Here is a 57671-nt window from a genome sequence, read left to right on the forward strand (position 1 = left end):
TCAACCTGGTCAACAACGGACAATTTAAAGGCTAACGAATAATCACGCTGAGTGCGCTTAGCTGTTGATTTCATATCACTTTCCAATTTGGTGATTGAAAAGTGTCAACGTTATTCAGGACGGGACAGCGGCATAAAAAAAGGCCGCCGCAGCGACCTTTTTTATTACTAATACTGGTTACCAAATACGTACCCGCTGTTCCGGCGGCAGGTAGAGAGCGTCTCCGGGTTGTACGTTAAATGCCTCGTACCAGGCATCCACATTGCGCACGATGCCGTTGACGCGAAACTCACCCGGTGAGTGAGGATCGGATTTGAGCAGCTGGATCTGGCGCTGCTCGCGGGTTTTGCCACGCCACACCTGGGCGTAGGCCAGGAAAAAGCGCTGGTCGCCGGTAAAGCCATCAATCACTTTATCCTCGCGACCATTCAGATAGCGCTTGTAGGCGTCATAGGCGATCATCACGCCGCCCAGGTCACCAATGTTCTCACCCAGGGTAAATTCACCATCGACAAAATGGCCGGGTACCGCTTCGTATTGGTTGAACTGGGCCACCAGTTGATCGGCGCGACGTTTGAATTCTTCGGCGTCTGCTTTATTCCACCAGTCCCGCAGTACACCAGCGCCGTCGGACTTGCGCCCCTGATCGTCAAAACCGTGGCTCATTTCGTGGCCGATCACTACGCCAATAGCGCCGTAATTGGCGGCAGCGTCCGCCAGCGGATCAAAGAACGGCGCTTGCAGAATCGCCGCCGGGAAGACAATCTCATTAAACACCGGGTTGTAGTAGGCGTTCACGGTTTGCGGCGTCATACCCCATTCGGTGCGATCCACCGGCTCTTCCAGCTCTTTAATGGCCTTGGCGCGAGCATAGCTGCGAGCACTGCGAATATTGTCAAACAGATCGCCGTCGGTAATCTCCAGACCGGCGTACTGTTCAAACTTTTCCGGGTAGCCAATCTTGGTGGTAAAGGCGTCCATCTTGGTTTCCGCCGCTACTTTGGTTTCAGCAGTCATCCATTCCAGCTGGTTAATGCGACCACGGAGGGATTCTCTAACATTGCCCACCAGCTCCGCCATCATGACTTTGGACTGCTCCGGGAAGTGACGTTTTACATAAACCTCGCCAATAGCCTCGCCAAACAGGCCAGACACAAAACCGACGCCCCGCTTCCACAGCACGCCCATCTTTTGTTGGCCACTGAGTATGCCCTGAAACTGGAAAGCGGCTTTTTCCAGGTCTTCATGCAAAGCCCCTGCACTGCCATCGACCAGAGTGAAGGCCATGTAGTCCTTCCAGGTTTGCAGGTTCGCCGGGTCGGTAATAATGGCGATACCGGGGGCAATGGCTGCGGGGTTAGGTATGATCCATTTCTTGCTGGCGGCCTTGTCGGCATTGAGGCCACTTTCGGTGACGAACCAGTCCCAATCGAGCCCAGGGTAAGTGGCCTTTAATTCTTCATAGCTATAGGGGTTGTAGGTTTTGTTGGCGTCGCGGGAATCAACCCGGTTCAGCAGCAATTTCGCCAGCCCGGTTTCCAGTGCCAGGATATTGTCAGCGGCCTGCGCAGCTCGTTCCTGGTCGTAACCGGCAAAACCCAACATGGTGGCAATGTGGATTTTGTAGGCATCGCGAATGGCAGCGAATTGTTCTTCCAGATAAAAATCCCGATCCGGTAAATTCGTGCCATCAACACCCGTATAAAGCACTTTCTTTGCAGGGTCTTTGCGATCCAGGCCGCCACCGATACCAATAGGAGCGCCAACGCCATTGAGGTCGGAATTGGCAAACATCTGCAGCACCTGTTGCACCGTATCCACGGCAGTAATGGCGTCCAGCTGCTCCTGAACAGGTGCCATGCCCAGCTCATTGCGGCGCTCCACGTTCATATAGCTTTTGTAGAGGTCGCCGATTTTCTGCTCCACAGTGCCCTTCGGGTAGGAGCTGTCACCCAGATCGAGAATAATGTTCTTTACCTGCTTTTGAGCACCTTCCGCCAGGCGAGAAAACAGGCCATAACGCACCTTGTCCGGCGGCAGTTGGTAATCATCCAGCCAGCTACCACTGGAGTAACGGTAAAAGTCGTCTCCCGGCTTTATGTCCATGTTGCGGGCGGTGAGATCAACCCCCCAGTCGCCGAACACCGGTTTTGGTGTGTCGTCGGCCACTTGACCGCCACAGGCCACCAGCAGCGCCATTACTGTTGCGCTGACCATTACCGTCAATTTTTTCATTCCCTATCCCTCTCGCTTGTTAGAAACAACAAAGCCGGCATAAGCCGGCTTTGTCAGGTACCGTGGGCTTATATTACCCGCGGGAATTTTTAATGCCATCGATAATGGTGCTGGGCGATGGCAACAGCTGTGGCAGCCGATGGGCGCCGGTCAGCGAATCACCGGGCTCGAAGTACAGGTACAGGGGAACACCCGGCTGATTGTACAGTTCGAGAATTTTGGCAATTTCCGGATCGCCGTTGGTGTCGTCGCCAACAAATACCTTGATGCCTTCGTCTTCGAAGAACTTTTGCGTGGCCTCTTTGTGCAGCGCGGTTTTCTCGTTGGCCTTACAGCTCACACACCAGTCGGCGGTGAAGTAGGCAAATACTCGCTCGCCTTTGGCCAGGCTTTTCATTAATGCTTCTTCTGTATAAGGCGCTTCGCCACCGGTGGTTGCCAGGGCCAGCTGCACCTTGGTGCGTTGCTCCGTATTCAGCTCAAGGCCAGCGTCTTCAATAATGGCGATCAGATCAGACACGCCCTGGCGCATTTGCTTGGCATTTTCCTGTTGGGCAACAGCTTGCTCTTTGCGATCCATGGCCAGGTAGCCAAAACCAAACACCACAGCGAGTGCAAGCACCGCAGTTACGCGCCAGGCGTTGGGGCTGGTAGCCATGGGCACTTTACCCCAGGCCCATGCCGCCAGTGCGATAGCCAGGGAGGCAGAGATAGCCCAGACCATGGCATCGGTGCCGCCAAGTACCCAGATCAACCAGGCCGCGGTGCCGAACATGGGGAACGCCAAGACGGTTTTGAACACGCTCATCCAGGGGCCGGGGTTGGGCACAATGCGACGGGCGTTAGGCACAAAGGCAATCAACAGGTAAGGGAATGCAAGGCCAAAGCCCAGCCCCATAAAGATCACCAGAGCACCGTACCAGGGCAGCGTAAAGGCATAACCCAGAGCCGGAGCCATCATAGGTGCAGTACAAGGTGTGGCCACAACCACCGCCAGTACGCCAGTCCAGAAGGAAGATTTTTTGGAGTGGGCGTCTTCGTCGTCCGTGAGGTTGGAGCCAACGTTCATCATGCTGGTGCCAAACTCAAACGCACCCAACAGGTTCATACCAATCAGCACCATCAACAGCACCATGGAGAGAACAAAAATCGGGTTGGTCAGCTGGAAGCCCCAGGCCACCGCTTCACCAGCGGCTTTAATGGCGATCACAATAGAGGCCATGATCAGGAAGCTCACCAGCACACCCACGGTGTAGAACACACCACTGCTGCGCACTTCTTTGGGGTGGGAATCGCCCATTTTCGCCAGGCTGAGCATTTTCAGGCTCAATACCGGCAATACACAGGGCATCAGGTTGAGAATCAAACCGCCACCAAAGGCCAGTACCAGAGCGCCAAGAAAGCTGACGGAGGCTTCACCGCCTTGGGCAGCAGCCGGAGCCGATGTGGCGAGCTGTTGCTCAGCGGCAGCGGGGGTACCACCGGAGCCACTGGAACCACCGTCAGAACCAGAAGCGGGAGCAGCGGCAGCGCTGGATTCGGATGTCTCGGCGCCATTTTTGCTGACACCGGTTACAAATTTGGCCTGCTTGTTGCCACTGGCGTCTTTGTAGGTCACCAGCAGGTCAACCTGGTCGTATTTTTTCAGGCGCTTGCCAGCCACCAGATCGGCACTGAGAACACCATTGTCCAGCTGTGTTTCCTGGGTCATGGTGTGCTCAATCATCTTTTGCACGGATGGCCAGATGTAAATGTCGCTGGCACCTTGCTCCGGGAAGCTCACTTCAAAGCGAACCCGGCTCAGGTCGGCGTTGGGGTAAAACGCCGCTTGCCAATCGACGTTTTCAGGCTGGTGGTCGCGAGCAGATTTAAAGGCCGGGGCACTTGCCGGGTCAATATCGCCACTGCCGATGGGCAGGGTGATGGAAACCGGAACACTTTGCGGTACGCAGTTAGCATCGTCGCACACCAGATAGCTTGCCTTGCCGCCAAAGGTAATGTCGCTGCCGCTGTAGTCGGCGGGCACGGACACATTCATGGTGATGGCATTCAGTGCGTCGTAACCGTAGGTCACAATACCGGCCATGGAGGCGATGTGGGGGGTTTCGTAGGTAAATTCGCCCACTTCAACACCGGCGGGCAGGTCTTTCCAGCGAACCTTCATGGCTTTACCGGCTTCACCGGGGTTCACCCAGTAGTTGTGCCAGCTGGGGTCAGGGGTCACCAGCAGGGCGAGGGTGAAGTCCTCACCGGGTTTTACACTGGAAACTTCGGAAATCAGATCGATGGTACTGTAGCTGCCGCGGGCCGGCTCCGCCTGTACCACTGTCGAAATGGCCGTCGCCAATACCAATACTGTGCTTAAAAGCGTTTTCAATGCCGCTTTCATGATTCACCTCTGCTCGAAGGGCTGTACTGTAAAAAACGTGAAGGGGCCGACTGTGCCAACTGGCCCTGAAAATTTCAGGGCATTAATGTACCGAAAATAGACCGCACAGTCAGTTTAATATTTATATATATTTGTTAAGAAACAGAAATTTTTTTAACAAAATACAGAAAAATAGAATTTTATTCTTTTAATAGCAATTTTCAGGCAACGAAGTCTATTTTTCTACTGAAGATACCAGGCGGGAAACATAACGCTGCAAATCTCCATAGCCCACATTGGGAACAGCGCGCACAACGCCCTGGGCATCAAGAATGATGATTCTGGGTATGTGGTACACGCTCCACTGATCAAAAAACTGCCGGTTTTCACCCACATACCAGTTCTCGAATGGCAGTGGATTGTTGGCAATGAATTGCCTGGTCTCATCAAGGTTGCGATCAATATTGACGGTCACCAGGGAAAATGGCTTGCCAGACAGGCTCCGTTGCAACTCCTTCATATCCTGGAAGCCAGTGATACAGGGCTGGCACCAGGTGGCCCAGATGTCGATGACAACTACCTTGCCCAGGTGATCCTGCAGCTGCACTCGCTCACCACCCATATCTTGAAACTCAAACTCCGCCAGGCGTGCACCGGGCATACTGTTAAGAATCTGATAGTGAATTTTGGATGCCTTGGATGCAATGGGTATGGGGCGAATTTCCCGTTTGCTATGAGCGGGAACGAAAAACGTCAGCTCCTGCTCGCTGTCCAGCAGCGGTGTCACCATATCCAGCGCTTGTTGTCTGACCTTGCGCCAGTTTCTGCTTTTCCAGCTGCTCTCGCAAAGGTGCTTGCTGATGCTGGCAGCTTCCTCATCGCTCAGCTGGCCAAAGGAAGAACGGGTTTTCGACGTGGTGTACTGCTCCATGGTCATATCGAACTCGGCCAGATTGGCCAACAGCTCCGCCATCATGCGATACACCATGCCAAGTTGCAGCCTGGCTGAATCACGAACCGCCTGATTGGCACCCTCCTCGGTAGCCTTTAACAACAGCTTCTCACAGTCGCTTTCAAAATGAGCCAGGGAGAACATCAGGGGGAAAAACTGCGACAGCGACGGATCAGTCATGTGGTGCTTGGCCAGAATGCGGCAAATTTCCACGTAAGTAGCGCGCCCTGTACTTTCAGACAAGGTCAACAACATGGCATCTACGGCCAGAGCATCATCCGGTTGCTGGCGATATATCTCGGTGGCTTGGCCGATAATGGCCTGGCGACGCTTGGAAATCTTCTGGGCGTTTATGGGCTCACCCGACTTGGCGCTATTGCGCAACGACTCCAGCTGCTGATTGATCTGCTGCCAGGCAATTTGGCGATCGCTCTGATGCGCCTGTGCCGTCAGTGCCAACGAAAACAACAACAGGGCGGACAAACCCACTCGTTGGGCGACACAGAGAAAAAAACCAAAGCCATTGACCATAAGTCATCTGCCAGAAAAATTTACAGAAAGTGGTGCAACTGACACCGGTGACTCCATGACCAGCAGAAGCAGTTAATGGTGACAATACACAGGCCAAAACCCCGCAACCACGCGGTTTACCTAACTTTACACCCCTTTAAAAGAGGTGCTCACGGCCATTTTTTCAGGCATCGAGTGCCACAAAAAAACCCCTGATGACGGAGGGAGATGCCAGTCAGGGGTTAGCGTTTTTGATATACGGCTCTGCACAAGCTCTTAGTTTTCTGGGGCCGATATTACTGCAGTTGCCTCTATATGCCAACTACGTCACAAGTGCGTGTCACAAACGCGCTACAGGCCCGCAGCAATCACAGCTGTTTGTTTCTTGCTTCACCCCTTCGTTGAGGTGGTCTTTTGGGTGTAAAATCGCCCCCCTTGAATTTCACTACACCACGAAGTTGACTGTAACCATGGCTGAATACGTCTATTCCATGAACCGCGTGGGCAAGGTAGTACCGCCCAAGCGCGAAATCCTCAAAGACATTTCCCTGTCGTTCTTCCCCGGCGCCAAAATTGGTGTTCTGGGTTTGAACGGTGCCGGTAAATCCACACTGCTGCGCATTATGGCCGGCGTGGACAACGACTACGAAGGCGAGGCTCGCCCCATGCCCGGCATCAAAGTGGGTTACCTGCCCCAGGAGCCGGAGCTGGATCCGGACAAAGACGTAAAAGGCAATGTGGAAGATGGCCTGCGGGAAGCCTTTGACGCCCTGGCGGGCCTGGAACAGGTGTACGCTGACTACGCCGACCCGGATGCGGACTTCGACAAGCTGGCCAAGAAGCAGGAAGAATTCGAAAACATCATTCAGGCCTGGGACGCCCACAACATCCAGAACCGCATGGATGTGGCAGCCGACGCCCTGCGCCTGCCCCCCTGGGACGCTGACGTCACCAAACTCTCCGGTGGTGAGCGCCGCCGGGTAGCCTTGTGCCGCCTGCTGCTGTCACGCCCAGACATGCTGCTGCTGGACGAGCCAACCAACCACCTGGATGCAGAATCCGTGCACTGGCTGGAGCGCTTTCTGGTGGACTTCAACGGCACCGTTGTGGCCATTACCCACGACCGCTATTTCCTGGATAACGCCGCTGGCTGGATTCTGGAACTGGACCGCGGCCGCGGCATTCCCTACGAGGGCAACTACACCAGTTGGCTGGAACAGAAAGAGGCGCGCCTGGCTCAGGAAGAACGCACCGAGGCATCCCACCAGAAAGCCATCAAACAGGAACTGGAATGGGTGCGCCAAAATCCCAAAGGCCGCCAGGCCAAGAACAAGGCCCGCCTGGCCCGTTTCGACGAGATGAATTCCCAGGAATTCCAAAAGCGCAACGAAACCAACGAGATTTACATTCCGCCCGGTGAGCGTTTGGGCGACAAGGTGATTGAATTCAACAACGTCACCAAAAGCTACGACGGCCGCACCCTGATGGAAGGCCTCAACCTGTCCATACCCAAGGGCGCCATTGTCGGCATTATCGGCGCCAACGGCATGGGTAAATCCACCCTGTTCCGCATGATCACCGAGCAGGAACAACCGGACAGCGGTGAAATTGTTATCGGCGAAACCGTGCAAGTAGGCTTTGTGGATCAAAGCCGCGCCAACCTGGACGACGGCAAGAGCGTGTGGGAAGAAGTGTCCGGCGGCCACGATATGCTGCGCATCGGCAACTACGAAGTCAGCTCCCGGGCCTACGTGGGGCGTTTTAACTTCAAAGGCTCCGACCAGCAGAAACGAGTGGGCGACCTGTCCGGCGGTGAACGGGGCCGTCTGCACCTGGCCAACACCTTAAAACAGGGGGCCAACGTACTGCTGTTGGACGAACCCTCAAACGACCTGGACGTGGAAACCCTGCGGGCACTGGAAGAAGCGCTGCAAACCTTCCCCGGCTGCGCCATGGTGATCTCCCACGACCGCTGGTTCCTGGACCGCATCGCCACCCACATCCTCGCCTACGAAGACGACGGCAACATCGAGTTTTACGAGGGCAACTACACCGAGTACCACGAGGATTTGATCAAGCGCAAAGGCGAAGATGCCCAGCCGCACCGCATCAAGTACAAAAAGTTGAAGGACTGACGGAGAATCAAACAGCGTCATTCCCGCGAAGACGCACTGCTGTCCGGAATAAATTAAGGCCTTACTGTAAAGCCTTGTTGCGTAAGCTCTATTGCCAAATGGATGGCAGAGAGACTTAAAAATTTCGTCATCGCGAGCGCAGCGCGGCGATCCAGTGGCTTTGCTTATAAATCAACGTGTTAAAAGACACTGGATTGCTTCGCTGCGCTCGCAATGACGGCCTGGGAGTTTATTCCGGACAGTAGTGCACGAAGGCGGGAATGACGGTATAAAAGCAATTCCGAAGGCAAAGGACTGCCCCTGAGACACTTACTGATTCAAAGACTCCAGAGCGGCAATCACGCCCTGCGGGTTATCACCAAGAATTACCTGTTCTCCCACCACCGTCGTGGGCAAACCATGACCACCCAAGGCCAAAAATTCCTCAAGGGCTTTTTCGTTGTGATCCACATCGTAATCGGTGTAGGCAACACCCTCTTTATCCAGGCTGCGCTTCAGGGTTTTGCAGGGGCCGCACCACTCTGCGGAATAGATAACCACCTGCTCCTCTGCGGCAACAGCAACGGCAGCTTCTTTATCCACCTCGCTGGCCACCACGCTCTCGGCCTGATTACAGGCAGTTAGCACCAGAGGTGCCGCCAGGAGTATTGCTGTTAACCAGTGATTTTGTTTTGTCATTGTAAAGCTCAATATTATTTCGGGGCATCTATAGAGTAACCCAAGGGCGGAAATATCCCGCACTGGACACTGTTTACATAACTTTTAACTTTTCACCCGAGTCATTGCCTGCGCTGCCACGTTGCACAATTCTAAACTGGGGGAGCTTCAATCTGCCCCCTATTATCCAATTGCTTACACCTCTAACATCAAAATTCTATCCCAAATTTTTTTTAGAAAACTCCATATCGACCGGGACAGTGTTTTATTTTTTTTACGAAACTTAATTAAATCTACACAGCAAAGAGAAACTAAAACAAAAATAACGAAAACCCTAAATATAATATCTTGAACTAAGTATATAAAAGCGGCCCCAATAATAAGCCATAACAATGTAGAAATTATATTTTTCATAAAATTAAAACCCAGAACCTATTTCACCAATAATATCTAAAAACGATTCATCTTCATATATTTCTAAATTCCATGGCAATGGCTCTCCAACATCATCAATTTTTTGACCAAATGGTAGTATGCCAAGAACATTTTTGACCGACAAATCACTTAGATTTTCAGCAAATCCCTCACCCAGTTGCTGACCGCCTCTCCTAGCAGAGGCCACAGAACTCTGATACCGCCACGCAGCTAACGCACCGGCAGGAACCGCTATCTCGAATTGACCTAATGCACCACTGAGCACGGCAACTCTAGAGAGTACTAGCCCCTGAAATGCTTGGACGCGACTTCTAACAGCATTGCCTGTGCCGACTGCAATTTTTAATGGATTTACATTAACAGAATTATAAAATTCTCTTAGGCTCGCGTGGACTGTAGCATCAGCTTCAGATATCCATCTATGAACCATTTCATCAAAACTCTCCTCTTGTGCAAGCGTAGCAGCCGCAAATGCCTCAGAACGAACATCAGCTGAACTACCTACCCCAACCCCAGTCTGCGAAATACTGCCTGGGCCTGAGCTCCGGAGTCTTTCTAAAGAGGCGGTGTCAATAACACCATTGCCCAGTGAGCCATAATCGATATACCCTACCCTCTCACCACCCGTATATGGCTTACAGCCTGTTTTAAAGCGATTTTCTTTTACTAAAACAAATCCATAAGGGCACTCCCTTGGCCCCCAAACCCTGGGAAAGAGTCGCCTAATAAGGCGGTTATCAGCACGCTGATATTCACCAAAGTGAATATCGTTTTCATAATGAATTTCTCCGTCCCAACCTGGAGGTAAATCGCTGGAGTAGCCTGAAGGATCAGTAAAACTCAATGGGCTATTAAACGTATACGTATACCGATTCCAACTTTGACTATTGCTCGGAGCCTGCACAATCGGATCGGGGCTCAGGAATCTTCCTAACTCCGGATCATACACCCGCCCATTCATATGAATAAACCCGGTTTTGTCCACCCAAAAAGGGGACAGATTTATTTATCTTTCTGGATGATTTCAGTATTTGAACAGAAAAATAAATCTGTCCCATTTTTGTCCCCATCGATTTGAACTGCCGCCCCATAGTCTGGCTGGGCTGGGGCAGGTGCTTTCCATTATTCGGCAGCGGCAGCAAAAACTCAGGGAGCGGCTGATTCAGATGGGCGGTTAATTCTCTGCCAACAGCAGGTCAAAAAACAACGCCCCGGCAGATTTCTGACGGGGCGTTGTTTGATTATTCTATTCCTACAAACCAAAAGCCAAAAACTGCCGATAAGACATAACTTAAAAAGAATGCTAGAACAGCGCTCCTGGATTTTTTCCAACTTTTAGGAAGCCTTACACCTCCCCAACATGCTGCAAAAAAAACAACTAGATATGCCGCAAAAAAATATCTAAATAAAAATAGAAGAAGCGTTAAAAAAATTACGCAGCAGATCAAAAAAATTCGAATATCTAAATTTTTATCAAGTTGATCTATTTTCTGCATTAGGCTGTTCTTAATTTCCATATATAAACCCTGCTGCAAAATTTCCTCCTTCTTCAAGCCGCGCAGTACCATCGCCAACGCCTGCTACTAAACCTGCTGGCCTCGCCAATGTTCCTGTAATAAAGCGGCCAACAACTCGTCCAATATTGCGAGCAGAATAATTACTTAAATCGGTTGCTTGGTTGTATATCTCACGGTTAACAGCGCGCCTGACTGCACTATCTGTAGCGTAAGACTGAATACCCGCTTCAAATGCTCTAGATTCAGCTCCAGCCCTAACGTCTCCCCCTAAGTGCCTATATGCTTGCCTGCCAAAATTGACAGCGCCATTCCAAACCGATACAGCACCATCTTTTAAACCGCCTCCATAGTCATATATATTGTCCCTTACGCCACCATCTAGTAAGCGATTCCAAAGATAACCTGCGAAAGTATCTTCACTGGCTTGCGGAATTGAAGGCAAATATGCACCTGGGTTATCCCAGAATCCTCTCTCTTGTGCAAGAGGAGGGCAACTTCGTTGTCATAACTACAACTATACAAGTCGTACTACTTTTCTTTTAACGCCTCAAGACGTAACGCATCCTTTTTGCATTCCTCGATTAGCTCATCTAGATCAACACCTGTTTTAGATATACTCCCTCCTTCAGAATTTTTTGCAATAACGGTATAAACGTTGGCTGATACTTCTTCCATATCAAACCGCCAATTTGGTAATTCTTTAAATTCTTTCAATGTTAAAAAATCTCCCGCAAAAAGCCTTGCTCTAGAAGCTCGCCTAAAGTTCTTGTTGATCGGTATTGTATGCCTAATCCTATTTGATTAAATGCGGGAGCGACAGTACCACCTTCAACAACAAACGGTCTTAATACCTCAAAATTCCTTAATGGTTGCCCCGATGTACCAGGGGGTAATGCTCGTAGAGGGCCAGGAACACCAGATGGGGAGAAGAACCTTGATATGCTGCTCCCACCATATCGATCTATAACTTGACCTGGCCTCAATAGCACCGGAGCTGTGCGTCCTAAAAATCCATTATTGATTGGATAATAAAGAGCTAAAGCTCTAGAAGAAGACGTGCCAGTCGTACCCGCAACAGTACTAACTCTGGACGTCCTTAAAAACGGCAATACTGTCGCAGCCCCTGAGAGGGTCAGCTCACCAGTCGAACAATTTGGGTGACACGCAAAACCTAATCCAGATGGGAACGGCCCACTGGTATTAAAAACAAATAGATCATATAAAAGGCCTGCGAAAAAGCCGCGTTCTTCCTCTTGTGCAAGCGTAGCAGCCGCAAATGCCTCAGAACGGACATCTGCCGAACTACCTGCAGAAACCTGTGAATCCCCTCCTGAGCTTGAACCCTGATTTCCATCAGGATATCCAGAGCCAGAACTACTGGAGAATACAAGTACTCCTCCATACGGAGTACTTGGATTAGGATTTGGCTGAGGACTACACCATCCAAAACGATCTTGAACTAGCCCATATGGGCACGGCCGTATATGACGAAGGGTTCTTAATAAACCTTCGATTTCATGCCGCAGGTTCAAGCAAATAAATCCAGGAGGACAATCGTCGGCTATGAATTCATCACCTATATCATGGATTTCTCCGTCCCAACCTGGAGGTAAATCGCTCGAGTAGCCTGAAGGATCAGTAAAACTCAATGGGCTATTAAACGTATACGTATACCGATTCCAACTTTGACTATTGCTCGGAGCCTGCACAATCGGATCGGGGCTGACAAACCGCCCTAACTCCGGATCATACACCCGCCCATTCATATGAATAAACCCGGTTTTGTCCAGGTGCTCGTGGCCGGTAAAACCTCTGGCTACTTTGTGGTCGACAGATGCGGGTATCGGGTCACCATTACTCAGGTACGGAAACAGATTGACGTGAAAGGCCACATTGTCGGTCAGCAAACTATTCAGCTCACTGCTGTCGATTTTTTTTGTCCAATCACTGTCTTTGCGAGAACCAAAGGGCTCAAACGCCACCTGGTGCAAACGGAAGCCATATTGATCGCTGACGGTTTCGATACTGCCGAGGTGATCCCAGAAAAATAGATCTGCCCCCTTTTCGCAAAACTAGTGCTGGAGGGTTTCAGTATTTGAACAGCAGGAAAATAGATCCGTCCCCTTTTGCTCTTTCTTTTGCTCTTTTGCTCTCTAATTGCCGCGATTATTTTTCCTGGCAATCATCCAACAGTAAAAGCGTATTCCATAAGGCACACATAGTCGGTCCATCTTTTACCCATACCGATTCACCACTCTCAATAGTCACATATTGGAAGTCTCCAGACTTACCAATATTCATCGCATTTCTTTGTAAAATCTTGAGAAAGTCTGAATTTGAAACTTCGCTTTCTAAGCCCGATGCTGCTGTAAAGTAAACCTTGTCTGATCCAAGCAAGGTATAGATACCGTCATCGCTTTCGATACCCAAATAAACATTCTTGCCACTTTTAGCTAAATTAGTCACAAGATTTGACAGATTATCACGATAATTATCGCCAGCTAGTACAGGCAAATTATTTCGTTTAACTCTAGCTTCTATAACCCAAAAATCCATAACTATAGCGCTTTTTCAAGAATAAATAGGTTTTCGGGGTTATTAGTTCTTGTCGCTCTAAAACCACCAAAGACTGATTTTCCAGTATCGGCTGCCTTTTCCAATCGCGAAACAATACTTGGGTTGATTATTGGCCCCGTATTAACTCGTATAGAGTTTACACCTTGACTTTTGAGGGCATTAGTTACAGTAGTTAAATCTTTTAGGCTAACCTTTGATGTAAATAAAATTGGTATGTCTGCAATACCATTTTTTACGACTACATCCGCTGGGTCAAAACCAAGTCTTCCTGCTGCACTTGTAGCGGCATCATCAAATTTACCTAGTCCCTTTGCTACTTTTCCAAACCTAAATAATTTAAAAACAGGAATGAAAAAATCGATAACAATGACTTGCTCAATAGCCCCACTTTCGAGTTCGCCTTCGCTCGCACCCTCTTGTGCAAGCGTAGCAGCAGCAAGTGCCTCAGAACGAACATCAGCTGAACTACCTATCCCAACCCCAGTCTGCGAAATACTGCCTGGGCCTGAACTCCGGAGTTTTTCCAAAAATGCGGGGTCGATAACGCCATAGCCTAAGCCATAATCAGAATTCCCTTCCCACCCACCAACCCCGTGTGGCTTACAACCTGTTTTAAAGCGATTCTCTTTTACTAAAACAAACCCATGAGGGCACTCCCTTGGCCCCCAAACCCTGGGAAAGAGTCGCCTAATAAGGCGGTCATCAGCACGCTGATATTCGCCATAGTGAATATCATTTTCATAATGAATTTCCCCGCCAGGGATATCACTTGAATAACCCGAAGGATCGGTAAAACTCAACGGGCTATTAAAAGTATACGTATACCGATTCCAACTCTGACTGTAGGTAGGCGCCTGCACAATCGGATCGGGGCTGACAAACCGCCCTAACTCCGGATCATACACCCGCCCATTCATATGAATAAACCCGGTTTTATCCAGGTGCTCGTGGCCGGTAAAACCTCTGGCCACTTTGTGGTCGACAGATGCGGGTATCGGGTCACCATTACTCAGGTACGGAAACAGGTTGATGTAAAAGGTCACACTGTCGGTCAGCAAACTGTTCAGTTCACTGCTGTCAATGTTCTTTGTCCAATCACTGTCTTTGCGAGAGCCAAAGGGCTCAAACGCTACCTGGTGCAAACGGGAGCCATATTGATCGGTGACGGTTTCGATACTGCCGAGGTGATCCCGATGAGCATATTCCAGCGATTCGGTATACAGGAAAACCTGGTTATATGGGTAAGCGAGCGCACCGGGAGGTGGGAAACCATACACCGGGTTCAGGGACATCGTTTTTACGTGCATCACACTGTTTCCCACCTGGGTTTTGTATTTGACCATCAAGGTAGGGTTATTGACGTAGTTGATTATTTCCACAGCACCGATATAGCTGACGTGCTCTTCCCTGGTAATACCGCCTTCTTTCCAGGTGGTTTTGCGGGCGTAGAGCTGCCCGTCCGGGCCGTAGGCAAACTCATCAGTAGCGGTGGGGTTGGTGGTGGTCAGGCTGGCGCCCACCACAATCTTGGTGGGTTGATTGGCAGCGTTGTACTGGATATGACGGTCGTTCACTGTACCAGATCGGTCGTATTTGATGATCGCACCGTTGTCATCGTAGGTCAGAGCCTGAGCGCCAACCCCCGATACGGTGGCAGTGGTGACCGCGTGCTTCTTGGTGCTGTGGTAGCTGTAACCGGTGACGTCCACATCACCTGCTTTGGTACTGGTTTTGCTGAGGATATTGCCCAGCTGATTGTACTGATAGTTGAGGTCACGATTGTAACTGCCATTCACCAACGTCCGGGCCTGAGTCAGGCGGTTATGGACGTCATAAGTAAAGGATTCGTTGCGGGTGGTGCTGACCCCGGTATTGGGATTGGCTATGCGGCTTTGCAGGGTACCGTTACTGCGCCAGGCGTAATCCAGATTCTGGAAGGTGGTGCTGCTTTTGGTGGTATCAATGGCAGTAAGGCGCCCCGTCTTTGGATCGTAAGTGCGTGTGGTGGCCACGCCGTTGCCGTAGCTTTCGCTGGTGCTGTTGCCAAAGGCGTCGGTGCCGCTGAAGGTTTGCAATACGGCGCTGCCATTTTTCAGTTGCGACAAGTAGCCGTGACTGTTGTAGGTACGGGTCACCGAGTAGCCGCCGGGGTAGCTGGTGGTCAGCGGGCGGCCTGAGCTGTCGTAGGTGTAGCTGGTGGTGAAGTTGGTGCCACTGCTGGCACCAATGGCGGTGATGTTGGTGACGGTGCTGCTGAGTTTGCTGTCGCTGTTGTAGTTGTAGGTTTCAGTAAACCCGCTGTTACTTCTGGAGGCCAACAACCCTTTGCCGTTGGTAGCAGTGTCCCAGACCCAGGTACTGGTGCCATCAGGGCTGACCCGGCTGGTTTGGCGACCCAGGGTGTCGTAAGTGTAGGTGGTGGTCTGGTTTTCAGCGTCGGTATTGGTTCTGATCTGCCCCAGTGCGGTGTATGTGGTAATCACGGTGCCCACGTTTGGCCCGGTCAATTGCGTGCGATTGCCCGCCGCGTCGTACTGCATGGTGGTCACGGCGCCACCGGGGGCGGTAACGCTAGTAGGGTTGCCGTTGGCGTCGTAGACGTAGGTGACGGTAGCGGCAGCGCTGGTGCCGTAGGCATCGGTGGTGCTGGTGAGTTGCCCCAGCAGGTTATAGACACTGCGTTTGGTCTGATATTCCTCAAAGCCACCACCGGCATTATTGACCCGGTCGGTAACCTCCACAATCACATTGTTACCACTGACGGTGTAGCTGGTGTCGGTGTAGCTGTTATCCGGGCGGGTGATTTTGGTTATCCGGCCTCGGATATCGTAAGTGGGAGTAACGTAGTAAGCCGTTTGCCCACTGAAGTAGGGCAAGGACTGTTTGAGCACCCTCCCTTGCGTGTCATACCAGGTATCGGTGCGGCTGTAGCTGGTGCCGTTAAAGGATTGAATTTCCGAACGGATGGCCCGGCCTAACTTGTCGTACCAGATATAGTTCAAAGGCGTTACCGAAGAATTACTTTGCACCCGATAGGCCGAAGTGGCGCCGTTGATGGTGACGCTGCCATCAGCAATATAGGTGGTGGTGACAGTGATTCCATCGCTGTTGGTACTGGTGACCTGGCGGCCAAAATGGTCAAAGGTGGCGCTGCCGGATTCGCCGTTGGTGTCGGTAGCCTGGGTGTAACGGCCAAAACGCAAATCGCATCCACCGATGGTGGTGGTGTGGTTTTTGTCGTTGGTGAAGTTCAGCGGATAGCGGTCAGCGTCAAAACCATTGATTTGGCCCGCCTGTGTATCACGACTGGCCACATTGGCACCACTGACCGCAGTATCGGTGGTACGCCCCATGCTGTCGTAAGTGTAAGTTGTGGTCAGATTCAAGGTGGCGTGGCCGGGGAAGCGAGTAAAGCTGGCCACCCGCAGGGAATCAGCATCTGGGCTGAAGTTTGTGGTTTGAGTAATGGCCGTACCGCTAAAGCTGCCTTTCCAGCTTTCCAGTTTGGTTTGATTAACAAAGCCAATTAACCAGTTGCCGCCACTTGTACGGTTGGTGAACTTGACGGTGGTGCGCTGAGTGCCCTGAGCACCGCTAACACTGTGATTGGGCACATCCCCCCACACACTGGTACCACCACTGGTACTGCTGCCGGTACCGGTTTGTGCCGTGCTGACTACCTGGGTAATCAGGCCGCTGCTGTTGAAGGTGAATGCACTTTCGTTCTCGCTGACGCCAATCTGGCTGTTGCTTTCATAGATGTAACTGGCGTTGCGATCACTGTAAGGGTATCGGGTCGAACCTCCGATGTAGCTTTGAGAGCGGCTGGTGTAGTCCGTCTCGGTTCTGGTGAAGGTTTCGGTATGGGAACCGTAGGTGTTGTTGTACTGATTAACCCGCGCCACAGAACCAAAGAACGGGTAGTCCATGCGGTACTGAACATAGGTGGTAATGCCCGACTGAAGGTCTTTGATGCGCTGGGCAAAGAACCCCAAAAAGCCCCAGTGGTTTGTGCTTTGTACGCCATGGCTTTGGTAGGCGTAAGTGGTGTCGTGGAATCCGCCCAGGCCATTGTCCCGGCGAACTTTGGTAGCCACATTGCGAGCGATGGTACGGTATTGAGTACCACTGGGCAGACTGTGATTGCCAAAGGGCCGCTCGCCAAACAGGAAGCTGCCGCTGGAACCGGCGAGGGTGCCGTACTCAAAACGGTTATCAGCGCCCAGGCCATTGATGGCCTGACTCATCAAAACGCCCACCTGACTGACACTGGAATTGATCCAGTTGATGTCGGTGGCTTTGAGGCACTCCGGGTTGCTACCGTTTTGGTCGTAACCGCACAGCTGGATTTTATTGAGGCGGCGCTTGCTGCTCACCACTTCGTCCAGCAGGCGGTATTCCCGCACGGTTTTACTGTCCATGGATACTCGCACGGTGTGCAGGAAAACGGACTGGGTTTGGCTGGCAGAACCAATGCTTACCGCCGCCGCATCAGTGCGAGCGCGGTATTCAAAATCAATGTCCGCGTCGGTGTAGTGAATGTTGGTGGGGTAGTTAATACCTTTGGCGGCATCGTGGTAGTAGCTGTAGGTAATCTCGTTGCCATCCACGCTGGTGGCTTTGTTCAGTGACCATTGATAATCGGTGCCGCCATTGTAGTCCACACGACTGCCGTTGCCATTGCCGTATTCCAGTACGGTGCCATCCGGGGTGGTGACTTCAAACCACAAGTTGCTGCCAGAACCCTTGATTTCAATTTTTTGGTAGCTCTCAACCTGGGTGCGGTATTGAGCGCCCACCGCAAAGTGGCTGCCGCTGGTGCGTACCAAAGGAATGCCATCCAGGCACAGGCTGTCATTGTTGTTCAAGGCGATGTTGGCGCTGTTGTTTTGGCCCACCACGCAGCGACGAATCTCTGACAGCCCGGACAAGCGCCAGCCGTAACCGATGGTATCTTCCGGCAGGCTGCGCTCGACGCGATCAATGGCTCGACCACTTTGGTAGGTAAGTGCCAGACTGGGAGCAAAGCCCGCAACGCCGGGAATCAATTGCAACGGCACACTGGCGACAGCATCACCATTGCTGGCCACATCCATGCCCATGGGCAAGGTGCCGACTTCGGTATTGGTAACTTCGTTGGGCGAGGTGGTGATGCCATTGCTACTGCTGCCACCACCGCTACCGGGAAGTGTGACGGCCACATCGCGATAGTCGGTGATGGCCTGGTAGCCAGTGGATGGGCCGTAGATAACATAATTGGCCTGGTAGTTGTGCGTACCACTTCCCTGGCCTGTGCGGTTAACCGGTATTCCGCTGGTAGCGATGGAGATGGGCAAATTGCTGAAAGATTGAACCTCTGCCCAACTACCACTGCCGTTCAAGCGAGTGCTCAGGGCAGCCACTAAAACCGTATCATTCACTGACCATGGGTGGGTTGACTCCACAGACATAGTCACCGTGTAACTGCCATCATTGTCTGTGGCTGGCCCAGAAAGGCTCGTTTGGTGGTAGGGAGTTGTCCCGGCTTGCAGCAAGCCAGTAAACAAAGCAATGGCAATAGCTGTTGCGGTTTTAATTCCCCGAGCGATTGCTCCCCCAATAAAATGCGCCAGTTTCGAACTGTTCATAACCCCCTCCTTGATGAAATTAATTTCTTATCAAGAAGTGCACGACTGGAACACTCAACCACCCTACCTTTTAAAATGCATTTTTTGAAAAAAGTGACAAAAAATGCGAATTAATAAATTTTTATCTCAAAAATTTGGCAATACTAAAAACTCTGTGCTATACAAAAAAGCTCTAATGCAACGAGAAAGGATGCATCCCAATGAAAATTTTGACTCAAATCACCGGTTTTTCAGGTGCCGTAGTGCTTTGTTCTTTGCTTGTAGCGCCACTGACATTCGCCAACAATGACGATACTCCCTTAGGGCGTTACCTGGATTGTTTGAACCAGCAAACCAAGGACTCCGGCGGGGAAAATGATGACCGTATTGCAAATGCAGACAGGGTACTCAAAGCCTGCTCCATCCAGCGCCAGGCCGTGCTGGATAGCATGCCCAAAGAGGCGGCGTTAAAGCAGTTGAGGGCGATTGAATATCACTTGAAGGGAAGGGAAAGCGCCGAGAGCGAGAATGATAAAGGTTAAATATTTTCTACCGCGCGCCGCGCCAACGGTGTCAGCTCCGCACCACCGCCCTGCTGATAAGCGATGATTTTCTCGCGCATGGGGGGTGCCCAGAATTTCTGGATATGCTCAGCCACAGCGGCAACTGCCGCTTCTTCACCCAGAAACTCCACCGGCTGGTTGGCGGCGATTTGATTGGCCATTTTGATCAGGTGGGGTAATTGATCCGTGTGAGTCATTCTTCTATCGCTCTGTATCTGTAACCGTAGGGGGGATTAGTCGCGCAGCGACGTAATCCACCGAGATATTAATAAAATGCCCAATCGGCGGGTTACGCTGGCGCTAACCCGCCCTACGACGTTATTTCAGCCACACCCTGGTGGTTGGCGTAGCAGACAAAATTATTATCGCGGGCAAATCCCAACAGGGTGATGTTGAGTTTTTCTGCCAGCTCTATCGCCAGTGATGTAGGCGCTGAAACCGCCGCTATCAAGCCCATATTTGCCCAGCCCGCTTTCTGGATCATTTCGTAGCTGGCGCGGCTGGTTACAATCAGAAAACCTTCCGGACGCTGGCGGCGACTCAGGGTGCCGATCAGTTTATCCAACGCATTATGGCGGCCCACGTCTTCGCACACGGCGATTATATTCCCCTCGCTATCCGCCCAGGCAGCGGCGTGGGTGGCACCAGTTCTTTGATTAAGGGGCTGGTAATCCTGCAGTCTCGCCATGGCCTTGCCAATGGCCGCCGCCACTATCGGCTCACCAACGGATAATGGTTGTGGCAGCTGGATCACTTGCTCCAGCGACTCGGCACCGCATAAACCACAACCCGTGCGCCCGGTCAGGTTGCGGCGCCATTCTTTAAGGGCCTGGAAACGGCGTTCGCTGATGGTCAGTTGCAGCTCAATACCATTGTCGGTTTCAACAATCTCGGCTTCGTACAACTCTTCTGCGGATTCAATAATCCCTTCGGTGAGGCTAAAGCCAAGGGCGAACTCCTCCAGGTCGTCGGGAGTTACCATCATCACCACATGGGAAATGCCGTTGTACACCAGCGCTACCGGCACTTCTGCCGCGACCTGATCCGATGCGACCCGGATAACACCATCGGCGTGACGGTGGACCTCAATGCTGCGGTGGCCTTTATCGAGGGTACTCATTTGCTCACCCCCGTCATCCTGAGCGGCGCAGCCGCGTGAGGATCTCACAACTTTCAAACTCTGAGATTCTCACGTCGCCTTCGGCTCCTCAGAATGACGGACGCCTGTTAATAGTGCCAACTGCTCTTTATCATTGGCCTCATAGGCCTTCTGCCATTTCGACGACTCCATCACTTTCGCCACCTGTACCGCGGTCACTTTGTACTCCGGGCAGTTGGTGGCCCAATCGGAATTATCGGTGGTCACCACATTGGCTCCCGTCGACGGATGGTGGAAGGTGGTGTACACCACACCAGGCTGCACGCGGGTAGTGACATCGGCGCGCAACACCGTATCCCCCGCACGGCTGGCAATACTGACCCAATCGCCGTGCTCGATGCCGCGGTCTTCCGCATCGAAGGGGTGAATCTCCAGAACATCTTCCTCGTGCCATTGCACGTTTTCGGTACGGCGGGTTTGGGCACCCACGTTGTACTGGGAAAGAATGCGGCCGGTGGTGAGCAGCAACGGATATTTGCGGGTACTGCGTTCCTCGGTTTCCACAAACCGGGTGATGGCGAAGTAGCCGTCGCCGCGCACAAATTCATCGATATGCATAATCGGCGTGCCTTCTGGCGCGTCGTCATTGCAGGGCCATTGGATGCTGCCAAGGCGATCCAGTTTTTCGTAATTCACCCCGGCAAAGGTGGGGGTGTGAGCGGCGATTTCATCCATGATCTCCGATGGGTGGTTGTAGCTCATGTCATAACCCATGGCCTGGGCCAACTTGCAAGTAACCTCCCAATCCTGCAGTTGGGCCAGCGGCTCCATCACTTTGCGCACCGGCGAAATGCGCCGCTCGGCATTGGTAAAGGTGCCGTCTTTTTCCAGAAAGGTGGAGCCAGGCAACAACACGTGAGCAAACTTGGCGGTTTCGTTGAGGAAGATGTCCTGCACCACCAGGCACTCCAATGAACCCAGCGCCGCTTCCACATGCTGGGTATTGGGGTCGGACTGAGCCACATCCTCGCCCTGCACATACATGCCTTTGTAGGTGCCTTCTACGGCGGCGTCGAACATATTGGGAATGCGCAGGCCCGGCTCGCTTTGCAGGGTTACCTGCCAGGTTTTCTCAAACAGGGCGCGCACCGTTGGATCAGAGATATGGCGGTAGCCGGGCAATTCGTGGGGGAAGGAGCCCATGTCACAGGAACCCTGCACATTGTTCTGACCCCGCAGCGGATTGACCCCCACACCCTCGCGCCCCAGGTTGCCAGTGAGCATGGCAAGGTTGGCAATGCCCATCACCATGGTGGAGCCCTGGCTGTGTTCCGTCACCCCCAGGCCGTAGTAGATGGCGCCGTTACCGGCACTGGCGTACAACCGTGCGGCCGCACGCATGTCGGCGGCGGGGATGCCGGTAATGGCTTCGGTGGCTTCCGGGGAATTGCGCTGGTCGCTGATAAAGGTGCACCACTGGTTGTAGGCATCCATTTCGCAACGCTGCTCAATAAAGCCCTGGGCTTGCAGGCCTTCATCGACAATCACATGGGCCAAGGCATTCACAAACGCCACATTGGTGCCCGGTTTCATCTGCAGGTGGTGGGCGGCCTTGATATGGGGGCTGCTGACCAGCTCAATTTGCCGTGGGTCGGCGACGATCAGTTTGGCCCCCTGGCGCAGGCGTTTTTTCAGGCGCGAGGCAAATACCGGGTGAGCGGCAGTGGGGTTGGCGCCGATAACGATCACCACATCGCTCTTTTCTACCGAATCAAACGTCTGGGTACCGGCGGATTCTCCCAAGGTGGTTTTCAAGCCATAGCCTGTGGGCGAGTGGCACACCCTGGCACAGGTATCCACGTTGTTGTTGCCAAATACCGCGCGCACCAGTTTTTGCACCAGGTAGGTTTCTTCGTTGGTGCAGCGGGATGAGGTAATACCACCGATGGCATTAACGCCGTACTTGTCCTGAATACCCCGCAGCTTGTTGGCCGTGAATTCGAGGGCTTCGTCCCAACTGACTTTCTTCCAGGGCTGGTCGATGCTGTTGCGAATCATCGGCTCGGTGATGCGGTCTTTGTGGGTGGCGTAGCCGTAGGCGAAACGCCCTTTCACACAGGAGTGGCCGCGGTTGGCGGGGCTGGCTTTGGACGGGGTCATATTGACCACGGTTTCGCCCTGCAGCTCGACATCAAAATTACAGCCCACACCGCAATAGGCGCAGGTAGTGGTTGTGGTGTGTGTGCCCTGGCCCTGCTCAATGATGGACTTTTCCATCAGCGTTGCTGTCGGGCAAGCCTGCACACAAGCGCCACAGGAAACACATTCCGAGTCCATAAAGGCTTCGTCTTGCCCCGGTGATACCTTGGAAGCAAAACCACGCCCGTCGATGGTCAGGGCAAAGGTGCCCTGCACTTCTTCACAGGCGCGCACACAGCGAGAGCAGACAATGCATTTGCTGGGGTCGAAGGTGAAATAGGGGTTGGAGGTGTCTTTTTCAGCCACCAGATGATTGGCGCCATCAAAGCCGTAACGCACTTCACGCAAGCCCACTGCACCGGCCATATCCTGCAGTTCGCAGTTGCCGTTGCTGGGGCAGGTCAGGCAATCCAGCGGGTGATCGGATATATACAGTTCCATCACGTTGCGGCGCATATCCGCCAGTTGTTTGTTCTGAGTGCTGACCACCATGCCTTCGCGCACCGGCGTGGTACAAGAGGCGGGCAGGCCGCGCACGCCTTCAATTGAAACCAGGCACAGACGGCAGGAACCAAAGGCCTGCAAATTATCGGAAGCGCACAGTTTGGGAATATCAACGCCCGCCAGGGACGAGGCGCGCATCACCGATGTGCCTTCCGGCACGGTGACCGAACGACCGTCGATGGTGAGGGTCACTTCAACGTCGGAAACAACGGCGGGGGTGCCGTAGTCTTTGCAGGGATCAAAAAACTGTACGGGCATGTTCATAAGTACACCTCAATAAATCACCAGCGTCATTGCGAGGAGCGTAGCGACGCGGCAATCTCATTCAGCCCGCTGCCAAACTGGTCGAGATCGCCGCGCTGCGCTCGCGATGACGGAGGGCGTTATTCAAAATCTTCCCTAAATTGCTGTACTGCACTGCGCACTGGGAACGGTGTCATCCCACCCAGGGCACAGAGTGACGCCACTTCCATGGTGTCACAGAGGTCATTGAGCAGCGCCAGGTTTTTCTCGCGCTCGTCGCCCTCGATAACCTTATCGAGTACTTCGACACCACGAGTGGAACCAATACGGCAGGGAGTGCATTTGCCGCAGCTTTCCTCGGCGCAAAACTCCATGGCAAAACGAGCCTGTTGGGACATATCCACAGTGTCGTCAAACACCACAATGCCGCCGTGGCCGAGCACAGCGCCGATGGCAGCAAAGGCTTCGTAATCCATGGGTGTATCGAATTGGGCTTCGCTCAAATAGGCGCCCAGTGGGCCACCTACCTGTACGGCCTTGATGGGCCGACCGGACGCTGAGCCACCGCCAAAATCGTAGAGCAATTCGCGCAGTGTGATGCCAAACGGCACTTCCACCAGGCCACCCTGTTTGATATTGCCCGCCAGCTGGAATGGCATGGTGCCTCGTGAGCGCTCAATGCCCAGCTCGGCATAAGCTGCACCGCCATTGGCGAGGATATCCACCACAGCGGTCAGCGACAGTACGTTATTGACTACCGTGGGCTGGCCAAACAAACCCTCAATGGCCGGCAACGGCGGTTTAGCCCGCACCAGACCGCGCTTGCCTTCCAGGCTTTCCAGCAGGGAAGTTTCTTCACCGCAGATATAGGCTCCGGCGGCCAATCGCACTTCCAGATGGAAGCGTTTGCCGCTGCCGAGAATGTCGTCACCCAGAAGCTCATTTTGATAAGCGGTTTCGATGACCTGATTGAGGATGCGCTCCGCCAGCGGGTATTCACAGCGCAGATAGATATAACCTTGCTCGGCGCCGACCGCCAAACCGGCGATCGTCATGCCTTCAATCAGTGCGAAGGGATCACCCTCCATGACGAGGCGATCGGCGAACGTGCCGGAGTCACCTTCGTCCGCGTTACAAACAATATATTTTTCGTCATCGTCACAATCCAGCACCGTCTGCCACTTGATACCAGTGGGGAAGCCCGCACCCCCACGGCCGCGCAGGCCGGAGGTTTTCACTTCGTCGACAATAGCCTGGGGTTCCATAGCCAGGGCTTTTTGCAGACCGATAAAACCATCCTGATCGCGATAATCTTGCAGCGACAGCGGGTCGCCAATACCAAGGCGGGCAAACATTCGTCGTTGCTGATTGGCCAGTTGCGGTATTTCTGCCACCGGCCCTTGCCGAAGGGGGTGGTCGCCGCCGTTTAAAAAATCGGCGGCAAACAGGGATTCCACATCACTTGCCTCGACTGGCCCATAGGCAATACGGCCGGCCCCGGTTTCTACTTCAACCAGAGTTTCCAGCCAATACAAGCCGCGGGTGCTGTTGCGCACCAATGCCACTTCGGCACCATGGCGAGCCGCTTGCAACTGAATTTCTGCCGCTACTTGATCGGCCCCCAGGGAGCGAGCGGTGGTGTCGGAAGGTACAAATACGGTAACAGTCATGACGTTACCTCAGACAACAGCTGATCCACTTTGCTCTTATTCATACGGGCGTGAACGCTGTCGCCCAGGCGCACATTGGGTGAGCAGGCGCAGTTGCCCAGGCAATAAACCGGCTCCAGGGTCACTTTGCCGTCGGCACTGGTGCCGTGGAAATCCACCCCCAGCTTTTCTTTGATATAGGCTTCGAGCTCTCGCGAGCCCATGGATTGGCAAGCCTCGGCGCGGCACACATACAGAGTGTGTTCGCCGCCGCGCTCGGAGCGAAAATAATGGTAGAAGCTGATCACCCCGTGCACTTCCGCGCGAGACAGGTTGAGCGCCTGAGCAATCACCGGCACCCCGGCATTGGGGATGTACCCGTAGCGGTTCTGCACGGCATGGAGGATTGGCAACAACGCGCCAGGGCGAACTTTCAGGTCGTCGACAATATCCTGAATATCGCTGAGAGAAACGATGGCTTGCACAGTTACGGCTGGCTCAGGCATTTCTTTGAATCTCGTAGTAGGTAGAAGTAACTTAGCATGTCACCTGGGATCTGCGAAAACCCCACGAATCATAGACTACTGACAGCAGCAGGTATTTCATTCATCATACCGACCTTTATTTATTATCAACCACTTGCGTTTTTTGAATGAACCAAACCATCAAACACCGGGTAAAAACCCACAAGTTATCCGACCTCAGCGAGCAGCAGATCAACACATTGTTGCGACGCACCGAGTCGGATATTGAGCAATTTGTCGAGCAGGTAAAACCCATTGTTGCCGCCGTTAAAGAGCGCGGCGATCAGGCCCTGGCGGATTTCGCCCAGCAATTTGACAAGGCACCGATAACTGCAGACCAGATACAGGTCAGCGAACAGGAATTTGACCAGGCCTTTGCCCAGCTGGACAGCGAGCTGATCGACACCCTGAAATACTCGGTGGACAACGTGCGCCGCTTTCACGAGGCGCAGATGCCGGAGGAAATGTGGCTCAAGGAAATCCGCCCCGGCGCCTTTGCTGGTGACCGCTACACGCCCATTGAAGCAGTGGCCTGTTACATTCCCCGCGGCAAAGGCTCGTTCCCCAGCGTTGCCATTATGACCACTGTGCCCGCAGTGGTTGCCGGTGTGCCCACGGCGGCGATTATCACCCCCCCCGGCCCCGACGGCACTGTGGATGCCGCCACTCTGGTGGTAGCGCGGCTGGTGGGCATCCACAAAGTGTACAAGTGCGGCGGCGCCCAAGGGGTCGCTGCGGTGGCCTACGGCACCGAAACCGTACCCAAATGCGACAAAATCGTCGGCCCCGGCAGCCCCTTTGTCGTGGCAGCTAAAAAGCTGGTGGCAGATGTGCTGGACCCCGGCACGCCAGCGGGCCCCAGCGAAGCCATTGTGCTGGCGGACGAAACCGCCAATCCCAAGCTGGCGGCACTGGATTTGCTGATTGAAGCGGAGCACGGCCCGGATTCATCGGCCTTTTTGGTCACTCACAACGAGCAACTGGCCACCGAAGCTGCCGACGCCATTCAGCAATACTGGGGAGAGATGAGCGAGCTGCGGGTGGACTTTTCATCCACCGTACTGGGTGGTGACAGCGGCGGTATTGTGCTGACAGGCACCTTTGAAGAAGCGGTACAGTTCTGCAACGACTACGCCGCCGAGCACTTGTTGATCCTTAGCAAAGACCCGTTCAAGCACCTGGGCAAAATCAAAAACGCCGGGGAAATTCTGCTGGGGGAATACACCCCTATTTCCATCGCCAACTTTGTTTTGGGGCCAAATGCGGTGCTGCCCACGTCGATGGCGGCCAAAACCGCGTCGCCTCTGTCGGTGTTTGATTTTATGAAAAGCTGTTCAATCGGTTATGTCACCGAACAGGGCTACCGGGAGATGGCGCCCCACACCCACCGTTTCGCCACCTACGAAGGCTTCGATGCCCACGCTAATGCGGTATCGCACTTGAGAGACGAGGCTTTTGACAGTGAAAAATAGGGTCTGTTAACGCTTCATATCCGCCACTGTTGGCGGCTGAAAAGGCGCCCATCTAGGCGCGAGGAGAGTGGTTTGGTCATTCCAAATGAGCGACGAGCAACAACGAGGGGCGCCTTTTCAGCCCCAACCCGAAGGGCTGAGGCTCCTTTCTTAGAAACAGAAAGTGCGCTCCACTGCGTTGTAAATCGCTTATGTAGAATGACTACACGACACTCTTTACGCCTTGTTGAGCGCAAAAATCGCTCTCAGCAGTGGTGGATATGAAACGTTAACAGACCCTAAAGCACGAGGAACTGACCATGAAAACACGCGCAGCCGTCGCTTTGCAGGCAGGCAAACCCCTTGAGGTAATGGACGTTGATCTGGAAGGCCCAAAGGCGGGGGAAGTTCTGGTCGAAATCAAAGCCACCGGTGTCTGTCACACCGACGCCTTCACCCTGTCCGGCGACGACCCGGAAGGGGCGTTTCCGGCAATCCTCGGCCACGAGGGCGCAGGCATTGTTCAGGAAGTGGGGCCGGGGGTTACCTCCCTGAAGCCCGGTGACCATGTAATCCCGCTGTATACACCGGAATGCCGCGCCTGCGATTTCTGCCTGCACCCGAAAACCAACCTCTGTCAGTCGATTCGCGAAACCCAGGGCCAGGGAGTGATGCCCGACGGCACCAGCCGCTTCTCACTGGACGGCAAGCCCATCCTTCACTACATGGGCTGTTCCACCTTTTCCAACTACACCGTATTGCCGGAAATCGCTCTGGCGAAAGTGCGCAGCGACGCGCCGTTCGACAAAATCTGCTACATCGGCTGTGGGGTGACCACTGGCATTGGTGCGGTGGCTTTCACTATGAAAGTAGAACCCGGCTCTACAGTGGCGGTGTTCGGCTTGGGTGGCATCGGTTTGAATGTTATTCAGGGCGCGAAACTGGTGGGTGCCACTCGCATAATCGGCGTCGATATCAACCCTTCGAAAGTGGAGCTGGCGAAAAAATTCGGCATGACAGACTTCGTCAACCCCAACGATGTGGACGATGTGGTGGGCCACCTGGTGGAAATCACCAACGGCGGCGTGGACTACAGTTTTGAATGCATCGGCAACGTCAATGTCATGCGCCAGGCTCTGGAATGCTGCCACAAAGGCTGGGGGCAGAGCTGCATTATCGGCGTCGCCGGTGCCGGCCAGGAAATCGCCACTCGGCCTTTCCAACTGGTTACCGGACGCTCCTGGCGAGGCACTGCATTTGGCGGCGCCCGTGGACGCACCGACGTGCCGAAAATTGTCGACTGGTACATGGATGGCAAGATCAATATCGACGACCTGATTACCCACACCATGCCTCTGGACGACATCAACAAAGCGTTTGACCTGATGCACGCCGGGGAGAGTATTCGTTCGGTGGTTCTGTACTAACCGTCAAACCCAACCCCGTCATCCTGAGCGGCGCAGCCGCGTGAAGACAAATTGGCAGGAAAGCCAATTTGGGCGTCGAAGACGGCTCGTAGGGCCGAACACCAAGGATGGTGTGAGTCAATCTCACAACGATCAACAGGCGAGATCCTCACGTCGCTACGCTCCTCAGGATGACAAATACTGATTTTTCGAGATCATTCAATGCAAAAGATCAGCGAAAACAAACTATTTGGCGGCCAACAGCTGCGCTATCAGCACCGCTCCGACGCACTCAACTGCGACATGATCTTTGCGGTGTACATGCCGCCCCAAGCAGAGCAAGGGCCCGTGCCGGTGCTGTACTGGCTGTCCGGGCTGACCTGCAACGACGAGAATTTTGTTACCAAAGCCGGGGCTCAACGCTACGCTGCCGAGCACGGCATCGCCATCATCGCCCCAGACACCAGCCCCCGCGGTGACGGGGTGCCCGACGACCCGGAAGGCGCTTACGACCTGGGCCTGGGAGCGGGCTTTTACGTCAATGCCACACAAGCGCCCTGGGACAAACACTATCGCATGTACGATTATGTGGTGGATGAGTTGCCGCAGTTGGTGGCCGAGGAGCTGCCACACATCAGTGACAGAGCGGCCATCAGCGGTCATTCCATGGGAGGTCACGGCGCGCTCACCATCGCCCTGAAAAACCCCGGCCGTTTTACCTCCGTTTCTGCCTTTGCTCCCATCTGTTCACCACTGCACTGCCCCTGGGGCGAAAAAGCGCTGGGCAACTACCTGGGCGCTAACCGCGACGCGTGGCAGCAGTACGACACCACCGTGCTGCTGACAAACACCAGCGAACGCCTGCCGATATTGGTGGATCAGGGGAGTGCGGATAATTTTTTGCAGGAACAACTAAAAACCGAGCTGCTGACAGAGGCTGCCGCCGAGGCCAACTACCCCATGGACATTCGCATGCAGCCGGGCTACGACCACAGCTACTACTTTATCGCCAGTTTTATCGGCGAACACATTGCCTTCCATGCCCGACATTTGCAGGGATAGTGTTAGAATCTAACCCTTCGTTTCCAAACGACTTTTCTCACTCCCAGCACAAGGCAAGGACTTGAAAGCAAGGCGCACCTACCTGCGAACCAAGCGCTCACTGTTCAGGGGCATGGATGGCCTGCACGAAAAACTTTTCCCCTTTCTCAGCTGGGGGCAAAATATTTCGCAAAACTCCCTTAAAGCCGACCTGATGGCAGGCGTCACTGGCGCAGTGCTGGTGCTGCCCCAAGGGGTAGCCTACGCGCTGATTGCCGGGCTGCCTGCGGTGTACGGCATTTACACCGCCATCGTCACGCCCATTATCGCCGGTCTGTTTGGCTCCTCCCGACATTTGATTTCCGGGCCCACCGCAGCCATTTCCATTATCGTGATGAAAATTGCCAGCGAACTGGCGGAAACCGGCACGGAAGAATTTGTTGCGGTGGCGCTGACGCTGACCTTCCTCTGCGGCCTGGTGCAGTACGGTATGGGGCTGGCACGGCTGGGGAGCATGATCAACTTTATCTCCCACACGGTGGTGCTGGGCTTTACTGCCGGCGCTTCGCTGCTGATCGCTACCAGCCAGCTGCGGCACTTCTTCGGCATCGACATTCCCAAACAGGCGAGCGTCACCGAAACCTGGATGACCCTGTGGAATAACCTCGGGGGGATCGGTTTCTATTCGGTGCTGATCGCTTTTACCACCATTGTCGCCACCCTGGCCATCAAACAGTACAAACCCCGCTGGCCGAATATGCTGTCGGGCATGGTGATCGGCAGCCTGGTGTGCTGGCTGATTTCCGGCGACGAACACGGCATTGCCCTGGTAGGCGCCCTGCCCCGTTCGTTGCCCACGCTGTCTATGCCCGACCTGTCGGAAGGCACGGTAGCGGCGGTACTACCCGGCGCCATGGCAGTGGCAGTACTGGGCCTGGTGGAAGCGGTTTCCATCGCCCGCGCCATCGGCATTCGCTCCGGCCAGCGCATCAGCGGCAGCCGGGAATTTATCGGCCAGGGGCTCTCCAATATTGTCGGCAGCTTCTTCTCCTGCTACGCCGGTTCCGGCTCCTTTACCCGCTCCGGCGCCAACTACGACGCCGGCGCGCAAACCCCACTGGCGGGGGTTTTTGCCGCCCTGATCCTGATACTGGTGCTGTTGCTGATTCCCGACATCACCGCCTACCTGCCCATGCCGGTGATGGCTGGCACCATTATTCTGGTGGCCTGGAACCTGATCGACTTCCAGCACATAAAAACCGTTCTGAAAAGCGACAAGCAGGAAATCACCATCTTTGTGGTGACCTTTGGCTCCACCCTGTTTGTGGAACTGGAATTCGCCATCTACTTCGGGGTGATCCTGTCTCTGGTAATGTTCCTGCGGCGCACTTCCATTCCACAGCTGGTGGTGGTGGCACCGCGCTCCCACAACGCAGGCACCGAGTTGCGCGGTACCAAGCGCTTTGGGCTAAAGGAATGCCCGCAGCTGAAAATTGTGCGGGTGGACGGCTCTATATTCTTCGGCTCGGTCAATCATATTGTCGGCCGCCTGCAGAGCCTGTGTAACGAAAACACCCCGGAAAAACACCTGATGCTGCTGTGCACCAGCGTCAACACCATCGACTTGGCGGGCATGGAAATGCTGATTCAGGAGAAAAAGCGCCTCAAAGATATCGGCGGCAACCTGTATATCTGCGGCCTGAAAAGCAGCGTGCGCCAGGATTTAACGCACATGGGCGGCATGGAACAGCTGCCCACCGAGCGCTTTACCGCAACACCGGATCTGGCGCTCAATAGCATTGTGCCGATGCTGGAAGCATCAATTTGTGAAAGCTGCGAAAAGCGGGTTTTTAAACAGTGCCCGCAGGTGGTGCAGGAGCCGGAAGAAGATAAATCGGAAGAGTTTAAGTTGACGATTTGACGTTTGACGTTTGACGTTTGACGTTTGACGTAAATGCTGTAGGTCGGCTTTCTTATAGGTGAAGAGTAGCCCGACAACGGTGGCCACCTAAAGCACCGAGAGTGTCGGCCTGAAGGCCGACCTACAGGGTGCTGCGCCAAATTGACTCGCTACATCCTTGTAGCTCGGGCTACGCCCACCTTCGGTGCCCAAATCGGCTATCCTGCCGATTTGTCGTCAAACGTCGAACATCCAACGTCTAACTCAAGCACACACCGGGCAATCCGGATTTGCTGAAAGCGATATTGCCCGCCAGGCAAAACTTTTCCCCTCAAAAATCTGCAGCTGACTAAGGGTCTTTGATTCCACTCCCACGCAGAGCTTGATCGCTTCCAGTGCCATCGCCGTGCCCAATATCCCCACCACTGGGCCAATAATGCCCGCTTCTGCGCAGCTGGCCTGGGCAGTTGGCAGTTGGTCGCCAAACAGGCATTGATAGCAAGGCTGTTTTGCGCCGCCGAGCTGCCCTTTATCACGAAAGTCAAACACCACCAGCTGGCCATCCCAACCTACCGCAGCGCCGAACACCAACGGCACGCTGTGGCGGTGGCAAGCGCGGTTAACCGCCAGGCGAGTGGTGAGGTTATCGCTGCAATCCAGCACCAAGTCCACTTCTGGCACGTAGTAATCAAGCGCCTCATCATCCAGGCGTTCGTCGATGGACTCGACATTGACGTGGGGATTTAGAGTTTCCAGTTGACCTTGAGCACTGTCGGATTTGCTGTCGCCACAATCGTCTCTGCGATACAACACCTGGCGGTGCAGATTGCTGACATCAACCGTATCGCCATCGGCAATCAACAATGTACCAACACCGGCACCAGCCAGATACAGCGCCGCTGGTGCACCCAGCCCCCCGGCACCCACCAACAGCACCCTTGCCGACGCCAGAGCCTGCTGGCCCTGCTCACCAATCTCCGGCAGCAGTTGCTGGCGACTGTAGCGCAGCGCCTCGCTCACTCAGGACGCATCCAGCTGTTGCTGAATCACCTGTTTCAGATGCTCTACTTCCTTTGAGGTGACGCCAAGCTGGTGCACCACAACAGAACCATCGCGGCCGATAATCACACTGCGAGGAATCATCAAGTCTGCGTATTGACTGTAGATGGCTCGGTCGGGGTCGGCAGCAAAAGGCATTGAGTAGCCGTGTTCTTCCTTAAACTCCGCCATTTCGTCGCTGTTGTGCTCGCGACCCAGGTTCACCATCACCAAATCTTCGTGGTCTATCTGTTGGTAAATGTTTTTTTCGAGCTGAGGCAACTTGACCATGCAGGGGGGGCACCAGGTGGCGAAAAAATTCACCAGTATCACCTTGCCTTTAAGGGCTTCGGTATCAATGCCCACACCATCGGTTGTGGTAACAGAGAATGCCGGGGCCGGATCACCGACGCCAACGAGGCTGTGCTTGTCGGTCGACTTGGCACCACAGAGGGCCACCAGGGCCAATGGCACAATCAACAGCCGGCAGGTGCGGGCAATAAATGTTTTGGCAATCATAGTTATATCCTGTGTTGTAACGCGACCGGCTTTAACCCGGATATTTCATCGAAAGGAGAAAAAACGGCGGTAATATCTTTTCAAAAAAGTTATCGAAGCCTTTAACAAGAAATTCCGCGGCGGCGAAATGCTATCAAACTCCAATTTCATTTTCACCCGTTAAACGCCGTCGCGTAGAATCTGATGTCAGCAAAGATAATATCACCAGCAATTTGAGCGTTTTGTTTCTGTCAAAAGCGAACAAACGAACTCACAAAGGCCCATCAATCGCAGGTCGTAAAAAAATACAGGGGAATTACTGCGCTTAACCGTGTTAGTGTCGAGCGAAGAGCCAATGGACGTTATGAGAAAGCAGAAAGCACAAGTCGTCAAACTTCCACCACCAGGAATGAAGACCCGCCCACAAGTACTGGAGCACCTGCACACAGAGCACGGCCCGGCACTGAAAGCATTTTTAGCGGTGAGAATGGGAAGGGGAAACAGCGATATTGAAGATGTCTTTCAAGATGTATTTGTGCGTCTGTCAAATATGCCAGACCTCAATGCTCGCCTGAGCACCGACCAAACCCGAAACCGCGCTTTTATATTTACCATTGCCAACAATCTGGCGCTGGATTTAATCCGCTCCAAACAAGTCAGAGCCCGTTACCAGCAGCGTCAAACCGAATTGGATGATAACGATATCGACCGACAAGAAACCTGTCCGGAGCGCAGCGCTTCGGCCCAGCAAGAGTTGGATCGGCTGAAAAACACACTGATGAAATTGAAACCCGAATGGCGCAAAGCGCTGATTATGCATCGCATAATGCACAACACCTATCAAGAAATTGCCAGCGAAATGGATGTCACCATAAAGCAGGTAGAGTGGTTTTTAAAAAATGCCGTCAGCCGCCTGAATAAAACCAGTATAAGTCGCAGGAAGTGATAAAAATGATGCACAAACGCCACCAAACAACCGACATGGACCGCGCCAACCAAGACGCGATACGACTTATGTCCGGGGAATTAAATGCCGATGAAATCAACTCATTGGCAGACTGGGAAAAACAGTCAACCAGCTATCAACAGCAATTTCTGGAGACTCTGGAGTTATTTTCAGAACTGCCAAAGCTGGCAGAGGATGCGGATGTATTAGCCGCCGCCAGACAGAAAACCAACGGAAAAAAATCCGCAACACCGTCAAAACATCGCAGCATGCAATGGCTGGCCATCGCGGCCAGCCTGTTAATTGCCGCCACCCTGTTTGTGTTGCCTTATGGTGACGATCCACAGGCTGTCTATCAGCCCGTCAAACGATACGTCACCCGTATTGGAGAACAAAAAATGGTGGAGCTGCCCGATGGCAGCCAACTGCACCTGAACACCGGAACCCAGTTGATTGTTGACTATTCCGAACACGCTCGGCGGGTGATTCTGGATCGTGGCGAGGTGTATTTTGACATTGCCTCCGACCCGCTAAGGCCGTTCACCGTCGATCTTAAAAATCCGCATCTGGTAACCGCTCTGGGCACTGAATTCAATATTGAAAAATCCCCGGATAACTACGTCTTGTCAGTGACGGAAGGCGTAGTTTCACTGCACCCAAGTGCCGAAAGAATCGACTTTAACCAACTTCACAAAGGCCCGCCCTTGAGTCCCGAGTCGATGGCCAAAAGCAACTTTACTGAATCCGAACACTTTCGCGTCAAGGCGGGCACCGTCGTAAAATTTGATCAAAACCAAAGAGACTTTAGCGTTCATACCGAAACGGATATTGAGCGCCTGCAAGACTGGCGAGATGGCATTATTTCTTTTCAATCGGAGCCCCTTCACAAGGTGATTTTAGAGCTCAATCGATACTCCGCCAAAAAAATCCTGATCGACGGGAAAAACATTCGGGACTTGGAGATATACGCAGCCATTAAAGTCAACGAAATACACACTGGCTTGAAAGTGATCGAAAAAATACTGCCCGTCAAGACAGTACATTACTTTGACCGAATCGTTATTGTTGAAAAACACAAAAAACAAACCCCTTAAAATTTTACAGGGGTTTTGTCGAGCCTAAACGTGTACCTCTCGCTTTCCAAACGCTCAAACAAATTTTTGGATGCTCAATCCAATACCAAGAAAAGCGTTAAGCGAAGAAGATCAATACACATTATCAAGGTGGGGTAACCTATGAACTGCAACATAAACACGTATCACAAAAGTCGCTTGGCAGCCGCCGTATTTGCCGCAGCAATGGCCTTTTCATCGACATCACAGGCCGATGAAAACAACATCCAGCTGGATATTGAACAACAAAAGATTGACAGCGCCATCATCGACCTGGCCACTCAAGCGAACGTTCATATTGCTTTCCCCAAGTCCCTTGGAAACAACGTTACCCTGCCCGCCATCAAAGGCCGATACACCCTGGACGATGCATTGGAAAAAATGTTTCAGGGCACCGATCTGACCTACGAATTTATCACCGACGATTCGATCATTATCAAAAACCGCAATAGCCAATCGACCGAACAGACCACTGACAAAAAAGAGGCAGACGAAGAAGTGGTCGTGGTCGGCACCCGACTGAAAGGCCACAATCCGGCATCGCCTGTGATCACACTCGACCGTGACGCTCTCAGCAAAGGCAGCTACTCCAGCATAGAAGACGTATTTCGTCGCTTGCCACAAAACTTCAGTAGCATTACCTCGGCGTCCACTGAGCTGGGGCAGGTTGAGACCGGTGAAGCCCGGTTGCTGTCGTCACTCGGCACATCTTCCGTGAACCTGCGCGGCCTTGGCAGTCGCTCTACCCTGGTGCTGATCAATGGCAAGCGCAAGGCATCTTCTGCTGTTGGCAGTGGCAGCTTTACTGATATTTCTTCGATTCCCCTGTCGCAAGTCGAGCGCATAGAAATTCTGACCGATGGCGCATCGGCGATTTACGGTGCCGACGCCGTTGCGGGGGTAGTTAATATTGTTTTGCGTAAGGATTACGATGGTTTAACCATTAACTACCGCAATGAAAAGTCCTTCAGCAACGCCGATCAGGAGCGTTTTTCGGTCGGCTATACAGCCAGTTGGGATAGTGGTTACCTGACCACCAGCGTGGATGCGTCTAAAACCTCGTCTGCCGACATGAACAAGTTCACCATTTCTGGCCCAGGAGGGCTCGGAGACAAAACCCATTTGGGGGGAGTAGACAGCCGCACATACGGCGTTGGCAGTCCGGGCACGGTGTACAATGTTGGCAGAACATTCCCCTCCGGGTTTCAGTTGGTGGGTGATCTGATTGACGGCCCTGAAGAAAATACAAATTCACAGTTTGATGACCGCTTACTGGGCCCTGAGGTTAACAGGAAATCATTGCGCTTTAATGGTGAGCAAGAGCTTGGTGGCGAACATAGCTTGAGTTTTGATGTGGCGGCGACCACCCAAAAAGACGGGCGTACCTGGCACCCTATTTACGATCGCCTTAGTGTTACCCGATTTACTGCCAGGATTAATCCGGACGGCTCCATCAGTCAATTCAACAACCTTGTTCCTATTCCCGAGGACAACCCTCACAACACCTACGGCGAAGACGTTATGGTGGGTTACAGTTTTGAACAAGAACGGCGAGCCATAGAACTCAGCGAAAACAACAAGCTGAATACCTACAACGGTCTGTTTGGCTTATCTGGCAAGCTGCCCTTTGCTGAAGATTGGGACTATAACCTTGACTTCTCTTATGGCAGAGAGAAGGGAGCTGTATCCTCTTTGAGATTTGACAGATTCGACCCGGAAACTGAAGCCAGATTGCCGTCGGTCTGGCAGAGTCTGAATGTGTTTACTGACGGTTCTGATCCCGATGTGATTGCCAGCAACGTCGAATTGCTGAGGACGTTGATATCGGAAGATAAACGCTGGGAGTATGAATCTCAAAACTATGGGATTGAAGGCAATATTGGTGGCACGCTGTTTTCACTGCCAGCCGGTGATGTGCAAATGGTGGCGGGTTTTGAAGTTCGCGAAGAAAATCATCAACTGAACTCGACGTTGGAAGTTGATAGCAACAACTCGGTGAAGGTGGTGTACGCCGAAATGGGCCTGCCATTATTGGCTGATCTGCCCGCCATCAAGAACCTGGACTTGACCCTGGCAGCTCGCAGTGAATCTTTTGATGTGGACGGCATCAGCCAGGCTCGAAATTCAACGTCGGTTGTTCCTGTTGATTTTTCTCTTTCTGAGCTACTGGACGGCCTTGAATTTGGTGAGGGTTCGGATTTCGGCCCACCGCAGAGAGACAAGTCATCGTTTAGCCACACCTCACCAAAAATTTCGTTGAACTGGCAGGTTAACGACGATCTTCGTCTGCGTGCAAGCTGGGGAGAATCCTTTTTGGCACCAAGAGCCAGCCAAATGTATGGTGAGAAATCCGTCTCCTCAAGCAGGTCATTTATCCGCAATATTGACTTCAGCAACAGCAGCATTGACAGGCCAACAGAGGTTTTGAGGCTCAGTGGCCCCAACTCGGGACTGCAACCGCAAGAAGCCACGACCCTGACTTACGGCTTTGATTACACCCCGTATTGGATCGATGGGATGACCTTTGCTGCCACCTATGGCAAAACAGATTTTAGTAACTATATTACGTCACCCCAGTACGGCGGCAATTCCCTGCAAGAAATGATAGATGATTTCGAGTCATTTAGAGGCCGTTTCTTTTACACCAGCCAGACCGCTGATGGCGAAGACATACTGGTGTACGAACGCCGCAGGCTGAACGTGGCCGGGCGCACGTCAAGAACCATTGACTACCGCATCAGCTACGACCTGCAGACCGAATCAATGGGAAGTTGGTTGTTTGATTTAAACGCCGTACAAACCCTTGAAGTAACGCAACAAGACAGCGTATTTCTTGATCCGAGAGAAATTGCAGGTACTAGCAATGGGCCCAGCAGATGGGTATCGAATTTCACCACCAGCTGGACTTATGGCGACTACAATGTGACCGCGATTGTTAACTATTCCTCCAGCTACAGTGTCGTCAACCCGCTATCAGCAAGTTTTGGCCGAATTATCAAAGACTCTGAAAGGGCGCTGTGGCCAAATGGAATTAACCCGAATCCGCAAGAGCGTGCCGAGCCTTCAACGTTGCTGGACCTGCAAGTCTCTTACCAGCCCGCAGCAGGATCGGGCTGGCTGGAAGGTAGCCGGATCTCCCTTGGCGTTCAAAACGTACTCAATACCAGGCCTCGATTTGTGGATAACGAAGATGGCTTTCTTGCCAACCGCTACAACCCCAGAGCCCGCGTTCTGCAACTGGACGTTCAAAAATCTTTTGACTTTTAAAGCGCTATAAAACCAAAAGGGATAATAAAGGCGGCTGTAGCACAGCCGCCTTTATTATTCAGGACGCACCCAGTTGTTGCTGAATCACCTGCTTCAGGTGTTCCACTTCTGCCGGGCTCGAACCCTGCTGATGCAACACAATGTTGCCATCGCGGCCAATCACTACACTGCGGGGAATCATTTTTTCCGCGTATTGGCTGTAGATAGCACGACCGGGATCAGCAGCAAATGGCATGGCGTAACCGTAGTCGGCTTTAAACTCTGCCACTTCGTCGCTGTTGTGCTCACGACCCAGATTCACCACCACCAAATCTTTATGGTCAATCTGCTGGTAAATGGTCTTGTCGATCAGCGGCAGCTTGGCCCTGCAGGGAGGGCACCAGGTGGCGAAGAAGTTCACCAACACCACCTTGCCTTCCAGTGCTTTGGTGTCAATGGCTGCACCATCTGTAGTGGTGACAGCAAATGCAGGGGCGGAATCACCGGCACCAACACGGCTGTACTCATCGGGCAGTTTGGCACCACTGAGAGCCACCAGCGCCAGTGGCACAAATAACAGCTGACAGGTGCGACTAAAAAACTTTTTAGCAATCATGATTTTATCCTGTGTTGTTACACGACCCGCTTTAGAGCAACGGATGCCGGAAAAGTGCCATTATGGTGTGCCTGTATTGTCGGCAACAACCAGTTGCTAGAACAAACTCTCCAAAGCAATCACGTCAACAACGTCGCCAACGACAACTGTTTCATTTACCAGCACTACCACCAGCACCTCCGCGCGGCTGATGGATGTGAGCACACCGGAGCTTTGATTTTCCAGAGGCACTGCGGTCAGTTCACCGTCGATAATTTCCAGGTTGGCGCGCAAATATTCTTCGCGCTTGCGAGGCCGTGAAAACTCAAATCCAGCCTTCACCGCAAAGCGGCGGGGCGCGCAAAAATTACTTCCCTGCAAGACACTCAGGTAGGGGCGAGCAAATAATGCAAAGGTGACAAACGCCGATACAGGGTTACCCGGCAAGCCAAAAAACGGCGTGTCGCATACACTGCCAAAGGCCAGCGGCTTCCCTGGCTTGACGGCGATCTTCCAGAATTCCTGGCGACCCAGTTTGGCCAACACGGGTTTGACGTGGTCTTCCTCCCCCACGGAAACCCCGCCTGTGGTCAACACACAATCGGACTCGGCAGCGGCGCGGCGCAACAACGCTTCGATTTCTGCCGGGTCGTCCTTGGCGCGTCCCAGGTCTATGACTTCTGCGTCCAACCCCTGCAGCAAAGCTGCCAGCAAATAACGATTGGAGTTGTATATCTGCCCCGGCTGCAGTTCCACGCCAGGCTCAATCAGTTCATCGCCAGTGGAAACCACAGCTACTTTCAGGCGCCGATACACCGACACTTCAGCAATACCAACAGACGCCAGCAGACCCAGTTCCGGAGCGCGCAAACGCTGGCTTTTGTGCAGTAGCACTTCACCGCTGACAATGTCCTGCCCCATAGGGCGCACATTATCGCCCGCACCATCGGAAGGCGCTTTGTGAATGGTGACTTGCCCTCCCCCATCTACGTAAGTGCAATTTTCCTGCATGACCACGGTGTCCGCACCGACAGGAATTTCGCTGCCGGTAAAGATGCGCGCTGCGGTACCCGGCTGCAGCGGCTGCGGCGCCTGCCCGGCGGGGATGCGTTGGCTCACCGGTAGCGTGCCACCTTCAACCAGGTCAGAAAAATTAAGCGCAAAGCCATCCATCGCAGAGTTGTCGGCGGGGGGCACATTAACGGTGGCGACCTGATCAGCCGCCAGCACCCGATTGTGGGCTTCAGTCAGAGAGACCGTTTCAATGTCATCGATGGAGCTGACGTGTTGTTGCAGGTGGTTAAGTGCTTCGGCAACAGTGAGGAAGTTTGACATGAGGGGGTCTCTTGTTACGGAACGCTGCAATCTTCTGACGTTAGCAGCAGTCTGCTGAAGATCGCCGCGCTGCGCTCGCGATGACGGAAAACTTAATTGTGACCGTGTTTACCCAATAGGGTACCGACAAAATTACAGGGCTTGGTGCGGGCATCCAGCTGTTCGCGAACAATCTGTTCCCAGCCGGTGCGACAGGCGTTATTGGAGCCGGGCATACAGAAAATCAGCGTATTGTTGGCGAGGCCCGCCAAGGCGCGGGATTGCACGGTAGAGGTACCAATCTGCCCCAAGGAAATGTGCCGAAACAACTCACCAAAACCTTCAACGGTTTTATCAAACAAGGGGGCTACTGCTTCCGGCGTGGAGTCGCGACCGGAAAACCCGGTGCCACCGGTCGTCAGCACCACATGCACATTTTTATCGGCAATCCACTGAGAGAGTCTGGCGCGAATCTGGTAAATATCATCAACCACAATATCCCGGTCAACCAGCTGATGGTTGGCTTCGGTTACGCCGTCCGCCAATAGCTGGCCGGACGTATCGGTATCAGGGGTGCGGGTATCGGAGATGGTTAATACGGCAATATTCAGGGGAATGAAGTCGGGCATTTTTTGTTGGCCTTACAGTTTTTCATTGCGTCATTCTGAGGGAGCAAAGCGACCGTGAGAATCTCTTTCTATTAACATTTCGCCTAATTCAAGTCAGGATATCCTCACGTCGCCTGCGGCTCATCAGGGTGACAGGCGGGTAGACAAAGCCTAACCACCTGTCATATTCATAAACCGCACAATTTGCGGTTCGTCATTCAAGTCAAAGTAATGCCGTTCCGGCTTGCGTGAAATGGCATCGATAATTTCCTGTTTCAGGCGATCCATATCTCCGGGATAGCGGCGCACAACGGCGCGCAGATCGGCAGAGTGTTCATTGCCCAGGCACAGCAGCAGGCGGCCTTCGGCAGTGAGGCGCACCCGGTTGCAACTGGCGCAAAAATTGTGGCTGTGAGGGGAGATAAAACCGACTTTGGTATCGTCGATCCCCGTCAATCGATAGTAGCGCGACGGGCCGTTGGTAGTTTCCGTAGTGGGAAATAGTGAATAACGTTGCTCAAGAATTTCCCGCACGTCATCGCTTGAACAGTAACTCAGGGCACGGTCGTGATTGACATTACCCAAGGGCATCTCTTCGATAAAGCTGACATCGATGCCCCGCTCTATGGCAAACGCCACCAGGTCGAGCACTTCTTCTTCGTTGTGGCCACGCATAATAACCGCATTGATTTTCAGCTTTTTAAAGCCTGTGGCAACAGCGGCATCAATTCCGGCAAGCACCTTACTGAGGTTACCGGTGCGGGTGATGCGCTTGAATTTTTTGGCGTCGAGACTGTCCAGACTGATGTTGATGCGCTGCACACCGGCGGCTTTCAGTGCCGGTGCCATTTTGCCCAGTTGGGAGCCATTGGAGCTAAGTGTAAGTTCCTTGAGTTTCGGCAGCGCCCCCAGCGATTCGATCAATTGCTGGCTGTCGTGACGAATCAACGGCTCGCCGCCGGTAAGACGAATTTTCTCCACCCCCAGTTCACTGAAGGCGCGGGCGATAAAAGTAATTTCTTCGTAGCTGAGAATCTGCGCTCGCGGCAGGAAGGTCATGTCTTCCGCCATACAATATTGGCAGCGGAAGTCGCAGCGATCAGTTACCGAAATGCGCATATAGTCCACCCGCCGACCGAAGGGGTCGATCAGCTGTATGGGAAATGCTTGTTCAGTTTCAGTTTTCATCATTCCGCTTCCGTTATCGCGAGCGCAGCGTGGCGATCCAGTGTCTTTAAACTTGTGAGATCCTCACGGTCGCTACGCTCCCTCAGGATGACAGTGTGTTAATCCCAGCGCTTTACCTTTTGGTTATCACTGTCCTTCGCTTCCACCCAACGCTCACCATCTTCGCGAATTTCTTTTTTCCAAAAAGGTGCGCGGGTTTTTAAAAAATCCATAATAAATTCACCGGCGGCAAACGCCTCGCTGCGGTGGCCGCTGGCTACGCCCACAAACACAATTTGTTCGCCGGCGTCGATGCGACCAATGCGGTGAATTACTGTGACCGCTCCCAAGGGCCAGCGCTGTTTTGCTTGGATGACAATATCTTCCAGCGCGCACTCGGTCATACCGGGGTAGTGTTCCAGGTGCAACGCCTGTAGATCATTTTCCTGACGCACACAACCACTAAAGGTCACCACCGCGCCGCAGTCCCTGTCGCGCAACTTCTGGTATTCGGTGCCGATATCAAAGTCGTCAGTTTGTACCTTTATCACTGTATTTAACCGCCAGTGACGGGCGGAAAGAAGGCCACTTCATCGCCATCATTTACTGCGGTATCGGCAGTGGCCATCTGCTGGTTAACCGCTGCCAGGTTGCGGCCATCCAATAGCTGTTGCGCCCACACCCCGCCGCGCTCTGCCAGCAGCTCGCGCAATTCAGCAACAGTGCTCACGTCTTCCAGTGTCAGTTGCTCGCCGTCGCAGTTCAACTGGTCGCGCAACGCGGCGAAATATTTCAGTTCAATCATTTTGCCTACTCTGTATCGTCGCGACGCCAATCGCCGGATTTACCGCCGGCTTTTTCCACCAGGCGCAGGTTGTCGACACTCATGCCTCGATCCACCGCCTTGCACATATCGTAAATGGTCAGCGCCGCTACCGATGCGGCGGTAAGGGCTTCCATTTCCACACCGGTCTGGCCACTGTTCTTGCAGCGCGCTTCCACCCGCAGGCAATCATCGCCGATGGGTGTAATGTCCACCTTGACCGAGGTCAACATAATCGGGTGGCACAGCGGGATCAGTTCCCAGGTGCGCTTCGCCGCCTGAATACCAGCAATGCGGGCCACCGCCAGTACATCGCCCTTTTTGTGTCCGCCCTGCAGAATCAGTTCCAGGGTGTTTGGCTGCATACGCACAAAAGCCTCTGCCACACCCAGGCGCTGGCTGTCTGGTTTGTCGCCAACATCCACCATATGCGCTTGACCGGAGTCGTCTAAATGGGTCAGTTTGTTCATAATTCCGCTGTCACTGAAAGATAGTGCTAAAAGTATAGTTCTGAGAGATAGTGGATTACCTTAGACCGTTGGGGGACGCTCTTGCAACACAGCAAACACCTTCTCACTGGCGTTATTCTGGCAGGTGGCCAGGGCCGCCGCATGGGTGGTTGCGACAAGGGCTTGCTGACGGTCAACGGTAAACCACTGGTACGCTACGCCGCCGACAACCTCCGCCCCCATGTGAGCACTATTCTGGTAAACGCCAACAGCGGCCATGAGGATTATCAAAAACTGGGCTTTGCGGTGGTTGACGATGGCGAGTACGCCCACCGCGGGCCGCTGGCGGGTATATTGGCCGGGGTTCGGGCCGCTACCACGCCTTATATCGCCATCAGCGCTTGTGATCAGCTGGCCCTGCCGGCTGAGGTTTACCCGCAGTTATTGGATGCCGCCCAAAACAACGATAACGGTTTGGCCGTTGCCAGGGACTCTGAACGTTTGCACCCCACCTGCGCGGTAGTGGCCACTGGCGCAGCTCCCTCACTGGAAAGTCATTTGCAGCAAAATCAGTTGCGGGTGGGGTTATGGTTTCAACAGCAGGGGGCCACAGAGGTGTGTTTTGCGGGGGTGGATTTTCACAATATCAACACCCCGGAAGATATTCAGCGGGCCAAGCCGTCGTAAGGCAGTTCGATAGATACCAGCAGCCCGCCTCTGGGGCGATTCTGGGCTTTTACTTCACCACGCATCTGTTGCACGGCCTTGTGGGTAATGCTCATACCCAAGCCGTAACCCTCTTTACTGTTGTAGGCCTTGGCGCGGTAGAACGGAGTAAATATTTTCTGCAAATCTTCCGCTTTCATGCCCGGCCCGCGATCCGCCACCGTCAACACCAGCTTGCGGCGACCATAACTGATTTCGGTGTCTACCGGCTTGCCCTGGCCGTACTTGAGGGCATTTTCGAGTATATTTTTGTAGGCTTTTTCAAATTCGCCAGCAGGTAATTCGACGCTTCTGGGGCGCCCGGAAACTTTCATGGCAATCTGTTGCTCGCTATCCAGAAAACGCGCGTCGGCGACTATCTTTTCTACCATTTGGGTCAAGTCGCAGGGCTCCCATTGGAGCACCTCCTCTGCACCGGACTCCGCTCTGGACAGGGTGAGAATTTCGTCGATCAGGCGATTGAGCGCGCCGCACTCCTGTTCCAGGCGGTCGTACATATCATTGTCGATGCCTGCGGATTGAGCCTCGCAACGGGCCAGTTCGCCAGCGACCTGAAGGCGCGCCAGGGGGGCGCGGAGTTCGTGAGAAACGTCGTGCAGTAACTGCTGCTTGCTGTTGACCAGATTCTGTACATGATCCGCCATATCGTTGAATGAACGGGCCAGGCTGCCAAATTCATCCTGGCGGCGGGTGAGTTTGCGATCCAGGCGGGTATCCAGCTCACCGGCACCCATGGTATCGATGTGCGAGCGCAGCTGTTTTACCGGGCGAATAACCACCAGCGCCAGAAACACACTGAACAGCCCTGACACCAGCAGGGTCAACAACCAGCGTGGCAGCGTAACGTCGAGAATGGCCAGGTAGACGCTGGGCCAGTACACTCCTTCAAGGCTGGGAATTTGTACCTGGTAGCTGCGGCCACTGCCGGATACGTATTCAAATGTGTGCCAGCGCTCAGAATCGCCGCTGTCTTCCAGGCCGTAGATCATGGTGGCGGTGTCGGATTCAAACACCTGCATATGGAGGCTGTAGTTGTAGGGTATGCGGCCACCGTAAAGATCGCGCCAACCGCCAAAATTTTCGTATTGGGCAATCAATCCTTGTAATTCAGCCCGGTGGCTCTGTTTCCACTCCTCCCGGTAGAGTTGCTTGAGCTGTTCCATGTACAGCAACCCGGAGCTGGAAATCACCACCAGAGTACTGGTGACCCAGAGCACCAGAAAGATTTTCCAGAAAACGCTGCGGATATGCATAGAGTGGCCTGTTTACACTAGCTCTCTGCAATCATTTGATAGCCAACGCCGCGCACGGTTTTTATCAGTTCCTGATCTGCAAAGAACTGCCGCAATTGCTGACGCACCCGGCTGACGTGCACGTCGATGCTGCGATCGTAAGGGGTCAGTTCCCGGTGCAGCACTTTGCGAGTCATGTCTTCCTTGCTGACAATGCTGCCGGCGTTTTGCATCAACATGGCCAGCACTTCAAACTCGGTACCGGTTAGCTCCAGGTTGTTGCCGTCAAAGGTAATGGCGCGGCTGCCCATATCCAGTTCCAGGCCGTGGAGGCTGACTTGGGAGGCCACAACCTCCTTTTTCTGAGCTTGGCTGCGACGCAGCACCGCATTGATGCGGGCCAGCAGTTCGCGGGGGTTGCAGGGCTTGCCCAGATAATCGTCGGCGCCCATTTCCAATCCGAGAATGCGGTCTACTTCTTCGCCGCGGCCGGTGAGCATTATCACCGGAGTGCTGATACGGGCACGTAGTTGCGGCAACAGTTCCAGGCCGGTCATACCGGGCATCTGAATATCCAGCACAATCAGATGAAAATCACTGTCCAGTTCCAGCTTTTTCAAAGCGTCAGCACCGCTGTGCACCGCCTCGGCAACAAAACCGTTTGCCTTCAGGTAGGTGGCCAACAGGCCGGTGAGATCCTGATCGTCATCAATCAACAGGATTCTGCTTTTGGCATTACTCATAAAAACCACTCCCATGGATATTGGGAACGATGATACCCAGTTCTTTAACGAACCGCACTATCACCTTACTTTACGCTTTTTTCAGTAGCACAAGTGCCTCAAGGTGCGCCGTCTGAGGAAACATATCTACCGCCGCCACTGACTCCAACTGATAGCCAAAATCGTTCACCAATACGCCCAGATCACGGGCCAACGAACCCGGATGACAAGACACATACAGCAGCTTTCCGGCACCGCTGGCAGTCACCAGCGGCAACACCTCACGGGCACCGGAGCGCGGCGGATCCAGCACCACTACATCGTATCGAGCCTTGCCCCAGGGCCGGTGGCGCTGGCACTGGCTGAGGTCCGCCACATGGAATTCCACATTATCGATACGGTTGGCAGTGACATTGTTGCCAGCCAGGTCAATGGCGGTTTGACTGCCTTCCACGCCCACCACAAAGTCCGCACGACAGGCCAGTGGCAAAGTGAAATTGCCCAGGCCACAAAACAAATCCAACACCCGTTCGCTGCCATTGAGCTGCAACAGCTGCAGCGCCTGATCTACCAATTTATTGTTCACCGCGCCGTTCACCTGAACGAAACTTCCCGGCGTCACCTGCAGCGATACATCATCACTGGCGACACGGTAGCTAAGCGACTGAGCGGGCTCAGACAAAGCTTCCAGTGTGTCGGTTCCCCCTGATTGGCGATACAGTTGCAGCTGCCTATCCCAGCCAAAGGTTTGCAGCCTGAGGCGATCCTGCTCACTCAACGACCCCAGCATATGCACATTGACAGCGTTACCAGAATCCATCGCCAACAGTTCAATCTGGCGCACCCGCTCGCGCCCATCGAGGCTGGCGACCAGCTCTGCAAGAGGCTGGATCAGCTGATCAAAAGGCGGCGCCAGAATCGGGCATTCGCTAATAGCCACCAATTGCTCGCTGCCGGACTCCCGAAACCCCAATTCAGCGCAACCGGCCTTTTTCAGCCAGCGCACCGCCAGGCGGGCACGGCGCCGGTACTGCCATGGGTGGTCGGCAACCACCGGCAACACATGGCGCGGCGTCACACCACCGATGCGTTGCAGGGTATCCAGCAATAATTGCTGTTTGTGGTGGCGCTGAGCGCCACCGTCAAGATGTTGCAACTGACAACCTCCGCAGCGCCCGAAATGGCGGCAACCGGGTTTAACCCGCTGCTCAGAGGGGGAAATAAGTTGCTGGGCTATCGCCACATCGAATTTGCCGCGCCGTTGGCGATAACGGGCCAGCACCCGCTCCCCCGGCAATGCGCCGCTGACAAACAGGGTACGCCCCTGATGGCGGCAAACCCCTTGGCCGTCGTGATTGAGATCGACGATATCCACCTCAACCGGCGGCGGCAGCTCCTGCGCTACAGGCGCCTGCCTGCGACGCCGATTACCGGGGCGTTGCGAGCGCGCCATCAGCCTGGGTAGACCTTGGCAAGCAATGCCGCCAGTTGTTCCATACCTTGCTGATCCGCCTCACTAAAGCGACCAAATTGAGGGCTATCGATATCCAGTACCGCCACTACCTGATCGTTGTTGGCGATGGGCACCACCAACTCGGAATTGGACGCCGTATCGCAGGCAATATGACCATCGAACTGATGCACATCGGCGACCCGCTGTGATTGGTTAGCCGTTGCGGCAGTACCACACACACCGACACCCATGGCAATACGCGTGCAGGCGGGTTTGCCTTGAAAAGGCCCCAGTACCAATTGATCACCGCGGCGCAGGTAGAAGCCCACCCAGTTGATATCTGGTAGGCTCATCCACAGCAGTGCCGAGGCATTGGCCAGGTTGGCAATCCAATCCGACTCGCCTTCCAGCAAGCCCTGTAATTGCAATTTCAGTGTGTCGTAGCAGACAGTCATAATGCTTTACCGGCAAAAGGCGGCAGTTTACCCGATTGGGCCATCAACACATAAAGACAGGAATCCGTATACATGGACTTTTATAACAGTTTGAACTGGCGCCACTGGCTACTGTTAGTTGTTGCAGTGGCGGCCGCACTGGCAATGGCATTTATCGAGCCCATTCCCCAAGACCTGGAATACCACCGCTTTGCCGACGCGCGTCCCTGGCTGGGGTTGGCCAATTTTGGTGACGTTGCCTCCAACTTGCCATTCGCTGTTGTGGGGCTTTTGGGGCTTCACTATCTGTTGAAACCTGGCCTGTTGACGTCTAGCGACAACACTGTGGCTGCCAGCGAAAAAGCCGCCTATTTAGTGTTTTTTGGCGGCGTGCTGCTGGTGTGTTTTGGCTCTGGCTACTATCACCTGGCGCCTGACAATCAGCGGCTGGTGTGGGACAGGCTGCCCATGACGCTCGCCTTTATGGGGCTGTTCAGCGCTGTTGTTGGCGAACGTATTAACCCCGTTTTAGGCAAGCGATTGTTGTGGCCACTGGTGCTGCTGGGACTGGCGTCAGTGATTTACTGGCATATCAGCGAACAACAAGGGCGCGGCGACCTGCGACCCTACGCGCTGGTGCAATTTCTGCCTATGATGTTGATTCCTCTGATTCTGTGGCTGTTCCCGGGCCGCTACCGGGATGTACGCCACTACGTGGCCCTGGTGGGCTGTTACGCCTTATCGAAAGCCTGCGAACACTGGGACGATGCCATTTACCAACTGCTCGGCTCTGTCAGTGGGCACAGCATCAAACATCTCGCCGCAGCGGCTGGGGTGTTTTTGTTCCTGCGGGGTTTGAAACAACGCACAGAATGTAAAAATTTCCCTTAAGAAGCCGCCGAACCACCCCCAGGCAATTGATTCGCAGGCCGTTATTGGGCACCATTTGCACAGCTTCCGCTGATGTACCTCTAGCTGTACATTCAAATAACTAAAACAAAGCAAGGACTGCCCCAGAACCTTTGGAGCTCTTAATGCAGTTCGAAGAAGATTCCGTCGCCTCAGCCAGCTACCTGAAGCAAGCCGTTCCGCTGATGGTGCAGCGGCAAATACCTACCAACCCGGTGAACTTTGCCCTCTGGTATTCCCACGTCAAAAACGCAAGCCAGGAGCTGAGCGAACGCCTGCTGTTTGAATTCCCGGCCGCCGGCACCTACGACCCGAAAAAAAGCCAGCAGTTGTTCTACGACTATTTTGTGCGTGACCACCTGCCGGAACAGGACGAAACCCAGGGGGCCGTAGCGGAGTTACTGTCGCAACTCTTCGACACCGTTAACAAAGCCACCGAAGGTACCAGCCAGTACAGCGAATCCCTGAAAAACACCATTGCCGCCGTACAAAACACCGATGACCCAAAAGAAGTGCAGAAAGCCCTGAGCAATCTGTTACGAGACACCGATGCGGTCAACCGCCTCACCCAGGACTTCCAATCCCACCTGGTGGAAGCCCGCAAGGAAGTGGAAAACCTCAAGCAACAGTTGCAGGAATCCGAACAAACCGCCTTGCTGGACGAACTCACCCAAATCGGCAACCGCCGCGCCTTCGACCAAACCATCGACCGTTGCCTGCAAGACAGTAGCCAGCCCACCAGCTTGCTGTTGCTCGACCTGGACCACTTTAAAAAGTGTAACGACACCTATGGCCACGTCACCGGCGACCGCATTCTGGAAGAAGTGGGCGACATTCTCTCCGGTATACGTGAAGCAAACATCCACCCGATGCGCTACGGCGGTGAAGAATTTGCCGTTATCTGTGAACAGCCCGCCGAACAGGCAGCGCAACTGGCGGAAACCATTCGCGAAAAAGTCACCACCATCAGCGTGCGCCAGGCAGAAACTGGTGAAATCATCAACGACATCAGCGTGTCCGTGGGTGTATCACAGGCCAGCGCCGAAGACAGCGCCGACAGCTTGAAAGAGCGTGCCGACAAAGCCCTCTATCAAGCCAAGGAAAACGGCCGCAACCGGGTGGAAATGGGCTAGCAAAGTCACCACTCGGAACCTTTGCTCGATACCATTGCCCAATTTGCCTTAATCAGAAAGGAGCTTGTGCAATGAATTATTTCGCCGCTGTTGTTTTGCTGCTGGCAACGACCCTGGGAACAACCACTCACAGCCTGGCTGGTGAAAACCTCAAACCTCTGGACAAGCCTATCACCTCCGGCTTTGACCACGTCGGTCTGACCGTAAAAGACCTGGCGGCCTCAACGGGTTTTTTCACGGAAGTTCTGGGTTGGAGAAAGGCAGGCAGTGACCCGGATTATCCGGCCAACTTCGTCAGTGACCGCAAGATGTTTGTCACTTTGTGGGCGGTACAGGATCGCGCCAACCAGACTGATTTCAATCGCAAATCCAATGTCGGCCTGCACCATCTGGCCATTACCGTTGATAGTTTTGAATTGCTGGACGAGTTACACCGGCGCGCCAAAGCCTATCCAGGCGTGGTGATTGAATTTGCGCCAGAGCTTTCCTACGGCGGCCCCGCCAAACACATGATGTTGCGCGAGCCAAGTGGCAACCGGTTGGAATTCAAGCACTCGCCAAAACGTTAGCGATTCGCCAGGCAGCAAAAGCTGATCACGGCCAATACACCGCAAACACCTATCACCAAACACATACCCAGCGGCGAGCCGTCGCCGAGCAGCCCCATCAGGGTTCCGGCAGAGGCTCCCAGACCAAATTGAGTGGCGCCGCACAACGCGGCTACCGCTCCCGCAGCTTGCGGGTATTCAGCAGAGGCCAGTGCCACACCATTGGCTCCGACAATGCTGATTGGCCCCAGAAAAAACAGCAGCGGCGCTACAACCAGCCACAGCCCCCAACTTTGGCCACCAACCTCAAAGCCAGCGTTTAGCCAGCCCACCGCCGCCAGCAATACTCCCGCAACGGCAGACACCGCGATGCCCCGGGCCATCATCTTTTTGGCGCCCACCCGGCCCACATAGCGCACATTAATGCGTGAGGTAATTACGATGGAGATAATATTAAGGCCAAACAAAAAACCATAGTTTTCCGGCGCGACACCAAAATACTCGATGTACACAAAGGGTGTGCCGATGATGTAGGCAAACATCCCGGCGTAGACAAAACCGCTGGCAAGCATGTAGCCAAGCAACCTGCGGTTACCAAGCACGTCACGATAGCGAATAAACGCGGTTGCCAGACTGGAGCCGTCGCGGCGTTCAGCGGAGTTGCTCTCTTCCAATCCCACGGCGACCACCACAAAACTGAGCACACCAAAGCCGGTCAGCACCCAGAAGATGGAGCGCCAGCCAAGCTGTTCCAACAAAAAACCACCGACAATGGGCGCCGCCAGTGGTGCCAGAGCGGTACACATAAGGATGGTGGACAATACTCGGGCGCTCTGATTTGTGTCGAAGCGGTCGCGCACTACGGCACGGGCAATAACAATGGCAGCACCGCCGCCCACTGCGTGTAAAAACCGATACATCGTCAATGAGCTAATATCCTGTGCCAGCCCACACAATGCGCTGGTAACACTGAACAAGGCTATACCGCTGAGCAAAATCGGCCGCCGACCGTAACGATCGGACAGTGGCCCATAAAACAGTTGGCCCAGACCAAAGCCAACCAGAAAAGCACTCAAAGTCTGCTGCACCTGGGCAGCGGATGCGTTTAACTCAGAACCGATAGTCGGCAGGCTTGGCAAGTACATATCGATGGCCAGCGGGCCAAAGGTGGAGAGCAGTGCCAGAATCCAGATCAGCTTGACGCTAGATTCGGATGAATTAGTAAAAGTCTCTCTGGGCAAGCCTAACTCCGCTTTGGGGGAAGTAATCGGAGCGCAATAATACCCTATCTCATAGAGCACACGGCTGAGTACCACTCGCCCAACTGTTGACGATGCCTTCGTGATAACCAGTGCTTGCAAGTACCCTACTGCACGATTATTTTACTGGCGCAAACGCACACAGGAATCGTCAATGGACACTGAAAACCCTTATCAGCCGCCGTCTGCGGACACGACAACTCCCACGCACACAGCAGAAGACATAACCAGCGTTCGAAAAAAACTGGTACCAAAGTGGATCAAAATATTTGGCTGGTTGTTTATGGTGTTTGGCGCATTGATGCCCCTGTTAGTGGCCGCCAGCTTGCTACTACAAGAGCCTCTGCAGCTCGGCCTGTTCGGCCTTAACTACAATGGCCCAGCCACTCACCCTGCTGCCATTCTAATGGCCTCTTTGATCATAGCTCTTGCAATCGCTGCGTTTGGATTGCTATTTGCCAAGGGTTGGGGAGTGAAAGTGTGCTTGGCACTCGGGTACCTGTGCTCGGCTATTTGCCTTTTCACCATGGTACACAACATCATGTCTGGCCACTTGATGCTGCGGCTCGAATTGGTCGTACTGTTTTTCTATTTGCGCCGGCTACATCGAATTGCGCCACTTTGGCAACCTTCAGGGGAACAGCCAGCGGAAATTAACAACTCCTAATATGGCGCCACTAGGCGCCGCTTGCCATCCTTGCTCAACGCCACGCCGGGTTGATCCCGGTCGATGCGATCCCACAGCTTGCAGGTCACTTGTTTGTGTTTTTGGTCGAGCCCTTCACAATAGTTGCTGTACTCACACAGGCGCACTTCCCGGCCGTTGCCGCTTTTCACTTTGCTGAACCAATCCGGATCTGCCAACGCCTGGCGGGCCAGGCCGACAATATCCGCCTGCTCGCTCTGTAGGATTTGTTCCGCCTGCTCAAAGTTGTGAATGCCACCAGCCACCACCACCGGGGTTTGCAGGCCCGCATCGCGAATTGCCTGGCGAATCTGCGTCACAGGAGCCACATTGCGGCCAAATGGCCCTTGCTGATCGGATATGTGATGGGGCATACACTCGTAGCCAGAACGCCCGGTGTAAGGGTAGGCCGCCTCCCCCACTTTGGGCTGTTTGGCATCGTCGAATTTACCGCCACGGGACAGGGACAGAAAATCCATTCCCGCCTGCGCCAACCGCTGGCCGAAATACATGGCATCAGCCACTTCGCTGCCACCATCGACGCATTCGTCACTGAGGAAGCGGCAACCCACCGGGTAGTGAGTGCCCACTCTCTGGCGCACGTGCTTGTACACCGCTAAAGGCAGGCGAATGCGATTTCCCCGGCTGCCACCGTAACCGTCCCTGCGAGTATTGGTAGCGGACAGAAAACTGGCCATGGTGTAAGCGTGGGCGTAATGCAGCTCCACGCCGTCAAAACCCGCCTGTTGTGCTCTTTGTGCTGCGCTGGCAAACAACTCTGGCAGTATCTGGGGCAACTGGCGAATATGATCCAGGTGAGTATCCGTTACCCGTTCCCGATAGCCCATGGTGAGGGATTCGTATTCCCGCTCCGGCAACAGCGCCTGAACCTGCTCCGCAGGCAGCGAGGCCATATGGTCACGAATCTGTTGCTCTGTCAGCTCACCGCCCCCCAACGCAGCGCGCAACTCATCTGTCACTGGCATAAAACGTTGAAAGTACTTATCGGCCGCTGGGCGACGGCGAATGCCGAGAAAGTCGATCAGCTGAATCAGTAACCTGGTTTCACCATCACTGGCATTGCGCACCCGCTCCACCAATTCCTGCAAGCCGGGAATAAAGCGGTCGTGACCAATGCGCAACAGCGGCCCGCTGGGCACATCGCGAATGCCAGTGGCCTCAATCACTATGGCGCCGGGCTTGCCGCGGGCAAAGCGTTCGTACCACTGCATCACATCTTCTGTCACAAAGCCGTCATCGCTGGCCCGCCAGGGCACCATGGCCGGAACCCAGGTGCGTTGCTGTAATTGCAATGGCCCCGAGTGCAACGGGCTGAACAGCGTTGAAGCGGCTGCCTGCGCGGCCGTTGGCCATTGCCCGGAAGTAGCAATGTATTTGATTCTCTCTGGCGGCTTCCACATTGTGCTGTAACAGAGTATTCTTGTGAAAAATTATTTTACACGTAAAGCAAAATAACTGCCATCCGCAGAGATGGGAGCGACACAAGGACGTGTCGCCGCTGGCGATACGCCAGCGCGAGCCCATAAAAATCAAGAGGTTCCGCGCAACATCGCCAGATTTTTATGGGCGACTATCAAATCAGTCAGGAAGACTGATTTGATTGCCAGGTAAATAGGAGGCAAACATGGGTACCCGGTTCCCCGACCAGTTCAGTCTGGCGGATTACTTTCTTTATGACCGCCTGAACGAAGGCCTGGGCGACAAGCCCGCCATGCTGTTCGGCGAGCGCCGTTACAGCTACCAGCAAATCACAGACAAATCCCGCGCTCTGGGGCGCTACCTGCAAAGTATTGGCGTGCGCCAGGAAGAGCGGGTGTATATCGTACTGCCGGACATGCCGCCCTTTGTGTGGTCAATTTTTGGCACCTGGAGTGCCGGTGCGGTGCTGGCGATGGGTAACCCCTCATCGCCACTGGATGATCTCGACTATGTGATCAATTACACCGGTGCCAGCATACTGATTACCCTGCCCGCAGTGGCAGAGGCACTGGCGCCGCAGCTGCTGGCCAATTCACGGCTACGCGCGGTTCTGCTGGCCCCGGATGTGGCCACCGGGGATGATCCGGAACAAGCCACTTCCATTCCTGCCTCGCTGCAAGGGGCAACCTTTGATGTATTGTCGCTGAGCGATGCCATTACCCACGGCTCACAACTCGACTTACCAGCGCCACAACTGCACCGGGACGATATGGCCTGCTGGCTGTTCACCTCCGGTTCCACCGGCCGCCCCAAAGCCGCCATGCACACCCAACGCGACTTCGCCTTTAATACTGAAGTGTACGCCAAAGGCACCGTGGGTTATCAGCGGGACGACATTACCGTCAGTGTGCCGCGGCTGTTTTTCGGTTATGCCACCGGCACCAACCTGTTGTTTCCGTTTTCCGTGGGTGCTACTACCGCGTTGTTCTCCGAAGCCCCCAGGCCAGATTCACTGGCCAGTGCTATTGAGATGTATCGCCCCACCATTATCACCAACGTACCCACCATGCTGGGCAAACTGTTGGTGGAGAAACCCGACCTGAATCTGTCCAGTGTACGCTTTCAGCTGTCTGCCGGTGAAGCCCTGCCGCCCACGTTGCTGGAAAAATTCAATGAACACTTTGGCTGCGACAATATCTACGACGGCATCGGCTCGGCGGAGATGTTCCATATTTACTGCAGCAACCGCCCCGGTGATATCAAACCGGGTTCTCTGGGTCGCTCTGTAGAAGGCTACCAATTGAAAATTCTCCCCAGCGACGCCAGCGGCCCCGGCGCTGAAGAACTGCCCCCCGGTGAAACCGGCGTGCTCTGGGTAAAAGGCGACAGCGTCGCCCTGGGCTATCACAAAGACCGGGACAAAAGCTGGCGCACCTTCCATGGCCACTGGTGCTGCACCGGCGACCTGTTCAGCAAAGATAAAGACGGCTACCTGTGGTTCAGCGGCCGCGCCGATGATTTAATGAAAGTGAATGGCCGCTGGATGGCCCCCCAGGAAGTGGAAGATTGCCTGTTGCAACACGCCGCCGTGGCCGCCTGCGCGGTAATCCCCAAAGATGTGGACGGGCTGACCAAACCCAAAGCCCTGGTGGTGCTGATGGATGCCCACAAAGGGCGAGAAGGTGATGAGCTGATCGAAGAACTGCAGCAACATGTGTTGAACAGCATCGCCAAACACAAGTACCCGCGCCTGATCGAATTTGTCGCCGACCTGCCGAAAAATGATCGTGGCAAGGTGGATCGTAAGGCGTTGATGGAGCGGGAAAGCTGACTGTTTTTCGTCATTGCGAGGAGCGCAGCGACGCGGCAATCCAGTGACTTATCGACAAAGACTCTGGATCGCCGCGCTTCGCTCGCGATGACAATTTGCACCCAAATATGACCTGAGCAAGCCCCATGAAAGACTACAGCCTCGACCGAATCACCACCGAAGACTTTGGCGCCGCCATCGACAGTGATCGCCCTGTCATCATACTGCTGCCCGTTGGCTCAGTGGAGCCCCACGGCCCTCACCTGACGCTACTCACCGACACCGTTATATCCCAAGGCTGCGCCGAACTGGCCGCACAACGCCTGGAAAAAAATGGCATGACCGTGTTTATCGCCCCCGCCGTCCCCTACGGCGTTACCGACTGCGCGGCAGCATTCAAAGGCGCGGTAAGCATTCCTGAACCAGTGCTCACAGACTATCTGGCAGCGGTGGTGCAAGGCTTTCTGGACAACGGCGTCGATCACGTCTGCCTGATCAACAACCACCTGGAACCAGAACACTACAGCGCCGTGCGCCAGGTACCGAAACGGTTTGACGACGGCAAAGCCTCCCTCGCCTGCCCACTGTCACGGCGCTGGGCGCGCACCCTGTCCGACGAATTCAAGCGCGGCGAATGCCACGCCGGCCGCTACGAAACCGCCATTGTCTTGGCCACTGACGCCAATGGCGTCAAACAAGACGTGCAGAAAACACTGCCGGAAGTACCAGTGAGCCTGTCCGACAACATCCTCGCCGGCGTCAACACCTTCGACGCCATGGGCATGGAAAACGCCTACGCCGGCGCGCCCGCGTTGGCCACCAAAGAGGAAGGGGATGACATGCTGGATCGGTTGGCGACTATGGTGGTTACCGAAGTACTAGAAAATTTGGGGTAACGACGGTTCGATTCACAACGTTTCGTTAGAGCTTTTGTTGAACATCTGCGAACCAACCAGGCGTTGTGGCATTTTCGTAAAACAAACCCAAAAGGTTTATGACAACTAAAGGAGGATTAATCACTTGTTCTTTGGCCACAAACGTCCATACAGATTCGTCACCTAAAGATACACTGGTACGATCTTTGTTCTTTAGATGAACAAGCCTGTCTCTTATAGCAATGAGTTTTTATAGTCACTCCAAATTTCTGTGGATTTATCTAGGTTGGCATTCAATTTCGGTGCAACAATTTCACTTAATTTATCATCAAGCGATATCCATCGTTCAATTTGATCACCAATGTAGATTTCTGAGCACCTATTTTTCTTAAGTTCAAAAACCTGATCATCGTTTATGTGAACATTACAGAATGCTTCGATACTGGTTGCACTAAATATAACCGACTCAAATAGAGCTTCGATGTAATCAAAAAACTCAGTAGAGAAACTTGTGAAACTTACCTCATTTCCTTCAATCTGAAATGAATTTCTAAGCTGGATGGCAGTCTGGTAGCTTCTTATCGCACTATTGAGGAAAAGAGCAACTGGCGATGGCATAGGCCCATATAAGCGCGTACTCGAATTCCATTGCGTTTCAATTGAAACAAATACTTGACTGCCATCTGAAGCCTCTTCTCCATCGGGGAATACATGATCACCTTTTAGAAAGCCTACAAATTGAGCTCGGCAGTCAATCTCGTCAGCCATGTAAATCTCCAATGTCACAAATACTGCGAAGTTCTAAATCCCCAACTTCGCCAACTGATCCATCAATTGCCTCAACAAGCCAGCTATTTTCGGATGCCGGCTTTCAAAATCCGCTGCCTGTTGATCCAGTTGCGATCGCACTGCCTGACTATCCACTTCACCTTCGTCATTTTCGCTGACCAGCACCACAATATCTTCCATCAGCGAGCCCAGCATATCTCTTACATGCACGTCCGTTTCACTGGCCTGTTCCAGGCTGTGGCGCAATTCGGCGATCTGTTGTTTCAGTTCATAGTTGGTCATAAGGCCC

Annotated in this window: 49 protein-coding genes; 16 read left to right on the forward strand and 33 right to left on the reverse strand. The window is 53.7% G+C overall.

The annotated features are described in order from the left end of the window. Positions 1 to 177: 177 nt before the first annotated feature. The 3 genes from QSV34_RS10865 to QSV34_RS10875 all read right to left on the reverse strand — a co-directional run bounded on the left by QSV34_RS10865 (position 178) and on the right by QSV34_RS10875 (position 6086). Positions 178 to 2235, reverse strand: a complete 2058-nt coding sequence (locus QSV34_RS10865) for a M13 family metallopeptidase (protein WP_289154646.1) — start codon at positions 2233 to 2235, stop codon at positions 178 to 180. Positions 2236 to 2308: 73 nt separating this feature from the next. Beyond that, complete coding sequence (locus QSV34_RS10870) at positions 2309 to 4624, reverse strand: cytochrome c biogenesis protein CcdA (RefSeq protein WP_289154647.1); 2316 nt, start codon at positions 4622 to 4624, stop codon at positions 2309 to 2311. A 214-nt stretch (positions 4625 to 4838) separates the two neighbouring features. Next, the gene (locus tag QSV34_RS10875; RefSeq protein WP_289154648.1) at positions 4839 to 6086 is read right to left on the reverse strand and encodes a TlpA family protein disulfide reductase; all 1248 of its coding nucleotides are present in this window, start codon (positions 6084 to 6086) and stop codon (positions 4839 to 4841) included. A 449-nt stretch (positions 6087 to 6535) separates the two neighbouring features. Between QSV34_RS10875 and ettA the strand changes: the two genes are divergently transcribed. Next, entirely contained in the window at positions 6536 to 8200 is a 1665-nt protein-coding gene (gene ettA, locus QSV34_RS10880; RefSeq protein WP_289154650.1) for an energy-dependent translational throttle protein EttA, read from the forward strand. A gap of 309 nt (positions 8201 to 8509) precedes the next feature. Here ettA and QSV34_RS10885 read toward each other — a convergent pair whose 3' ends face one another. The 8 genes from QSV34_RS10885 to QSV34_RS10920 form a co-directional block, all read right to left on the reverse strand. Beyond that, a complete protein-coding gene (locus QSV34_RS10885; RefSeq protein WP_289154652.1) occupies positions 8510 to 8878 on the reverse strand; it encodes a glutaredoxin family protein in 369 nt (122 codons plus the stop codon). Between the two features lie 397 nt (positions 8879 to 9275). Then, on the reverse strand, positions 9276 to 10277 hold the full coding sequence (locus QSV34_RS10890) for an RHS repeat domain-containing protein (protein WP_289154654.1): 1002 nt from the start codon (positions 10275 to 10277) through the stop codon (positions 9276 to 9278). A gap of 256 nt (positions 10278 to 10533) precedes the next feature. Then, positions 10534 to 10809 carry a hypothetical protein gene (locus QSV34_RS10895; protein WP_289154656.1) on the reverse strand — a complete coding sequence of 92 codons (276 nt, stop codon included), beginning with the start codon at positions 10807 to 10809 and terminating at the stop codon, positions 10534 to 10536. Next, positions 10799 to 11251, reverse strand: a complete 453-nt coding sequence (locus QSV34_RS10900; protein WP_289154657.1) for a hypothetical protein — start codon at positions 11249 to 11251, stop codon at positions 10799 to 10801. The genes QSV34_RS10895 and QSV34_RS10900 overlap by 11 nt, the downstream gene beginning before the upstream one ends. Positions 11252 to 11337: 86 nt before the next feature. Further along, the gene (locus tag QSV34_RS10905; protein WP_289154660.1) at positions 11338 to 11523 is read right to left on the reverse strand and encodes a hypothetical protein; all 186 of its coding nucleotides are present in this window, start codon (positions 11521 to 11523) and stop codon (positions 11338 to 11340) included. Positions 11524 to 11525: 2 nt separating this feature from the next. Beyond that, complete coding sequence (locus QSV34_RS10910; protein WP_289154661.1) at positions 11526 to 12791, reverse strand: glycohydrolase toxin TNT-related protein; 1266 nt, start codon at positions 12789 to 12791, stop codon at positions 11526 to 11528. Positions 12792 to 12975: 184 nt separating this feature from the next. Next, positions 12976 to 13365, reverse strand: a complete 390-nt coding sequence (locus QSV34_RS10915) for a hypothetical protein (RefSeq protein WP_289154663.1) — start codon at positions 13363 to 13365, stop codon at positions 12976 to 12978. Positions 13366 to 13367: 2 nt separating this feature from the next. Beyond that, positions 13368 to 19013: an RHS repeat-associated core domain-containing protein gene (locus QSV34_RS10920; RefSeq protein ID WP_289154665.1), complete on the reverse strand. Its 5646-nt coding sequence runs from the start codon at positions 19011 to 19013 to the stop codon at positions 13368 to 13370. Positions 19014 to 19213: 200 nt separating this feature from the next. On the opposite strand from QSV34_RS10920, the gene QSV34_RS10925 reads away from it, so the two are divergent. Then, positions 19214 to 19534, forward strand: a complete 321-nt coding sequence (locus QSV34_RS10925) for a hypothetical protein (protein WP_289154667.1) — start codon at positions 19214 to 19216, stop codon at positions 19532 to 19534. Here the strand turns inward: QSV34_RS10925 and QSV34_RS10930 are convergent. The 5 genes from QSV34_RS10930 to QSV34_RS10950 all read right to left on the reverse strand — a co-directional run bounded on the left by QSV34_RS10930 (position 19531) and on the right by QSV34_RS10950 (position 25755). Beyond that, positions 19531 to 19752, reverse strand: a complete 222-nt coding sequence (locus QSV34_RS10930) for a formate dehydrogenase subunit delta (protein WP_289154669.1) — start codon at positions 19750 to 19752, stop codon at positions 19531 to 19533. The genes QSV34_RS10925 and QSV34_RS10930 overlap by 4 nt on opposite strands. Before the next feature lie 113 nt (positions 19753 to 19865). Next, positions 19866 to 20675, reverse strand: a complete 810-nt coding sequence (gene fdhD, locus QSV34_RS10935) for a formate dehydrogenase accessory sulfurtransferase FdhD (RefSeq protein WP_289154670.1) — start codon at positions 20673 to 20675, stop codon at positions 19866 to 19868. Positions 20676 to 20744: 69 nt separating this feature from the next. Beyond that, positions 20745 to 23621: a formate dehydrogenase subunit alpha gene (fdhF, locus tag QSV34_RS10940; protein ID WP_289154672.1), complete on the reverse strand. Its 2877-nt coding sequence runs from the start codon at positions 23619 to 23621 to the stop codon at positions 20745 to 20747. Positions 23622 to 23740: 119 nt separating this feature from the next. Then, entirely contained in the window at positions 23741 to 25270 is a 1530-nt protein-coding gene (locus QSV34_RS10945; RefSeq protein ID WP_289154674.1) for a formate dehydrogenase beta subunit, read from the reverse strand. Then, positions 25267 to 25755, reverse strand: a complete 489-nt coding sequence (locus tag QSV34_RS10950) for a formate dehydrogenase subunit gamma (RefSeq protein ID WP_289154676.1) — start codon at positions 25753 to 25755, stop codon at positions 25267 to 25269. The genes QSV34_RS10945 and QSV34_RS10950 overlap by 4 nt, the downstream gene beginning before the upstream one ends. A gap of 146 nt (positions 25756 to 25901) precedes the next feature. Between QSV34_RS10950 and hisD the strand changes: the two genes are divergently transcribed. The 4 genes from hisD to QSV34_RS10970 all read left to right on the forward strand — a co-directional run bounded on the left by hisD (position 25902) and on the right by QSV34_RS10970 (position 31592). Continuing rightward, positions 25902 to 27245, forward strand: a complete 1344-nt coding sequence (gene hisD, locus QSV34_RS10955) for a histidinol dehydrogenase (protein ID WP_289154678.1) — start codon at positions 25902 to 25904, stop codon at positions 27243 to 27245. Between the two features lie 299 nt (positions 27246 to 27544). Continuing rightward, positions 27545 to 28651, forward strand: a complete 1107-nt coding sequence (locus QSV34_RS10960; RefSeq protein WP_289154680.1) for an S-(hydroxymethyl)glutathione dehydrogenase/class III alcohol dehydrogenase — start codon at positions 27545 to 27547, stop codon at positions 28649 to 28651. A 201-nt stretch (positions 28652 to 28852) separates the two neighbouring features. Continuing rightward, the gene (gene fghA, locus QSV34_RS10965; protein WP_289154682.1) at positions 28853 to 29692 is read left to right on the forward strand and encodes an S-formylglutathione hydrolase; all 840 of its coding nucleotides are present in this window, start codon (positions 28853 to 28855) and stop codon (positions 29690 to 29692) included. A 61-nt stretch (positions 29693 to 29753) separates the two neighbouring features. Continuing rightward, complete coding sequence (locus tag QSV34_RS10970; RefSeq protein WP_289154683.1) at positions 29754 to 31592, forward strand: SulP family inorganic anion transporter; 1839 nt, start codon at positions 29754 to 29756, stop codon at positions 31590 to 31592. 243 nt (positions 31593 to 31835) lie between these two features. Here QSV34_RS10970 and QSV34_RS10975 read toward each other — a convergent pair whose 3' ends face one another. Together QSV34_RS10975 and QSV34_RS10980 are read right to left on the reverse strand one after the other, a co-directional pair. After that, positions 31836 to 32591, reverse strand: a complete 756-nt coding sequence (locus tag QSV34_RS10975; RefSeq protein ID WP_289154684.1) for a HesA/MoeB/ThiF family protein — start codon at positions 32589 to 32591, stop codon at positions 31836 to 31838. After that, on the reverse strand, positions 32592 to 33128 hold the full coding sequence (locus QSV34_RS10980; RefSeq protein WP_289154686.1) for a TlpA family protein disulfide reductase: 537 nt from the start codon (positions 33126 to 33128) through the stop codon (positions 32592 to 32594). A gap of 343 nt (positions 33129 to 33471) precedes the next feature. On the opposite strand from QSV34_RS10980, the gene QSV34_RS10985 reads away from it, so the two are divergent. The 3 genes from QSV34_RS10985 to QSV34_RS10995 all read left to right on the forward strand — a co-directional run bounded on the left by QSV34_RS10985 (position 33472) and on the right by QSV34_RS10995 (position 38432). Further along, positions 33472 to 34053 (forward strand): RNA polymerase sigma factor, encoded by a 582-nt coding sequence (locus tag QSV34_RS10985; protein WP_289154688.1) that lies wholly within the window; start codon positions 33472 to 33474, stop codon positions 34051 to 34053. A 5-nt stretch (positions 34054 to 34058) separates the two neighbouring features. Further along, positions 34059 to 35147 carry a FecR family protein gene (locus QSV34_RS10990; protein WP_289154690.1) on the forward strand — a complete coding sequence of 363 codons (1089 nt, stop codon included), beginning with the start codon at positions 34059 to 34061 and terminating at the stop codon, positions 35145 to 35147. A 141-nt stretch (positions 35148 to 35288) separates the two neighbouring features. Beyond that, positions 35289 to 38432: a TonB-dependent receptor gene (locus tag QSV34_RS10995; protein WP_289154691.1), complete on the forward strand. Its 3144-nt coding sequence runs from the start codon at positions 35289 to 35291 to the stop codon at positions 38430 to 38432. A 58-nt stretch (positions 38433 to 38490) separates the two neighbouring features. Here QSV34_RS10995 and QSV34_RS11000 read toward each other — a convergent pair whose 3' ends face one another. The 7 genes from QSV34_RS11000 to moaC all read right to left on the reverse strand — a co-directional run bounded on the left by QSV34_RS11000 (position 38491) and on the right by moaC (position 43388). Further along, a complete protein-coding gene (locus tag QSV34_RS11000) occupies positions 38491 to 39027 on the reverse strand; it encodes a TlpA family protein disulfide reductase (RefSeq protein ID WP_289154692.1) in 537 nt (178 codons plus the stop codon). 96 nt (positions 39028 to 39123) lie between these two features. Beyond that, positions 39124 to 40341, reverse strand: a complete 1218-nt coding sequence (locus QSV34_RS11005) for a molybdopterin molybdotransferase MoeA (RefSeq protein WP_289154693.1) — start codon at positions 40339 to 40341, stop codon at positions 39124 to 39126. A 92-nt stretch (positions 40342 to 40433) separates the two neighbouring features. Further along, on the reverse strand, positions 40434 to 40949 hold the full coding sequence (gene moaB / locus QSV34_RS11010) for a molybdenum cofactor biosynthesis protein B (protein WP_289154694.1): 516 nt from the start codon (positions 40947 to 40949) through the stop codon (positions 40434 to 40436). A 150-nt stretch (positions 40950 to 41099) separates the two neighbouring features. Next, entirely contained in the window at positions 41100 to 42116 is a 1017-nt protein-coding gene (gene moaA / locus QSV34_RS11015; protein WP_502929012.1) for a GTP 3',8-cyclase MoaA, read from the reverse strand. A 98-nt stretch (positions 42117 to 42214) separates the two neighbouring features. After that, complete coding sequence (gene moaE, locus QSV34_RS11020) at positions 42215 to 42646, reverse strand: molybdopterin synthase catalytic subunit MoaE (RefSeq protein ID WP_289154697.1); 432 nt, start codon at positions 42644 to 42646, stop codon at positions 42215 to 42217. Between the two features lie 5 nt (positions 42647 to 42651). Then, complete coding sequence (moaD, locus tag QSV34_RS11025; protein ID WP_289154699.1) at positions 42652 to 42900, reverse strand: molybdopterin converting factor subunit 1; 249 nt, start codon at positions 42898 to 42900, stop codon at positions 42652 to 42654. Positions 42901 to 42905: 5 nt separating this feature from the next. Beyond that, positions 42906 to 43388 (reverse strand): cyclic pyranopterin monophosphate synthase MoaC, encoded by a 483-nt coding sequence (gene moaC / locus QSV34_RS11030; RefSeq protein ID WP_289154700.1) that lies wholly within the window; start codon positions 43386 to 43388, stop codon positions 42906 to 42908. Positions 43389 to 43469: 81 nt separating this feature from the next. Between moaC and mobA the strand changes: the two genes are divergently transcribed. Next, positions 43470 to 44054, forward strand: a complete 585-nt coding sequence (gene mobA, locus QSV34_RS11035) for a molybdenum cofactor guanylyltransferase MobA (protein ID WP_289154701.1) — start codon at positions 43470 to 43472, stop codon at positions 44052 to 44054. Here the strand turns inward: mobA and QSV34_RS11040 are convergent. The 4 genes from QSV34_RS11040 to msrC form a co-directional block, all read right to left on the reverse strand. Beyond that, entirely contained in the window at positions 44033 to 45346 is a 1314-nt protein-coding gene (locus QSV34_RS11040) for a sensor histidine kinase (RefSeq protein WP_289154703.1), read from the reverse strand. The genes mobA and QSV34_RS11040 overlap by 22 nt on opposite strands. A gap of 17 nt (positions 45347 to 45363) precedes the next feature. Next, entirely contained in the window at positions 45364 to 46068 is a 705-nt protein-coding gene (locus tag QSV34_RS11045) for a response regulator transcription factor (protein ID WP_289154704.1), read from the reverse strand. A gap of 70 nt (positions 46069 to 46138) precedes the next feature. Beyond that, complete coding sequence (gene rlmD / locus QSV34_RS11050; protein ID WP_289154706.1) at positions 46139 to 47500, reverse strand: 23S rRNA (uracil(1939)-C(5))-methyltransferase RlmD; 1362 nt, start codon at positions 47498 to 47500, stop codon at positions 46139 to 46141. Then, entirely contained in the window at positions 47500 to 47955 is a 456-nt protein-coding gene (msrC, locus tag QSV34_RS11055; RefSeq protein WP_289154708.1) for a free L-methionine (R)-S-oxide reductase MsrC, read from the reverse strand. The genes rlmD and msrC overlap by 1 nt, the downstream gene beginning before the upstream one ends. Before the next feature lie 72 nt (positions 47956 to 48027). Between msrC and QSV34_RS11060 the strand changes: the two genes are divergently transcribed. The 3 genes from QSV34_RS11060 to QSV34_RS11070 all read left to right on the forward strand — a co-directional run bounded on the left by QSV34_RS11060 (position 48028) and on the right by QSV34_RS11070 (position 50545). Beyond that, entirely contained in the window at positions 48028 to 48825 is a 798-nt protein-coding gene (locus QSV34_RS11060) for a hypothetical protein (protein WP_289154710.1), read from the forward strand. Between the two features lie 143 nt (positions 48826 to 48968). After that, complete coding sequence (locus QSV34_RS11065; RefSeq protein ID WP_289154712.1) at positions 48969 to 49976, forward strand: GGDEF domain-containing protein; 1008 nt, start codon at positions 48969 to 48971, stop codon at positions 49974 to 49976. A gap of 71 nt (positions 49977 to 50047) precedes the next feature. Continuing rightward, the gene (locus QSV34_RS11070; protein ID WP_289154714.1) at positions 50048 to 50545 is read left to right on the forward strand and encodes a VOC family protein; all 498 of its coding nucleotides are present in this window, start codon (positions 50048 to 50050) and stop codon (positions 50543 to 50545) included. On the opposite strand, the gene QSV34_RS11075 is transcribed toward QSV34_RS11070, so the two are convergent. After that, positions 50542 to 51765 (reverse strand): Bcr/CflA family multidrug efflux MFS transporter, encoded by a 1224-nt coding sequence (locus tag QSV34_RS11075; RefSeq protein WP_289154715.1) that lies wholly within the window; start codon positions 51763 to 51765, stop codon positions 50542 to 50544. The genes QSV34_RS11070 and QSV34_RS11075 overlap by 4 nt on opposite strands. Before the next feature lie 172 nt (positions 51766 to 51937). Here QSV34_RS11075 and QSV34_RS11080 point away from each other — a divergent pair, with 172 nt between their 5' ends. Next, complete coding sequence (locus QSV34_RS11080) at positions 51938 to 52450, forward strand: hypothetical protein (RefSeq protein WP_289154717.1); 513 nt, start codon at positions 51938 to 51940, stop codon at positions 52448 to 52450. Here the strand turns inward: QSV34_RS11080 and QSV34_RS11085 are convergent. Further along, on the reverse strand, positions 52447 to 53889 hold the full coding sequence (locus QSV34_RS11085; RefSeq protein WP_289154719.1) for an oxidoreductase: 1443 nt from the start codon (positions 53887 to 53889) through the stop codon (positions 52447 to 52449). The genes QSV34_RS11080 and QSV34_RS11085 overlap by 4 nt on opposite strands. A gap of 224 nt (positions 53890 to 54113) precedes the next feature. On the opposite strand from QSV34_RS11085, the gene QSV34_RS11090 reads away from it, so the two are divergent. Then, positions 54114 to 55739 carry a benzoate-CoA ligase family protein gene (locus tag QSV34_RS11090; protein ID WP_289154721.1) on the forward strand — a complete coding sequence of 542 codons (1626 nt, stop codon included), beginning with the start codon at positions 54114 to 54116 and terminating at the stop codon, positions 55737 to 55739. Between the two features lie 125 nt (positions 55740 to 55864). Next, positions 55865 to 56614, forward strand: coding sequence for a creatininase family protein (locus QSV34_RS11095; protein WP_289154723.1), 750 nt, complete (start codon positions 55865 to 55867; stop codon positions 56612 to 56614). 213 nt (positions 56615 to 56827) lie between these two features. On the opposite strand, the gene QSV34_RS11100 is transcribed toward QSV34_RS11095, so the two are convergent. Beyond that, positions 56828 to 57361: a hypothetical protein gene (locus tag QSV34_RS11100; protein WP_289154725.1), complete on the reverse strand. Its 534-nt coding sequence runs from the start codon at positions 57359 to 57361 to the stop codon at positions 56828 to 56830. Positions 57362 to 57394: 33 nt separating this feature from the next. After that, on the reverse strand, positions 57395 to 57664 hold the full coding sequence (locus QSV34_RS11105) for a DUF4404 family protein (RefSeq protein ID WP_289154727.1): 270 nt from the start codon (positions 57662 to 57664) through the stop codon (positions 57395 to 57397). Positions 57665 to 57671: the final 7 nt, after the last annotated feature.

This window comes from Porticoccus sp. W117 (genome assembly GCF_030341905.1).
In the GTDB taxonomy this organism is placed as follows: domain Bacteria; phylum Pseudomonadota; class Gammaproteobacteria; order Pseudomonadales; family Porticoccaceae; genus SCSIO-12696.

Bases quoted from the DNA above. Each gene is read 5' to 3' on its own strand.
- QSV34_RS10930 (WP_289154669.1), bottom strand. From the start codon at position 19,752: ATGACTCACACGGATCAATTACCCCACCTGATCAAAATGGCCAATCAA.
- QSV34_RS11040 (WP_289154703.1), bottom strand. From the start codon at position 45,346: ATGCATATCCGCAGCGTTTTCTGGAAAATCTTTCTGGTGCTCTGGGTC.
- QSV34_RS10870 (WP_289154647.1), bottom strand. From the start codon at position 4,624: ATGAAAGCGGCATTGAAAACGCTTTTAAGCACAGTATTGGTATTGGCG.
- moaB (WP_289154694.1), bottom strand. From the start codon at position 40,949: ATGCCCGACTTCATTCCCCTGAATATTGCCGTATTAACCATCTCCGAT.
- rlmD (WP_289154706.1), bottom strand. From the start codon at position 47,500: ATGGCGCGCTCGCAACGCCCCGGTAATCGGCGTCGCAGGCAGGCGCCT.
- QSV34_RS11080 (WP_289154717.1), top strand. From the start codon at position 51,938: ATGGACACTGAAAACCCTTATCAGCCGCCGTCTGCGGACACGACAACT.
- QSV34_RS10960 (WP_289154680.1), top strand. From the start codon at position 27,545: ATGAAAACACGCGCAGCCGTCGCTTTGCAGGCAGGCAAACCCCTTGAG.
- hisD (WP_289154678.1), top strand. From the start codon at position 25,902: ATGAACCAAACCATCAAACACCGGGTAAAAACCCACAAGTTATCCGAC.
- QSV34_RS10925 (WP_289154667.1), top strand. From the start codon at position 19,214: ATGAAAATTTTGACTCAAATCACCGGTTTTTCAGGTGCCGTAGTGCTT.
- QSV34_RS11045 (WP_289154704.1), bottom strand. From the start codon at position 46,068: ATGAGTAATGCCAAAAGCAGAATCCTGTTGATTGATGACGATCAGGAT.
- QSV34_RS11095 (WP_289154723.1), top strand. From the start codon at position 55,865: ATGAAAGACTACAGCCTCGACCGAATCACCACCGAAGACTTTGGCGCC.
- fdhD (WP_289154670.1), bottom strand. From the start codon at position 20,675: ATGAGTACCCTCGATAAAGGCCACCGCAGCATTGAGGTCCACCGTCAC.
- QSV34_RS10995 (WP_289154691.1), top strand. From the start codon at position 35,289: ATGAACTGCAACATAAACACGTATCACAAAAGTCGCTTGGCAGCCGCC.
- fdhF (WP_289154672.1), bottom strand. From the start codon at position 23,621: ATGAACATGCCCGTACAGTTTTTTGATCCCTGCAAAGACTACGGCACC.
- ettA (WP_289154650.1), top strand. From the start codon at position 6,536: ATGGCTGAATACGTCTATTCCATGAACCGCGTGGGCAAGGTAGTACCG.
- QSV34_RS10885 (WP_289154652.1), bottom strand. From the start codon at position 8,878: ATGACAAAACAAAATCACTGGTTAACAGCAATACTCCTGGCGGCACCT.
- QSV34_RS11005 (WP_289154693.1), bottom strand. From the start codon at position 40,341: ATGTCAAACTTCCTCACTGTTGCCGAAGCACTTAACCACCTGCAACAA.
- QSV34_RS11060 (WP_289154710.1), top strand. From the start codon at position 48,028: ATGGACTTTTATAACAGTTTGAACTGGCGCCACTGGCTACTGTTAGTT.
- QSV34_RS10980 (WP_289154686.1), bottom strand. From the start codon at position 33,128: ATGATTGCCAAAACATTTATTGCCCGCACCTGCCGGCTGTTGATTGTG.
- QSV34_RS10875 (WP_289154648.1), bottom strand. From the start codon at position 6,086: ATGGTCAATGGCTTTGGTTTTTTTCTCTGTGTCGCCCAACGAGTGGGT.
- QSV34_RS11070 (WP_289154714.1), top strand. From the start codon at position 50,048: ATGAATTATTTCGCCGCTGTTGTTTTGCTGCTGGCAACGACCCTGGGA.
- QSV34_RS11105 (WP_289154727.1), bottom strand. From the start codon at position 57,664: ATGACCAACTATGAACTGAAACAACAGATCGCCGAATTGCGCCACAGC.
- moaD (WP_289154699.1), bottom strand. From the start codon at position 42,900: ATGATTGAACTGAAATATTTCGCCGCGTTGCGCGACCAGTTGAACTGC.
- QSV34_RS10915 (WP_289154663.1), bottom strand. From the start codon at position 13,365: ATGGATTTTTGGGTTATAGAAGCTAGAGTTAAACGAAATAATTTGCCT.
- QSV34_RS11085 (WP_289154719.1), bottom strand. From the start codon at position 53,889: ATGTGGAAGCCGCCAGAGAGAATCAAATACATTGCTACTTCCGGGCAA.
- QSV34_RS10950 (WP_289154676.1), bottom strand. From the start codon at position 25,755: ATGCCTGAGCCAGCCGTAACTGTGCAAGCCATCGTTTCTCTCAGCGAT.
- QSV34_RS11000 (WP_289154692.1), bottom strand. From the start codon at position 39,027: ATGATTGCTAAAAAGTTTTTTAGTCGCACCTGTCAGCTGTTATTTGTG.
- QSV34_RS11100 (WP_289154725.1), bottom strand. From the start codon at position 57,361: ATGGCTGACGAGATTGACTGCCGAGCTCAATTTGTAGGCTTTCTAAAA.
- QSV34_RS10865 (WP_289154646.1), bottom strand. From the start codon at position 2,235: ATGAAAAAATTGACGGTAATGGTCAGCGCAACAGTAATGGCGCTGCTG.
- QSV34_RS10895 (WP_289154656.1), bottom strand. From the start codon at position 10,809: ATGGAAATTAAGAACAGCCTAATGCAGAAAATAGATCAACTTGATAAA.
- QSV34_RS11065 (WP_289154712.1), top strand. From the start codon at position 48,969: ATGCAGTTCGAAGAAGATTCCGTCGCCTCAGCCAGCTACCTGAAGCAA.
- msrC (WP_289154708.1), bottom strand. From the start codon at position 47,955: ATGACTGTCTGCTACGACACACTGAAATTGCAATTACAGGGCTTGCTG.
- QSV34_RS11090 (WP_289154721.1), top strand. From the start codon at position 54,114: ATGGGTACCCGGTTCCCCGACCAGTTCAGTCTGGCGGATTACTTTCTT.
- QSV34_RS10990 (WP_289154690.1), top strand. From the start codon at position 34,059: ATGATGCACAAACGCCACCAAACAACCGACATGGACCGCGCCAACCAA.
- QSV34_RS10945 (WP_289154674.1), bottom strand. From the start codon at position 25,270: ATGACTGTTACCGTATTTGTACCTTCCGACACCACCGCTCGCTCCCTG.
- QSV34_RS10985 (WP_289154688.1), top strand. From the start codon at position 33,472: ATGAGAAAGCAGAAAGCACAAGTCGTCAAACTTCCACCACCAGGAATG.
- fghA (WP_289154682.1), top strand. From the start codon at position 28,853: ATGCAAAAGATCAGCGAAAACAAACTATTTGGCGGCCAACAGCTGCGC.
- moaC (WP_289154700.1), bottom strand. From the start codon at position 43,388: ATGAACAAACTGACCCATTTAGACGACTCCGGTCAAGCGCATATGGTG.
- moaA (WP_502929012.1), bottom strand. From the start codon at position 42,116: ATGAAAACTGAAACTGAACAAGCATTTCCCATACAGCTGATCGACCCC.
- QSV34_RS10920 (WP_289154665.1), bottom strand. From the start codon at position 19,013: ATGAACAGTTCGAAACTGGCGCATTTTATTGGGGGAGCAATCGCTCGG.